Source organism: Candidatus Uabimicrobium helgolandensis (genome assembly GCF_041508025.1).
In the GTDB taxonomy this organism is placed as follows: domain Bacteria; phylum Planctomycetota; class Uabimicrobiia; order Uabimicrobiales; family Uabimicrobiaceae; genus Uabimicrobium; species Uabimicrobium helgolandensis.
Window position 1 is genome coordinate 2,013,331 of record NZ_CP165719.1, and the last position, 57,671, is coordinate 2,071,001.

A 57,671-nucleotide genomic window follows, 5' to 3' on the forward strand; every position below is an offset into this window, starting at 1 on the left:
ATGTAATTATTTCAACCAATCCCGTCTCAAAAAAGAAAGAATACTCTTGAAAGCTTTTAAATGTCAATGTTTTTGAATTTTTGTTATTAATGCCTTTTCCATGCCAAATAATCCAAATTTTGCTACTCTGTTTTTGCATAGAAGTAAGTTGTAAATGAAGTTTTGCTCCTTGGATAGGAATATTGATTGTTTTACGTAAATCTTTATCCAAGAAAAAGCCCTCAGGAAGTATACTTTGTTTTATTAACGTACCATCTATTTTATTTAAGCGATACAGATTTTTGTATTCATAGTCTTTACTTGGAATACCTTTAGGTGCTAAAGGCTTCCACTCTTGTTGCAGAAGAGAAAACTTTTCTTTTTCATGTAATAACTTGTATGGATATAAATTATCTGAAGAAACTTTTTGTTGCTCTTGTTCTCCCAGGCGCTTCCAGATGTAGGGAATTTTACGACTACTATTTATTATTTCTTTGTAAACTCGTACAGCAACACTGTCGATGTGCCTGTTTTTTTTTACTAGGCGAATTCGCAGCCTATCATAATGTTTTATGTCGGTTAGTTCCGTCTCAGAATTATTGCTAATACCAGGTATGCTTTCTTGCTGTAGGTAAAATTTTTCTGTAAACAACAGGTTGTTTTTTTTATATATAGGTATTTTTGTCCGTAGAGTTTGGTTTTTGGAAAATATAGTTTTACCGCTATCAGATATCATTTCAAATTCTACTTTATAGAACCATTCTTTATCAATTAAGTTTTGACTAAGCTTTTGTTTTATATTTGCAGTAGTCGTAATTTTTATATTTTGAGTTGCACTGATATCAAAGTATAGCCATTTATCTGTTTTTAGTAAATAGACCTTACTTATAGTTACATTTTTTAAAGATGGTGAGTTAGAGGTTTTTTCTGTTTTTTTTGAATTAATAACAGCAAGTATTTTATCATGTGTTTGAGTATATAGAATATAAAGCTCTTTGTGAAAATAGCACAGCATAAAAAGAATTAGAATAACTAAAAATTTCTTCATTTGATTACCTAGGTATTAAAAATGTGTAGCGCGATTTTATAAATTTTTGAATCATTTTTTTATTATATTTCATATATGTTGCAAACTTTGTTCTATGAGTAGGTGCAACTGAAATGTTTATAATAACCGGCATATGCAATAGCGTTTGACAAGCTAAAATAATTATTTTTTGTGACTCAGGATCGACATAGTAATAGAATTGATAAGATGATTTTTTCATCAGCTGGTAGAGAATAATAATATCCTGGTAGGAAGTGTAAAGCTGTAAATCCTTTATTATTTTTTTTGATGAAGAGTCTTTCAGTGTACGGTTCTGCATAAATTTCGATAAATCCTGGATTTTTTTTATGTTAAGAGCATTTATCTGGCGTGCTTTAAAGTTTAGCTTACTTTGATTGTACTCATCGCGTATATAGGGTGATAACCACAAAACAACTAACTCTTTTTTTGAAAGTTGTTTTAAATATCTCGCCTGAAAAAAATTATATACAGAGTAAGGAGACGTTTGTTGATCTCCGCTAACGATAGTTACAGAGAGGTTTTGATTGATTAATGAACGAAATAAAGTATTGGCCAGAAAGGATAAACGACTATTGGTTTTTAGCTGTGAAGAGGACATAAGTACATCAGACGCAGGATAAGCTCTATTTTCTTTTAACGAAAAAGCGCGGATTTGTATAGCAAGTACTGGTTTAGTAAAATTCTCTCTTAGTATTACTTGGTAAAATAAATTTAACATGTTTACTTTGTTATCACGATGCAAAAGATCAGAAGTGTTAGTATTGCTGCTAAAAATATGTGCTCCGGAAACGGCAAGAGCCATTGCTTTTTTGTCGAAAAACAATTGGCTAGCGAATTCGAAAGTGTATTTCTCAAACAAAGGGCGAGGAGCCTGAATAAAATAAGGAGTATATTCTGTTAATCTCAAAATATATAGACCTTGGTATTTTTTATATGTCTTTGTATTTTCTTGTACTATTAAATAGTAGTTCTTATCATCCTTAACAAGGATCGTTTTATAACCAACATAGCCTGCATAAATATTTATTAACTTAATCTTTTTTATCAATACCTGTATATTTAACTTTGATGGAAATTGCCTTTGTAGCTTAACTAATGGAGTAAAAACCAATTCATCAAAAAAAAGTAGCTCTTCTATTTTTGGCGGTTGATATAGATTACTATTGCGAGGTGCAATTTTTTCTTTATGCTCTGTTATATGTTCATTGACAGTCTTTTTTGAGTAGATGTTATTATTTTGAGATAATAGTTCGTATAGTGATGTTTCGCCAAGTACTAATTCTATAAAATTATTTTGACTGTCACTACGTTGTATATTTCCTTCAGGCAGCGGTTGTAGTTGTACATCCAATCGCCCAAGAGATTTTTGAAGGGCTTGCAGATCTAGATCGCGAGGTATATTGTTATTGATCCACAAACTAGCCGCTAAAGAGTTTTTGGAACGAATATTTGATCGTATTTGTACTATATCATGCTTGTAAGATTCAAGTACAGAGTGAAAATAATGAAAAAAAGTTTTGCTGGCTGTTGTTGCATTTAGTTCGGAGATACTTGTATTTGAAATAGCTACGATTCTTGCTTGCGTCTGAGAAAATAAATGTATTGCAGGAAGAAATGTTTTTTCTTCTATTGGGAACGGAATCGAAAGTAAAAGTTTCTTGTTTGTTACTAGACTAAATATATAAATGCCTCTACCGTTATGTTTGTGTTCTTTGAGATAAATATAATTGGGAGTTTTGTACAGTTGATAACCACTATTCTGCAAGTAAATGTTCGCTTGCAGTAGGTTTTGTTGTTGACGCGAGCCTAAGTATTCGCAGATATTTCGTATTCCTTTTTTAAAGTTATATAACTCTCCCAGATTTGGACGTTGATATGTTGAATATACCTTATTTTTATACGTATTCAACAGTTCTTTTTCTAAGAAAACACGTGCAGACATTTTGGTAACGTGGATTTCTTTAACACTTTTGTTTAGTGGTTTATTTATGAAATAATTCCATGGAACAAGGATAAAAAAAAAGCCAACGACATTTGCTAGTGCAGCAGCAGTGATAGATGTTTGTAAATTTGCTCGAACTAGCCGCCAAAAAATCTGTTTTTCGTGAATTTTCACAGCCATTAAAGTTGAAACAAGATAACCAATACCAAATAAATCATTAGCACGTCCTGTTCCTATTTCACTCCATAAAAATACATATCCTAGGATAAAACGATAGGCAAAAGTGATATGAAAAAATAGAACTACCTTTTTTGATTTTTCAATCGTTTTATTTGCCATAAAAGGCAATTTTAGAATGGCAGTGGCCGTGAGTAAGACAATAGACATTTCAATAAGCGTAAATAATATTGCTATTGGTTCGTACCAGTAAAGAGTGAGTAACGCTGGTATTAATATTCCGTTGAAATCCCAGCCATATAGTAGATTCATTCGCGATGATACAATAGCGGAGACAATAATGATAATATATGCCTTAGGACTGGCATCAAGGCTTAATGCAAAGTCGGTATACATATATTCTAGACTACCAATATTAAAATTAGTGTATTCCATAAGTATATAACGAATGATTAATATGGTTACAAATACCGTAGTTGCAAGAGGAACTATACCTCGAATAATACCTTTGTGCCAAAACAAGTTAGCCGTGAGTGCTATAATAATAAGACCTAAACTGTGGAGGTTGCTTTGATAATCAAAGCTTGTTTGATAATGCTGCTCGATAAATACACTTGTCGCAGGGAGTAACCAGCCATCAAAAATTAAGCGCACAATAATACTTACCAAAATTAAGGCAAAAAAACGATCGCGTCCAAATAAACTTGACCATATTTTAAGTCGCGACAGTACTTCAGAGTAGAAGTGCACAATTGCATAAGTAATCAAACTTTCAACGATAATTATGCCTGCCGCCATTGGTTTTGCAATAGCTAAAGGTGCTATGTACCCAGGAATAACTAATCCTGAAAATGTCCAGCCTAGCCTTTGATTAAAGAAGGCAACAACGATAACCCCCACCCATACAGTTGTGACAATAGATTGATCAAGACTACCTTCTGGAAAAATCCCTAGAAATAATTGCTCAAAAAGCCACTGGACAAATTGAATTATACTTTCCATTTTTTTAGTTTCATTACTAGTTGTTGCATAGTATATGGCTTGTTTAGTACTTCAATATCTGAATATTCATTTGCTTTATGACCGACTTGATCGATACTTAGTCCTGTAGATAAAATTACAGGCACTTGTGACTTACGTTCATTTCGTAACCATTCGAGAAACATAAATCCATCGAATTCTGGCATTTGTACATCTAAAACAATGACACATATTTTTTTATTATAATTGCTATGGAGCTCTTTGGCTTCCTTACCTGTTTTTGCAGTGATTACATCCCAACCCATACTCGTGAAAATTACTTCAAGCAAGCCCACTATATCAGGGTCATCGTCAACAACAAGTACTTTATTATTACTCATTTTTCACCTAAAAAATATCCATTGTAATTATAAACTCCATTCCCATTCCAACGTGGCTTTTTGCTTGAATATTGCCGCGCCATGTTGTTATTTTTTTTGTACACCATGACAAGCTTTTGTATTCTTCAGGAATGTTTGGATGTTCGTCTGTTAAATAACTCTGTAGCAGATCATTTGGCATTCCAATACCAATGTTACAAAAATGATAAGATATGGTTTCTTTTGCTTCTTCTATGAATATGTTTAACTTACTATTCTTTTGAGCATCCTGTACAAGGATAAGTAGTAATTGAAAAAATACTCTTTGCAAATTTAATCCTGCCAAAGAATAATTGGGAAAACTAGGCTTGTGAATAACTATAGCTATATGTTTTTCCAGTAACTGTTTCTGGAGTCTTTTTGTTGCCTGTTCAAAAAGCATAAAGCTATCCACAGGAAAAACAGGAATGTCTTCCGTTTCTTGGTATAAATTTAAATAATACTCGCATTTTTCTGTCATACTGTTTGCAGATGAAATCTTATCTTCAACCATATCTATTAAATTATGGTTAGAGTCGGTAAGGTTACGTAGCAGTGATATAGACAATAATGCTTTTGAAAGCTCTGAACGAGTATAGTTCCCCATTTTTTTTGTAAGTACGGCTAGATCAGTGAACGATTTCATTGTGTCTTTTGCTACAAGTTCACAAGTTATACTTTCTAATTTTTTTTGATTGTCAGATGTAATTAGAGGAGAGATTTTTAACTGTAAACGATTATTAATTAAATCTATGGGAATTGCTACCTCTTTTTGCTCGAAAATACACTCAACAACAAGTTTCTGGCTTTGCTTTTTTGAATATCCCCCTAGTTTTGTAATTAAATCTGTTAAAGAAATTTGTTGTATAGAAATCATTTCTTTTTTGAAAAATATTATTGCCTGTTGGTTTATATAAAAAGGGCGACCTGTTATAGAGTACAATATTGTAGGAGTAGAATAAAGATTTATTAAGTTTGAGTATCTTATAAACTTATTGCGAATTAATTTAAAAAAAGCTTCTAAGTTGTCGCGTAATTTTTCTATTTCAATACTGGAAGAATCAAGAGATTTTAGCTTTTTTGTTTCGACAAAGTCTTTTTGATAAATGAACTCGCTAAGGTGGTGACTATAATTATTCAATGTAAACTCGAACGCTTCTTCATTTTTTTCTGCTGGCTTGGAGCATGCTAAAAACCCTAGTAGATGCTGAGAAAAGATTAGAGGGACTAGGTATTGATTTTTTCCTAACTCCTGTTTAAAAAAAGAGCGCTGTTTTAATAGAATGGATTTTTGCATAGAATAGCATTTGTCATAGGGCGAACGGTGGCAATCTCGACGTTTTTCAATAACATCATTTATTTCGCAACCTTCGATTCTCACAATTTCTAGGTATGGACTATCATCATTTTTTTTCAGAAATACATACTTTTCTAATCCAAGTGTACTTCCTAATGCATCTAAAGAGTGAGACCAATTACCTAGAGATATTGAGCTATCAATTAATGAATTTTTTAAATAGTCTGACCAGCGCAAAAATATTTTTTGAAAGGTGCGATGTAATAAACGATTTTTTCGATTTGCTTCGTAAATATATATTGTTATTTGTGCAACGACAAATGGAAGAATAGGTAAGAAATAATTATCAAAAAATAGTATTGCTGCAACTAACATGAGAAGCAGGGAAAATAAAATATTTATATACAACATCTTTCCTGTTATTAAGGTGTGTATTGCAAAACATACAATGACAAATACGATTAACAACAGGATATATAACTCTTTTGGTATAGTTTTTAGATACGTTTTATTGATTAATGAATTGATTGCATAGGCCTGATATTCTTCTAATGAAATGCTTTTAGATCCTAAAGGGGTGTATATTTGTGTGCGATTTTCTTTTGCCAAAAGGATTATTTTTCCAGCTGTTAATTGAGAAATTAGTTTTTTACTTAAAATTTGAGTTGAAGTTGTCCGGATAATGCGATTGTTAAAGTTAATCAAGAATTTATTACCTGATATATTGGAATTTGTAATTGCTGTAATATCTTGAGTAGAGCTATTTAAAATTTTTTGATCGCGGCATATCCCATTGATGGCAACTGGTAGAGGAGTATGAATATACTGAACCGCCTCAATGTTTCGAGGTTTAGGCTTTTCATTCACGAAAAAAATATAAGGCTTTTGTAAAAAACGCAATACTTTTTTGTTATTGCGATGTGGTATAAAATTTAAGACAATTTTTTTTACCAAAAGCTTTTCATGTAATTGCTGTATTAATTCAAGCCACTGCTGTAAAGAATGTTCTTGCTGAGGAATCTCTACAATAATGACGTGTGCTTGTTTTTGTTGTTGCGTATTCATGAGTCGATCATAAAGATAAAAATGGGAAAAAAAATTGCTTTTCTCAATCAATAAAGCGATAACAACAACAATAATAACTTTTGGTAGTAGAAACAACCACTGCCATTTAAAAATATATTTGAACTGAAAAAATAATGCGACAATTTTTCTCATGAAGATCTCTGTTGAAGGTTGTGTAGTAACTTTATTAGAATTTTCGTATACTGCTTACGTAAAACGTCGTTTGTTCTTAGTTTTTTGGGTAATTCAAAGTGCAGTGATTTATGGATAAAATCTTGATTAAAAATACCTATTGTTTTTGCTTTTTGAGCTGAATAATTTATTTGCGATTCCGTCAACAAATAATCTACTTGTAGTGGAAAGATAGTATGCGGCTGTTGTCGCGAGACAACTTCTTTATAGTTGCTAGCTAGGATTAATAATTCTTCGTAAGTAAAACCTTTTGATGTTACTTCGATTGAGGAAATGAATTCATGTGATTTTGGATATTTGCGGTTATGACCATGTATTTCTACCAATATAGAAATATTTGATTTGCTCGCCTGTTTGATATTTTTTAAATATTGTTGAAATACAGCTACTGCTTTTTTTGTCTTTATTGCTTTTGACAACTTTCCGTCGCGAAAAAACTTTTCTGTCGGTCTGTTGACATTTATCCAACGATTTATAGAAGGTGCTCGATAGTATTTTGCGATCACAAGCCCCCACTTTAAGGAACTAGAGATTTCATGAGCTATTTTTCCGGTGTAAAGTTCATAGCCATCATGAGGAGCTGATATTACATTAGAAAAACTTCCTTGGACCCGGTAAATCAAAGGTTTTTTCTCTAGACGAAAAATTGTCTTTATCAATGCTAGGCTTAATATAAATATAAATAAGAAAAAGTATTTTTTCATATGGAATTTGTGTGATGCTTTAGGACATTCATCAATTTAAAGGCAACATTAAAAAATTAGTGATTGTAGCTATGTCCTTAGTCGTAGTTGCATTCGAAAAGAAAAAGTCTTTTTTTATATAAAAATAAAACACTCATCATTGTGAGTACATTTCAGAAAAACCTATATTTTCGATGAAGGTACCAATATACTCACTACTGAGGCTACAAGTCTTATAAAATATTAATCTTCGATTCTCACTCTTTGACTAATTGGTAATATGCTCCCGATCTAGTAGGTATTTTGGAATAAGTGGCACAATTATTGCATTTCACTTCTAAGCATAGTTATTCTAATAATTCTCATGAGCAAATATAATGCCTAAAATGCAAGGAGACAGAATGAAATTCTTTTTGGGCGCACTAATTGTTTTTTTTTCTTTTGCAAAAACGCAAATAGATGAAAGCAACCATCAACTTTCTCAACAATATGATACGGCTTTACGCTGGGATAATATTGAGAATGAGATGGATACTATATATACACAACGCGCCTCTTTCTGTAAAAATTGCCAAATTAACTACATTAATTTTTTACCTCATGGTGAAATACGTATACTTCTAGACAAATGGAGTGCTCTACGTATTATTTCGCCTGAAGAAATGCCCCGAAATGCATTAGAGGTATCATACTCGTCAGGATTAGGAATTTATCAACAAATCGAAGGTAAAGCAACCAACAATAAAAATGAATACGTTTACGCACCGCAACTTCCGCAACCTTGCATTGTTAAAATATATCGACCTGGCTATTACCAAAAAAGCTTACTTGCTGGTGTTTTTGTTGCACGCTATCAACCCTTAGAGAAAATTGCTCCCAATCGCAACCTACATTGCTTTTCTAACAATCATCTAGATATAAGAAAATCGTGGGAACTTCATTCTAAAAGTTTTTGGGAAATAAAGCCTAGCGAACCGATAACTTTTAGAATCAAAGGTTCTCGGCGTTTAGAAATCCAAAATTATTTTGTATACTCTCATTTTACATCCCAAAGCATTCAACATTATCAAATACGCATATCATTAGATAATAAATTATTGCGCGTAATTGACTTTGATACTACACGCGAAAGATTTCGAATTATGCGTGTAGGGGAAAAAGCGCGCTCGCTGTCATTTATGGAAAAAGGTTATGTCAATATTCCACCAGGGAAGTATACCGTTAAAATTGATTCAACCGCTCATTTATATATGCGCTTGGTTGATCATAAACAAGGAGATTATTTATTTCCTAGGTGGAATGAACCGCAATTAAATGCCAAACAACTAAGAGAGAAAAGCACTCAATATAACTCTTTATGGGCAAAAAAATTTCTCTTTTATTACCCTAACGCTATTGGTTTAACAAATAAGTACTCTGATGATATACTGTGGCAAGAAAAAAAAATGCGTTTATTAGCCTATAATAATTCTTACAAATATGGTGGGCTTTTTGGAGCTAGATTTGCTCAGGGTATAGCAATACGCCATTTTGACAATTTACAATTTCGCGCAATATGGCAAGATTTTTTAGGGTTTTATACCTTTTATCAAAATCTTCTTCCTGATTGTAAATGCAGCTCGACAAGTAAAACGACGCGATATTTTTATAAACCACAATTGTTAGGAAAAACAAGAAAAATACAACAAAGAATATTTAATGAGCAGTTTATTGGCTCTCAGAGAAAAGCAAGTAGCGCTATATTTTTTGAAGTACCTAATAAGAATAACTTGCACACTTATAGTGTTTTGCCATCACAAGTAGATCGAAGACTGCGTTTAGTATTTCATAGTGATCAAAAATTAAAATATGTGCAACGAGTGTGGATTCAACAGGATAACTCTGTTCCTGAATTCGTAGATATACACGGCTTTTCTAAAGAACTACATAATGACTACTATATGCCTTCTCAGTGGCAGAGCTATAACAATATCGATCACCAACTAAGCGAAAAGAAAATACATCTTGATTTGCCACATTCGATTATTCAAGGCAAAGTAGCTGAAATAGATATCCACCACAGTACAAAAAAAATACGCATTTGGCGCGAAAACTCAGATATTTCGTTAGAAGTAGGAGTTCATATTCTTAAAGCAAAACCTTATGAACTTACGGAAAGCGAGTATTGGGAATCTGTTAGGCGTATAGAACAAAGTCAACTCTTGTCAGCAATATTCCGTCACTATATGGCAAAAGAAAAAAGCAACGTTGTTGTTGATAGGGAGAGTTTGAAATTTATCTATAACCATTGGAAACCTTTAAGTACACTGTGTGATAATACATCATCAACTTATAAGCAAAGCTATGAACGTAATATTGATGAATATCCAAATACACCGCAAATATCTTTATCTATTGTTCTCAAGCTGTATCAGAAAGCTAAGTTTTTAAAAAAACAAAAAAAATGGCTAGAATCCCTAGCACTGTGGCGAAAAATTTTAAATAGTGGTCATTACAATTATCAAAATATTGCGAAGATAGAACGAACAAAAGCACTATTAAATTTAGGAGAAAATTATCTAGCGCGGCGTTATTTGCATGGTTTAGTTGTACATGAAAAAAATAAAATTGTACGTCGAAAAGCAATGGAAATATTAATTAAACTATACAAAATCCAAAAAAATAGTATTGCTATTCGCCAACTTCTTGTAATGGAATTTACTCAAGATTTTGCTCTCGATATGCAAAATCGCTTAGCTAAGTTTTTATTGAGAGAAGGAGATTATCAGCTGGCACTTATGCTTTTTCTTTCCTTGCCCAAAAAACAATCAACAGTAGAAAATATACTTCACTGTTGTGTAAAATTAAATTGGTGGCAAACTTTTCATAAGTTTAATAGTACTCTGCCTAAAATTAAAAGCAATTATTGGTTGGGTGTGTTTTATTCGTATAAAAAACAATTAAGGTTAGCAAGAGATAGTTTTGAAAATAGTACTACTCAAGGGAAAAAACTAGCAGGAATGATTACTCAAAGTTTTTATATCTCTGATAAGTTACGTTCTAAGAACATAGAAACTCGATTACATGGAATTGAGTTATGGGAAAAGTGGTTAAAAAATGACGTGCGAAATTATGTATGGGAAGAGGACATTTCTAGTGTCACTAGTTTTAGTGGGTCAGATCAATTATATACAATCAATCGCAATTTATATTCCCAAGGTTTTGTTTCTTCTCCGAAAAAGCCTGTCATCATCGAGGTCCTTGGGCCGAAAAAAATTCGATTAGAAATGCGTTCAATGATCAAAAATTACGAAGGAGAAGAGTGGATTATAATTCGCCAACATGGACAGTTATCTACAATACCAAATTTTATCAACCAAACTACCAATCAAAACTTACGTTTTGTAACAAAATCTGACCATTCAGCTTATCGTCTTGTAGTAAAAGAACTGGAAATTCCCCGTGGGCGACATAAAATTGAAATTTATGGAGAGTTTTTGCCTCTATGGGTTCGTGTTTATTCATCACAACCATTTTTTGAGATAGGCGATCTTCCGCAATTAACACCTTTTACTTTGCAAAAAATTTGCCAAAACGACCAATGTAACGTACCTCTCTATGAAACAGACATACCCGAGTATCTCATTACATCGCAAAAAGAGATAATTTGCGTAGATGATGGTTCTAAAAATGAAAACTTAAATTCACGCAGGCCATTTACTTACATGCTTAATCCCACTGTTGAAATTCAACCACAAAAACAACATGCTTTTTGGTGGCAACTGTCGGATGAAAAGAGATTATGGTTAGCTCTTCGAATGGGGTGGAAAAAACCTATATTAAAATATTTTGACCAACACAAACATACTTTATCTTCTGAAGAAAAATTACTGTCTTTTTCGTATATTTCACATCGTTTTCCTGAAAAACTTTTAGATAAATTTCCATTGAAAGTAAAAGAAGCAAGCTACTTAAATCAAAATTTGTGGTTAAAGTTAATGAATTTACCTATGGAAGAAAACAGGGAGGGAGCAGTCCGCAAAATGCGATTGTTGTATAGACGCCTGTGTTTATATCCTCAATTGAAAATACGAGTACAATTGCAAGCACAAAAAATATACAGCAAATACTTTTATGTTACCGAGCTGCAATCAATATATGCAAAAATTATGGAAACATCGACGTGGAAAAAAGTAGAGAATGTTGAATATAGTGATGGTTTATTACAAAAAGAAGTAATTGGTTTTAAACCGGAAAGTCCTAAGCTACGTTTAAGGCAAAATCTTTTTCCTGTTCAAAGTAAAAAAGACATTGTTATCTTTGGTAAAGAAAAAGCGAATATGGTTTTAAAAAACATAACAAATGTTAAAGTCATTGTTCGTTGTAAAGCTTTTTATCTTGGAAATTTACGACCAAAAACTGTGTTATTGAACTATCAATTAAATCAACAGGCAATACAGTCGATAAAGTTACACAAGCAAAATTATTTTTATCAATTTTCAATAGATATACCGCAAGGAAAACATCATTTGCAAATATGGATCAACAATCCCATTCTTAATCAATATGTAATACTAAACTTTTTAGAGAAGCAAGGTATGAAGGTTGAGAATATACAAAAGCAAGTGAAGCGCTCTTATTACGTTGCTTCTCGTAAAAACCCTATTGTTTTTTACATTGAAGGACCAACTATTTTGCGGATGGATGAACTACGCGGAGAAAAAACAATTTCGAGATATCATAGTGTAGAATTTGGTCTGCGAAAAATACGCATTTTCCCCTCAAAGAACATGGAGCAAGCGTTTTTCCGCTTTTTTTATCAAGCAAACACAACAGAAAAAAAACGATCTCAAGAGCATTTATTGACCTTGTACCATAAGCCTTTTAGTCCTATTATTGAGCAACAAATTTCATCTGAACAACAGTTTCGAGGAAAAGTGCAGCTACGAGATGAATACTCTTTAGGTGGTCAAGAAGATGGAACTTGGACAGTAAAAGGAGCAGTAGCTCGCCGCCGCGTTTTTGACGACGACGATGGTGATATAGATGCGCGTCAGTATTCAGAGCTTTCGTTTTCTCACCGCTACTATAACCCGTGGTATGATACTTATTTTAAAACACAACTACTCAATCGTTTTCATCAGGATGGTGGACCCACATTGGGTGTTTCGGAAACTCTTTATCATCGTTTATACGATATTCCTCTAAGTATATCGCTTTATTCCAGTTTTTTTATGCAGTGGCCCGATGGAGATGTTTTGACTCCTAAAAAAGGTGCGGAGTGGTCTATTAATTTTCGTGGAACGTTGAGATATCTCGCAACAATAAACCCCAAAACAGATCACTTGATGAAGTTAGACATTTTTGCCTACTATCTTTCACTAAAAAATGACGATGACTTCGATATTGAAGATATCGACCAAGATATATTCACTGCATTTAAAGCAGATCATTTATGGGGATTGTCCGTCGCAGATACACTTATCCATCGTCCTTGGCTAGATACAGAATGGCGATTTGGGGGTGCTATAACTTTCAATGAGAATGTTGTCACTCCTGATCGTTTTATTATAACAGCCGAATGGAGGCAACTTATAGGTACTTTTGAAGTAGATTTATCATATCGCTACGCTATTTTTTTTCCTGATGATGATCGTGATCAGTTTGTCTTGCGCGATTCCGTCAGGATAAACGTTCTTTGGAACTATTGGTGTAGAAATCAAAATCGGCTCGAAATGGGGGCAAATGCAAACTATGATTTTGATAGTGGTGAAGTAAGTAGCACTGTTTTCCTCTCATTCCATTGGGGTTATGGTCGAGCGTATCGCGATTTTTCACCATCAGAAGTTCGCTTTCGTTCTATACGTCACCGTCGCATTTATCAAAATGATTATAGTGACAATAATCATTTTGCGAACTTTTAAGAGTGAGTTATGCAAAAAAAATCATTTTACAGTTTTATATGCATAGGAATGAATAGTTATCAGACAAAACTTAAAAAAAATGTTCTTGGTACTATGTGGCTCGACTTTGACAAATGGCAAAAACAATCTCCAGCTGTAGATAGTAAAAAAATCTTGTGTTTGTTTATTCGTGATTACCTACAAAACAATTACAACTATTTACGAAAGATGGATGAATTACACACCACATTTATAAACGAATACGACCAAGCGATAACTGTGCGCCAACAGCAAAGCCGGATCATTGATTATTGTCTTGAATTAGGAGCAACGCGACAACAAATATCTAAAGATATCAAAGCCTTCAGTCGCTATTTTGATTATGATGCGGTGATTGATCGTTATCAAAAAATAGTTGGTGATAAAGAGCTACAAGTTGATTTTGCTCTTGAACGTTGGAAAGTTTTGTTTTGCCAGTCACCAGATAAAGACAAATTCTTATACAATGAATTGCAATTAATAAATATTTGCGAACTATTTTTAGATTATAATCGTAATCAACAACTACGCTTGAAAGCATTTGATTGTCTGCTTGGAACAGCGATTGTTTTCCCCGATGCGTTACAAACTATAAGTTCACAGATAATCCATTTCTTGTATCGCTGCGCTTTAGAACGTGATGAGTATTTATGGCTGCAATGTTTAGCTATTGAGTATCTTCCGTTTTTGTCCGATGCAAAAACATTAGCAAGCACTTTGCTAAATCGCTTTTTACATCCTGGAAAAGGCGATGATTTTTTTGTTAGACGTAGAGCTGTTGAGGTTTTTTCATGCAACGCCGAAAAGTTAAATGAGTATTTCCGAATAATGAACTTAATTGTAAAAGACGATAGTTCTTCTGTTCGACAAGAAGCATGTCTTGCTATTCGTTTTAGCCCTGTAAACAAGCGTAAGAAGTATTTTCATAAACTCATTTTTGATGAAGATGATGCTGCTGTAAAAGCAAAGGCCATACTAACTCTTGGAGAGCTTGTCGATTGCGAACAAAGCTTAGAAATGAGCATTAGTTTTATTCAGGACCTATTATTCATAGAAAACGACCCTTTTGTTTTAAAAACGACTATGTATATGGTAAAAGAAACAGCTCTAAGATTGAAAAAAAACAATTCATTGCTTGAGATTCACTGGATTAAACAAAGTCGATATACTATAGACAATTATCACAATAGCGCGCCTGATACATATCTTAAGCGTTGGTCTAGCAACTGCCTTGAGTACTTATGGTGTTTATCTGATAGAAAGCGCTATGATTTGTTATTAAATTTACAAACGCATTTATCTAAAATTCCCTTAAAAAAATCAAAAACATTTTCAAAAAAATTTTTTTTGGGATTTGATAAAATAATCGTTGCGCGAGTAATTGCAGTTATTACTCAAAATGATTATAACTATGATGTTCATTGGGGATTTCTATTTATACGCATCACGAGAGGATACGTGTTCAAAATGCGTTGGTGGCGCATACTACACGAATTCAAAACACCAGCTCCCGATAAGCGTCCTGCATTTCGCCATACAGTAGCGCGTGTTTCCTCTGCCACATGTCGTATTCCTTCGAATATTAACTGCGAATTAAGCCCGACGAAGGTTCCAGGAGAACCTTTATTTATAGATGAAGAACAAGGCTGGCGACCGTATTTACCACTTGTAGATGATATTCTTTCAGCAAACAATTGTTTTTTATTTCGGAAAACATACATTCACACAAACGAGGGCGTGACTTGCATTGCTCCGCCACGCTTTTTGATTATGCGTATTTGGGCTTATGCATTTTTGACAATTAAATTCACTAAATACGCATCGCTCAGAAATTGGAAGGAAAATATGCAAAGTAAGCCAAATGAATATTTGTCTTCGTTGGCAAAATTAGGGTTTCATTTTGATTTCCAGAGCCACTTAAATAATGATTTACCTCAAAGAAATGATTCGAGTATCTTGCGCTTTTTTCCCTGCATAGTTTTGATTATAGATCCTATTTGGTGGAAGAATTTAGAAGAGTTTTTTCTAAAATTTCAACAATATTTTTTTTCTGCGTACAGTAACACCGTTATACATTTAGTTGTGTTTATTTTTTTGTGTGCATTATGGTTTTTTGGTTTGCATATATGTCAAAATATTTCTATGTCGCGAGCAAGAAACAAAATTCCTTTAGTTCTTGGAGGATGGGGAACGCGAGGCAAGTCTGGTACCGAAAGAGTTAAGGCTGCACTTATTAATAGTACAGGTCACTCTCTAGTATCTAAAACAACCGGCTGCGAAGCTATGTTTTTGTATTCGCTGCCTTTTGGACAAACCGAAGAAATCTTTTTATTTCGTCCTTATGACAAGGCCACGATTTGGGAGCAATATAATCTTGTACATTTGAGTGAAAAGCTAGAGTCCGATGTTTTCCTGTGGGAATGTATGGCTTTAAATCCTGCTTATGTAAAAGTTTTACAATCCGACTGGATGCGCGATGATCTGAGTACAATTACCAATACATATCCCGACCACGAAGATGTTCAAGGACCGTCTGGAATGGACGTTGCTGAAACGATATCGGTATTTACACCTGATAAATCTAAGGTAATTGTAAGCGAAGAACAAATGACTCCTTTGCTACGAGAAACAGCCAAGAAAAAAAACACTGAGTTTAGAAGTATTGGTTGGCTAGAAGCAGGTTTAATTCCTAAAGATGTATTATCGAGATTTCCATACAATGAGCATTCATACAATATTGCGCTAGTTTTAGAAATTGCTAAAGAGTTGGGAATTCCTTACGACTATGCAATAAAAGAAATGGCTGATCGTGTGATTGCTGATATAGGCGTTTTAAAAACCTACCCTCCTGCACCAGTTAAAAATCGGCAGTTGGAATTTACAAATGGTATGTCTGCAAATGAGCGTTTAGGAGCTCTTGGGAACTGGAAACGCTTAGGTTTAGACAAACAAGATATTTACAATGAACCGCATGTATGGGTAACAACAGTTGTCAACAATCGCGCTGATCGCATACCTCGATCCAAAGTATTTGCTCGTATTTTAGTGAGAGATATCCGTGCTGATCGCCACTTTCTAATAGGTAATAATCTCGATGGTTTACTTTCTTATATCGACGAGGAATGGAAAGAATATATAGGAGAAATTTATTTATGTCCTCAAGATAACACAAGCAGCAAAGATGCGCTCGAAATCTTAGAAAAAATGGCAAAAGAAATGAGAGTATCGTACACTTCTGAACATGTTCGAAATCGTTTACGAGCTATGATCGGAGAAAAATATATTGACTTGTGGGAAAAAGTAGATGATTTACAACATAAATTGCAACATGAATATGAGAACTATGAAGAAATTATACGATTTCATAATTCAAATATAGTAGCTTTACAAGAATATCAACAGTTGCACAACCAAATACATTCAAGCGCTAGACCAAAAGAGCATCAAAAAAAGTTTCGCGAACAACTGTATACGTGGTTTAAAAGGAAAATAGTAGTCATTGAAAATTATTCCGCCACAGGAAACCAAGTGATAGAAAAAATTTGCCAACAGACAGCTCCAGGTACTCTAAACAAAATAATTGGCTTACAGAATATTAAAGGCACAGGGTTAGATTTTGTTTACCGTTGGCAAGCATGGGAAAACTGTTACTTAATGTGTAATAAAATGCTCTCAAAAAGTTCAATAGTTAGAAACGAGGGTATACAACAACTTCTGCGCTTCAAAGAATATGGAGTTTTAACCCATGATCATGTAACAGCAGTAATTTGCGAACAAATTGAAAAAAACAGCGAACAGCAAAAAGATCTAAATGCTATTAAGAAAAATGTACAAGAATATCGCGAAAAAATTAACAAAGAACTATACGGCGTTTCGCAAAAAAAATCCTCAATGTTTTCGTTGATTTTTCCTTTTATAGAAGCTTTTCTAGATGCTGGAGATGCGATTAAAAGACGAAAAAAAGCCGATAAAATCTATAAAGACCTCAAACATCACAGAATAAGCATTAAGCGCGCTATTATTGAACTGCAAAGTATCACTAAGCGCCAAAAAGGTGGCTGGTTAACAAACAAATAATGTGCAGATAGCTTTAACTAAGTGACCTGCCAAAAGTAGTCACTTACTTGCAAAATATTTGAATTTTCTGGTTTGCAAAGACTGAAGAGTGCAAGACCGCTTCTACACCAAACTTTATAAAAGTCATGACTTGTTCTATTAGAAAAAACGGTCAAGGTCAAGGTCTGTCATCAATTAAAAAACAAAGACTGTGTTCTAGGACTTAGTTATTCTAATATGATGCCATTTTTGTATATAAAAACATAGTCATAATAATCTTTGTATTTATTATACAATTTAGCCTCGCGTTGTTGTTCTCCGATAAATTCAATAGCAGCACTATTACCAGCATTTTTTTTTCTAAAAAAACTTTCTCTACATCGACTTGAGGCTATAGAAATATTGTATAGAAAAATTATTCCTGGAGAATTTCCTAAAAATTTTTTATTAAGTTATTTCATCTCTTTCTGACCCTGTGAAAGAAAATATTATTTGCTACAATCATAGTTATTTCATTTGTTATACTAAATCTGTATGTAGATAAAATCAAGGCAGATATTCTGCTTATCCCTCTCAACAATTTTACTCAGAGGAACAACTCGTCTTTTAATTTCTGATGTTATCTTTCTTTCTACTAATCACAACTGCATCTCACTGCTTTGTAAATAAATCCTTTAAATCAATACAATTTGGTTCTTTTAGTCAATTTTATTGAGGAAGGCTTTAATACCATGGAACCACAAGAATTAATATCTCTTATTGAAAATAGTGAATTTATTAATCAAGAGGATTTGATCAATAAATTTATACAAGTGCGCGCAGAATCTAAACGTAGAATAATTGAAATTCTACCAACGGTTGTTTCTAAGAAACAAATTCCGGCTGTCACCTCTTTGTTGCTTACGGCTTAAAAAGATCAAGATGAATATGTTCGAGAATATAGCGCCGAAGCCATCAAGATTCTTGATCTCAAATCAACGAAAGTTGTCCTTGCTCTGCAGGAGAGCTTATATGATCGTGTTCCTTGTGTTAAATATCAAGCAGCAAAAACACTAATACAAATATTAGGCGTTTTGGAAGTGATTTTTGCTACTTTTTCATTAGCAGATGAAAGTTTTTGTTGTTTTTTGATGGATTCTGCCAACGAATTTCCTTCTGAACAGTTGCAGAAATTTAAAGAGGTTTTTATCATAAATTTATATAGTTCTAGCGACCGTGTAAAAAAGAGCGCTGCGAAAGCTTTAGCTCGTATGATATCTTCGAGTCCAAAAAACGAAAAAATCACTCAAACACTTGTGGATTTACTAAAAGAGAAAGAAGAAATACAGGGCTTTGTTATTTGGATTTTAGCGAAAGCAAAGATTCCTTTCCCAGTTCTTTCTTTAATCCATTTTCTCAAAAAAGATAACTTAAGAGTAAAAGCCCTTTGGTATTTAGGGCGTATGGGCAAAGAAGCTAGTGCTGCAATACCAGTTATAATTCCTCTACTAAAAGATAATAATAGAGAAGTTAGAATTTATGCAGTATGGAGTTTAGGTGAAATAGGAAATAAGCAAGCTACTGCTGAGATTTGCAAAGCTTATTTTAGAAATGACATCTGTATAAAAAGATACGCAGTTCAAACTATTGCTAAAATTGCTTTCATTGATAAAAAAGTAAGCGCTGTTTTGAAGAATGCCTTATCTCAAAATGACAGAGAACTAAAAAAACAAGTAGCTTGGGCTTTTCTACAATTCGAAAACCCCAAACGCATATTACCTCACCTCATAAAAATTTTACGAGATTCCGATCCTGATGTTGTTTTTTGCGCAGCAGATGTAATTCAGCAAATTTCGTGGAAATATTTAGAATCGCATGAGCCTTCCTTACTTTATAAAGAAAAAAACAGAATTAAGAGAAAACTACTGTCTTTTATCGATTCTTTATCGACAAAAAACGAAAGCGAAAATGAAGTTGCGATCAAAGCATTTATTAGTGAACAAGTATCTACAGTAGAGGCTTATGAAGCAGAGTCTTTAGCAAAACCTGTATTCTTTGAACCGCAACTGGAACTTCTTGAACCAATATTAATAGAAAAACCTATCTTTGGTAGAGATGTTTATCCTGCAATCAATATCAACTTTATGCCAAATGAGATTGCGGTTTGTAACTATCTTCGAACAGTAGGAATTGGGGAATTTATTTCTATAGAGGCAGAGAAACTAAGCGAAAATAACCAAGAAACACAATTAAATTTATATGTGAAAAAAGTTGTAAAGAAGCGAAATTTTTTTACTGCGTTGTTAAGTGAAAATGCTGGTCGTCCTGGGCCAATAGAAAGGCTTATCGCGCAATCGAATCGCTTATTAAGGTTTTTTCAAATGACTATTGGGTTGCGTTTTCTAAAATTGATTAACATCTTTGATGTTACTTTAGAAACATTTACTAATTATATTCATAACCTGTTTTACAGTTGGCAGATGTATCGAAGCTTACGTCGAACTTGGCAAAGGGATAACTCTCGCTTGAGTGATGATTTAGCTCTTGCTGAATTTCATCTTTCGCGAGTTTTCTTAGTTCGTGATCTTTTGCAGTTTTATAAAGAAGAGTCCGATACAAAAAAAGAACTGCCTAGTTTTCCGTTAAAATTAGTTATTGAAGCCCGCAATCATTTGGACTGTATGAAACGAGATCTTTCAATATTAACTCTCAAACAAACTTTCTCAACAAGCAAGAAATCCTTAGTTGATTTTTTGCTAAGCTTTATCCCTAACCCTATTAGTATTCTCACTCCGTGGAAAGATTTTTTTATCATTGTTTTTATGATGAAACATTCGCGTGGTGAAATATTAAAAATATACCAAGAGATGCTTTACTCTTATCGGGAATTGGTGAACGCTTTTCAACAAAACTCTAGCAACACTGATAAACTAGAAGAGAGAATAAATCATTCGCAAAATCTTTTGCAGCAAGTTATTCAAATTTTGGCAAACCCAAATCTTTTTATGTACCCAAAGACATGGAGTCGTTATGACCTAATTATTGAAATACAACAACAAGAGAAGAGAGGACAAGTTCAATTACCTCTTTTAATAGAATTTGAAAGGTGGTTAACAAAAGAAGTAAAAAAAGCTTTAATAAGCAAAGAAGTAAATTTTTCTAGCGAAGAGTGTAGACAACAGCTCCAAGAATTTAAACAATGGCAAACGAGTAATCACTGTTACCAAAAACTAAAAATAAATTTTATGTAGCATAAATAATCAACATCTTGACATCAACCATAACAAAATGAAATTTTTCCTATAAAAAACTTCATTTCTACACATTTCAGCAACTTAATCACCGAGAATATGATCCAATAAAAATAGAAGCGATCACTCCATCTAATTTTTTAAGAGTTTATCCATTTTTTTGCAGACGCAACTTTATATGCCAGTGCGACAGAACATTTAGATCTTTGGGCGAGAGCAATGCTAAAGTCTCCAAAAGTTGGTTTTTGGGTTAAGCTTGATTTTGTTGCTCCTGCAATCAAAAGATCAAAATTTTCTGACTTGGATATCAAAGTTGTAAATGGATCATCAGAAATAATCATCTCTGCACGATAAATAGAGCGAGAAGTATTTTTTTGAATTGCCTTTATTAAAATTTTATCAGCTAGTTTTCTTTGTTTCTGGCTATAAGCTACCGGCAAGATACTCAAAAAACAAATTTCACTGCCAAATCGATCTCCTAGAGACGAAGCCAATTCAACCATCAAACTTAAATTATCTATCTTACCTCCTAGAGCAACAGCTATTCTTCGTGGTGCAAATGGCTCGGCGTGATTTTTAAGAAAAATAGCACTGACCTTAGTATTTGACAATACTTCGTCGATAACACTTAAACTTTTTGTTGGATCACGATGAAATCCCATGACAATGAGAGAACATTTTTCATCGTGGGCACCATGCACTACTCCCAGTGGTAAACTGCGACTAACGCGAACAACAGGACGAAATTTTATTTCTTTGTGTTCCAAGTATTTTGCACCACTAGATAGAATATTCAGTGCATTTTCCGATGAATGATCAATTGCCTGAATAAAATTTTTGTTTTGTTGCGTTTCACTAACGCAAAGCGCTACAATTTCACCTTTTTCTTCGTAGTGACAGAGTAAAATTTCAGAGATTGTTAATAGTGCCTTTTGCGTTTGTGGATTTGCCATTGGCACTAAAATTCGTTGATTGCCAAAACTCAAAACAGGTTCGTCTTCAACAAGAGCAAAACTTTGCCCTGTTTTTCCGCGGAATTCATTTGAACGAGAATATAAAAGAAATACAACAATACCTATGACGCCAATTTGGCTACCAGTTATGAGTGTCTCTTTTCCCACAGAAATAAGTAAGTACACATTTGCTATTAATGCTACCCAAGGAACAGCACGTCTAGTAAAAGTTATGTGCTCTCCTTGAGAAATTTTATCTTGATGAAGCTTACTTAAAGCAAAAGATAGCGGAAGCATACTAACTAAAAAACAAAAATTGGCAATACGCACAATGATTTCCATTTGTAAGAAAAAAATCACCAAGGAAACAACGATACTCGCAACGACAAAAGCTACTTTGGGTATACCTTGTTCTAGGCGACTAATCGCTTTTCCAAATAAACGATCGCGTCCCATAGCATATATTTGTCTACTTTGACTTGAAAGAGTACTACTCAAAGCCGCTCCTGATGCCAAAAGGCCACCAAAAATAACCAACCATAAACCTACTGTACCACTACTTTTTTCAGCAACAAGTGCGAGAGGAGCAGGATTTTGCGCAAGATCTTGCGCAGGAACTACCAACAGAGCAGCAAATACTACAATAAGGTAAATCGCGGCACTTATAGTGAGAGAAAGTTTCATTGCTAGAGGAACAGTTTTTTCTGGATCCACAACTTCTTCACTATTGTTTGCGATTAATTGATAACCAAAAAAACTAAGATAGATAACACCGATAGCGCTAAAAATACCTGCAGTACCATTTCCTAAAATAGGTGATAACCCTTGTGGATCGGCTTTGGTAAAAGCAATACTCGCAATAATTAGCAATATGAGTACATTTCCTAAGGTAAGAATTTGCTGCATAGCATTTTTCCCTTGGGTACCACGAACGCTCATTAAGGTTAATCCCCAAGTAAGAACAATAGCGATTCCCTGGTAAAGCCATATTATTTGTTCATGACTAAATAAACTTACACTATAAATAGCAAAACCTAAAGCATAGATAGCACAAGCAAAAATGCTTCCTATAGCTAAATGCCAGCCAGTAATAAAACCCCAAAAAGGACCAAGTGATTGGTAAGCATAAATATAACCTCCGCCAGAAGTTGTAATCATACATCCTAAATCAGCGTACATTAATACACTAAGATAGGCAAGAGCTCCGCAAATAAGGTATGATATCCAGACAGCAGAACCAGCTTGTTCAGCAGCTAATCCAACAAGAATATAAATACCAGCCCCCATAATTGTTCCCATACCAAGAACTGTAGAAGAAAATAATCCCATTGTGCGAGCAAATGTAGCTTGCTTTTTTTTGGTTTCTAAAATATTGCGCAGTGACCCTATATCCATATGATATACCTCTAGATTTTACTTTAAAAAGACTATATTGTTCTTTTGCCAAAGATACAATTTCTTGAACAAAAGAAGTCTTCAGTATTATCCTCTATTAAGCTTATTCTATTAAAATCCACAGAGGATTTGGATCTCCTTACAGTATAACCATACTTCGTATTACTTCCATAGTCTTTTATATAAGCCTCTTGAATTTTAATCTTAGATCTTTCCGCTGTTAGGTTATACTTTGGTATAAGTATTGTATAATTGCTTGCTACAAAGAAAATAAACGCGACCAATGAATAAATTTAAAAAAAATTTCGCAACTCTGCGTTTTGGGCAGTAGAATTAAAGCTCGGAATAGGTAATCCTGCCATATCTTTTTTATCTTAGAAGAGTGTTATGAAAGTTGTTTTAGCTGAAAAACCTTCTGTAGCCAGAGATCTTGCCCAACACCTTGGCGCACGTACAAAACGCAACGGTTATTTGGAAGGAAATGGATATTGTGTTACTTGGGCTTTTGGGCATCTGGTGACATTGAAAGAACCTAAAGATTATGATGCAAATTTGAGACGTTGGTCTTTAACGACTCTTCCATTTATTCCTAAGCAGTTTGGATTAAATGTAATTGCAAAGAGTCATACACAAAAACAATTTCAAATTGTATGTCAATTATTTCGCAATGCTCAGGAATTGATTTGTGCGACAGATGCTGGGCGCGAAGGAGAGTTGATTTTTCGTTACATTCAGACAATGAGTGGGTGTAGCGCAAAACCGTTCTTTCGATTGTGGTTGAGTTCTCTTACCGACCAAGCAATCGCTACAGGTTTCAAACAATTGCGACGAGGATCTGATTTTAATAATTTGTATATGGCTGCTCGTTGTCGTAGCCAGGCCGATTGGATAGTTGGAATTAATGCGACGCGCTACTATACACTATCTTATGGACAAGGAATTCTCTGGAGTATAGGACGCGTACAAACACCTGTATTAGCAATGATTGTTAAACGTGAAGAGGAGATAGAGAACTTTGTATCTAGACCTTTTTGGGAGCTGTACACCAAATATAGAGATATAAGTTTAAAATTTTCTGGTAAACGATTTGAGAAGTATGAAGATGCACAACAAATGCTAAAAAAATGTCGAGGGGAAGATTTTTATGTTAAAAAAATTGAAAAGAAAAAAGAAAAGGAAAACCCACCATTTCTCTACGATCTAACATCTTTTCAGCGAGAAATGAACAAACAAAAATCTCTTTCTGCAGATAATACTCTAAAAATATTACAAGTTTTATACGAAAAAAAGTTAATTACCTATCCTCGAACAGACTCGCGTTATCTGAGCAGCGATATGAAGTCAAGCATTCCGAACATATTACACAAACTATCGCAAATTGCTGGCCAAAAGCTATCTCGTTTAAATTTGCAACAACTACCTTTTTCAAAACGCATTATAAACAATGCCAAAGTCAGCGATCACCACGCCATTATCCCTACAGGAAAAATAGTTCATCTCTCAGATATAGAAGCTTTTGTTTTTGATGAAATCGTAAATCGCTTTATTGCCGTTTTTTATCCAGCCTGTGTAAAAGATGCGACATACATAGAAGGTGTGAGCAATCAAGTTCCATTTAAGGTAAAAGGAATTACTATTGTTGAACCTGGCTGGACTGTTTTGTACCCCAAAAAGCAGTCCAAAAGCAAAGATAAAAAAGAAGAAGTAGTTTTACCAGAATTTCAATTGCATGAAAAAGGTCCTCATCAACCATACACAGAAGAAAAAAAAACACAACCACCAAAATCTTATACTGAAAATACATTGCTTGCAGCGATGGAAAATGCCGGAAAAATAGTAGAAGATCAACAATTTAAAGATGCCCTTAAAGAACGCGGTTTAGGCACTGCTGCAACACGCGCATCTATAATAGAGACTCTACTCCAACGAAATTATGTTGTGCGCGAAAAAAAATTGATACGTGCAACCAATAATGGACGCTATTTGGTATCGATCATAGATAATAATTCTTTAAAATCAGCAGAGTTCACCGGAGAATGGGAGTATCAACTCAAAGAAGTAGAACGCGGAAATCTGTCAAGTGAAGCATTTATGGGCAAAATTACAGCTTTTATTACACAATTATTTCAAACGCGCAACCTAAAGGTAAATAGCTTTGTTTGGGGAAATTGTCCTCTATGTAACAGTTCTATTATTAGAGGGAAAAAAGGCTATGGTTGTTCTAAATGGAAGGAAGGTTGTAAATTTGTTTTTTGGCCACAAGTACAAGGACAACTTCTCACTTGTCAACAAGTTCGTGAATTACTGCAACTTGGTAAATTAACCAAACTTCTACCAATACAAAAAGAAAGAAGTGCTGGCCGTTATTTTGTGCAATTAACAACACTAGGACAGACAAAAGCATGGTTGATTACTGACAAAAAATCAAATCACAAAACGTTTTCTAAAACAAAATCCAAAACAAATTTTTCTCCAAAAACAAACAAGTCGAGCTCTAACCAAAAGCAAAAAGTTAAAAGTATAGGCAGTTGCCCATTGTGCAAGAATGTAGTTATCAAAAATAAAAACGGATATCAATGTTCGCAAACTTCCTGTCGATTTTTTGTTCCTCTACAAATAGCAGGAAAAAAAATCCAAAGTCGAACAGTGAGCACACTATTAAAGAATGGGAATACCTCTATACTCAAAGGATTTAAAAACAATCGGGATGAATTTAGTGGTCGGCTTTACTTAGAAAATGGTCGCGTAGTTATAAAATGAGCTGCGATGTCTGTTTTTCTTCTCCTGAATCTTCGGCGCTGTAATATATTTTTTTTCTCAAAAAAATAAGCAATTTTATCTACTAATTTTAAATACTTTACATAAAAAGACTACTTTTATGCACAACTGAGAATTTTTGTGTATACTTTTAGGGCCTATTGTAATTTTCTTTTCCAAATTTTTTCTCCAATTAGGTCTTGTACTAAATTGTATAACTCTAAAGTTTACAACAAATACACTAAAAAAGTAGTAGTGTGTATGTTTATATGTTTTCCATGACGACACTTTGCATCATATCTAAAATTTAGAGCTATTGAGCTATTGGCTCTACTAACCAGAAAGGAGATACGAGGTAGAAAAGGTATCGTACTTTTGGTATTCGTACAATGATTCCCCGACTAAGAAAGTCGCTTTCCTCGTTACAAATCAATGAATAAAATTTTTGTGGTAATGATGTTTATTGGACAAGTCTTCATTTTTGCCAACGAACAACGTATTTTTATTATCAAAACATTGGTTTCCGATTTAAAAACAAATGATGAAGATAAAAAACAACAAGCGAGTAAATTTTTAATAAAACTGGGTAGTGAAGCAGCGCCCTTCGTGACACCTTTGACCAAGTCAGACTCGTTTACAGTGCGTATTCTCGCAATTGAAATTTTACGACAAATGGGAAACGAAGCTCGTGGATCTGTTACTTCTCTTTCTGCAAGACTAGAAGAATTGCTAGACCAATATTGGGAAGAAAATCGCTTAAGACTTATAGGCCATGAAACAGGCCTTCCTGAAAAATATACATATGCACAGAACTATGAAAAAGGCAATCGACGTGAAGAAATAGTTCGAATTTGTTTGGCCATTGAAAAAATAGACAATAAAACTACTATTGAAATTCTAAAAAAACTAGATAGTTTTATTGTTAAAATGATGGAAGATGTGTCAACAGTAATTTACAAATTTACTTACGAATCTATTCTATTACTACGCAATTTTGCTGAGAGTGATAATAAAGAAATTCAAGAGATAGCTAAAAAATATATTAAAAAATTGCTAAAGGATGATGTTTTTAATCCACATTCTGATGAATATAAAACTATCCTAAAACATTTCAGCTACATTGGACCATCGACTCAAGATCAATGGAAAAACATTATCAAATTTATACGGCTTTCGGATGCGAATGAAAAAAATCAAAACGAAGAAAGTCGTACTTTTTCTACACAGGTTCTAGGGTCCCTTTTTGTAAACCGTAAAGATACTCACACGCGGCAACAAGTAATCAAGTTACTAAAAAAATTATCTAATAATGCTACTTTTAGAAAAAGCGCAATACAAAGTCTTGCAACCATGGGGGTTCCTTGGATTGAAGTACAAGAAATTCCAAAAATAAAAGAGTTTCGTGAGTTCTTTTTAGTATCACAGCTACAGGGAGTATACCAAAGTCAAAATATCAGCAATGTTTCGCAAAAAGCCCTAGATGAACTAGCAGCATCAACGCAAAAAAACACTTGTGAAATTTTAGCGCTAATATATGCATGGAAGGGAAACAAAAAACAAGCAACGTCTTATGCTCAAAAAGCTAACGCCTTTGCAACATATAAGGTAGAACTTCTCTTACAAAATAGAACTCCGCTAGAAACAACAATCATCACCGAATCGTGCAGCGATTACGAATTAGAGAAATATTATGAAAACTACGAAGAAGAGTACGAAGAGGAGTATTAAGAAGATAATTGGAAGATGATAAAAAAGACAGTAAATCTAAACTATAAAACTCTCAATAAATAGCCATTTTTAGGTAAAATTTTAGATTGCATTCAACACCTTCTTCACAAAATCGAACAATCCAAATTAGTAGAAATACAGATTAATATATCTTCATTCTACTCGTTTACTATTTGTTTAGCCTATCTTTTGCAAAAAAACTCAAAAGTTTTGAGATTTTTTGCAAAAGATAGCAATATTTACTTAAGTTCACGTAGAATTTGAGTTTCAGAGTAAGAACAGCTTAAGAAGTACATCGTTATAGCTCTGTAACCGAAGACTCGACACCGCTATGATACTCAAAGGCAAGCTGTGTGCTTTTAAAAACTTTTTGCGACTTGCTTAATACTAATCGCTAGTAGTATTCGAACGTTCAAATAGTAAATTATCGACCACAACATGATCAATAGGATCACTTCCGTTAGGATCCTCTACATTAATACCAAAATTTACATTATCGGGAAGATCGATAACTACTTTTGCAATAATTGGTTTGCTGAAAAAAGACCCTACTATTTGATTACTACCACTGTTAAGCGCTTTTGCTTTTACTGTATGTATTAAATTGTCATCTACATCAAAAAAACTTATGCCGGATCGATTTGCTACTTCTACATCAGTAAACACTGCAGAAAAATTGCGCACTAGTGCTGGTGTTATTTGGTCCGCTAGGAAAAATTTAATAGTGATAGAGTCATCAGTGAAAACACCAAAAGTAACAAAAGGGGTGAAATTGTCTGTTCCATTATTTGCGCTAGGGTTCAGGGTTCCATCAACTAGAGTTGCAAAATTGTCTTCGCTAACAGCAACAGGTTCTGGCTCTTCACCTATTGTCAATTGGCGAAATCCTGCGCCCACTAAGAAAAGATTTTTTGGAAAGTTAGCTGTTGCTCCGTTTGTTAGAGCTGTTACTGCAGCGCCATCCCAATTAATACCTGAATCAAAGGTCGCACTGCCAAGACCATTATTTCCAGCAAAAGTTTGCACCAAGCGGTCGGTGTTAATAAAAGCATCGCTGTTGGTATTAAGAATCTCTTCTACAATGTCAGTAGTTGGGTATTCTTCTTCTGATAATGGGAAAAAGATATTGTCAACAGCAACGAAATCACGATCTCCAGGAATATCTTCCAATTCATTGCCAAAATCTTCATTATTTCCTAACATCAACTGAAGAAAAGCTACTTCGTTTTCAGGAAAAATAACTCCAATAAATTGATGTCCTCCGTCATTTCCTGCGGAGAGAAATTCTTCGCGAATAATTTCTCCTTTTGCATTGAAAAAACGCAAACCACTGCGACCATCAATTTCAACGTCTGTAAATATTGCACCAAAACCATTTATTAAGCCTGTTGTTTTTTTGTCTTCTAATTTAAAAACAAAAGTAATTATATTTGTTCCAAACCCACTAAATGTTGCAGGAGCAGTAAAAGCTGTAATATTTGTATTATTGCTTGGATTTACCGTTACACCATCCGCTAAAGTTGCGAAATTGTCTTCTGTAATTGTGGGTTGCTCTTCATTGATAATATTTTGTTGGTCGTCAACATCTCCTATAATAAGTTGTCTCTCTCCTGCACCTACAAGAAATAAATTCGTCGGAAGATTCGCTGTTGCACCTTGGGTGATATTTAATACGGCATTTCCATCCCAATTTATAGAATTAGTTGCTTTTTTACCATCGAGATTAAGGTTTGCATTGTTAAGAGCATTTTGAAAATCGACAATTACTTGATCGTTGATATTGTTTACTTCCCCAGCAAAAACTTGTATATCATCGTTGTTTTTATTGTTGTCATTGTTGTCACTGTTGTCACATCCTATAAGACAGATAATACAGACTATAAAAAATAATCGTTTATTCATGGATAACTCTTTCTTTTCAGTAGCAATTGCTTGACTTAATATCTAATTGTAAGCAATCCGAAGTCAACAATCGAATGTATGAATTGTTATGGTTGAAATTTGCTGTTGTTGTGAAGTTGTTATGGTTGAAATTTGCTGTTGTTGTCAAACTGTTTTAGAATATCTAATAAAAAATATATTCTATGATAGAGTTCTTTGTAGAATTTTTGCATTTAGTTGTAAATTTACTAGCTATGTGATTTAGTATTTAATATGACGTTGAGAATCTTCAGTTTTACGAATTCTCTTAAAGCATTTATAGTTAAGCTAAGGTCTGAAAAACATACTAGAAAGAAGTGGTACCGTCAATATGTTTATTGCTGATATACAATGTTTAATGAAGAAGAAAGGTTGCTGTAAGATTCTTGTAATATTTTTGTAATATTTTAAGATTTGATATGGATTTTAGGGAGTGGAGGTAGGGGCGAAGGCCGGCAGATATATAGCATAGTAAAATTTATTTATGTTCTTTTTAGTTCTATTCATAATCGTGAACGAAAGTCCGCTTATTAAACATTCTCAAAAACTTTTGCGATTTACTTAACAAAAAAATGACATTTTACGAGAATCAGAAGACAAGTTTATGTTATAAGAACAATCATTATTACTACTTTGATCGTATACAACATAGTATTTGTCGCCATAGACTATCAAGTATATAAAACAATGATAAGAATTTTTATTCTGATGGCTGCCTACCTGCCTAGCGATATCTACGATTGTTAGTCTCAATTTTTTAAAAGAAGCTCTTTCACAAAAAAAGAGGATTAATATGGAACACATTATTCATTTTTTTACAAATTTCTATAACCACTTATTTACTTGGGGAGTATTTGAAAATTTGTGGTCAGGTTTTCTAGTTGTAGTGCTTGGTTATTTTATTACACAAATTCCCAAGAAAAGAAAAATGTATCGTTTTTTCGGTTTTCATAGAAATTTTAAACTTAATGTTTATCTTTCTGCATTATTTGTACAAGATAAAAAAACGCCGATATTTAGCCACATGGGATTCAATATTCCTTACAAAGGACCTGTTGTTCCAGAGTGTGAGTTTATCGCAATATCTTTTTTTTCGCGTATATTTAATTTGATTTCAAGAGGAGATAACGTAGGAAGTTCCATTTTAAATAAGTTAGTGCTTGGAGATGTCTCAGTAAACTATCTCAACTCTCCAGCAAGTTCAGAAAATATAGAACATCGTAATTGCATTTGCTTGGGGAGTGCAACGACAAATTCCATGACAGATTTATATACAAGCCGTAATGAAACTATTCTATCGTTTTGTTCAAAGACTTGTACGATTAAAAGCAAAGACGAAATCATAGGCGATCCAAAGGGCGGCGATTATGCTATATTGGAAAAAATATACGATAAGGAAACAGGTATATATGTATTCGTTGCCGCGGGAATGGGAATTTCAGGAACACTTGCTGCAGTATACTATCTTACTGAAAATTGGAAAAAACTCGAAAAGAAGTACAAACATAAAGAATTTGCACTTTGTTTAAGAAGTTGCTTTTACGATCAAAACCCTGAAGGGTATAAAAACGCGAAGATTGTGTTTCAAAACGGATAAAATGGTTACAAAGATATTCAACATATGATAAAAGGAACATGCAATGAAAGTACTTTTTACTATCTCTTGCCAAAAAAACAGCAAACGTAGTTTCTTCTATCAAAAAAAATCTGTTATCGAAATACTATTGTTGAGCAAAATATTGCAATTTTTAGCTCAACAATAGGTGTACAAGGCGACATTGATTAGCAACTGGTTGTAGCTAGGTTTTATAGTTTTTAACATCAAATAATTCCTGGCTACAAAAAAGAAAACATAATTTTATTATTCATAATCATGTTTCCAACAGAATTTGGAGAATACCAAATGGATTATTTTTACTACAAACTTGATAAGAAAAAACGCCAAGAATGGAAAAATTTGGCCAACGAAATGGAATGTAAGTATTTTGAAGAAAAGCAAAAAAGAGATTACTGTGATAACTTTAAAACATTTCAAAGAGGATTAAACTGGGAGTGCTGGAATTTAATTGAAGGTCAAAATCAGGGATGCAACATTGCAGTTATGGAATGTTTCGATGAATCCTGGACCGATGAAATTTTACCAAACTTTACAGCATGTCTTTTAACAAAAGAAAACCTATCTTTACCTAGTTGTTATTTAAGGGACAAAGCTTTCAACTTCACTTTTCTCAAACGAGAAGTTATTATGAAAAAAATAAAATTTGAGAATGATACATTGTTTTCAAATCGTTTTATTGTTATGACAGAAGATAATAATACACAGGAAATGTTTTCCGACTCTGTACGTGCTGAGTTTATAAAACATAAAGAAAAAAAAGTAGTATTTGAATCGCGTGGTAATCAAATTCTGTTATCTCAAGATGGAGATGTTAATATTGAAAAAGTACGTTCAATAGCAAAAAGTGCTTATCACATACTAAATATTCTGCAAGAATATAGTCCTGTTCAGATATGAATTCTGTTTAATTCCGTGTCAAATCAGAGGCAGCAAACGGTACTCTTGAATATATAAAATAACGATGCAATATATTAGTCCTTTTCTGAGGCAACGATTTCAAGGTTAAAGAGAAACTCTTCTAGTTGATTTTTGATAGAATAAATGGCTGATTTTTTGGAAATTTGAAAAAGATGATTTCTCTCAGAAATCATTTCTTGATGAGAAAAAGAATAGCAAAAGTCAAAAAAATAAGAATTGGCTGACAGAAAATAAGTGAGCGGAACGCCTGAAGATAAAAGGAATAAATGCGAATTTTTTCGACCAGAAATTTTTCGAAATAATTTTTTAATTTTAAGATTAAAATGTTCAAGATCGTTATTGGTCTTTGGTAAAAACGGATAAGAGACAAATTGGAAAAGTTTTGGCAACCAACCAAGTAAAATTCTTTTTAGATATACAATCCAATAAACAACAATGTCACTTGATGAATGAAGAGATGAAACGTAAGAACAAAGAGATTTTTTAGCAGAATTTTCACTTGGATAGTTTTTATTAATAATAGATGCGAATAGTCCAATGTCAATTTCTTGTATATTGATCATGTACCGATAAATTTTTGTTAACAAATGCTAACAAATGCAAGCTACAAAGAATGCAGCCAGGGGTTATCTCCCAATGCACGTAGAAAGATTCCACGCGCTCCATTAAAATCGCGATCAATACGCTTCTTACAAGAAGAGCAATTAAAAAACTTGTGTCCACCGATATTTTCTTTAACATAGCCACAAGAGCTACAAGTTTTGGAGGTATATGCTTCGTTTTGTTCGATAACAATAGAAGACAAGAGCTCAGCTTTAGACTTCAAAGTATTTTTGAACTTGAAGTGCGACCAGTTGAGCATTGCTCTGACTGTTTTTGAGCGTATTTTTCGCTTTGAACGTAGCACCATTTGGCTGGTTTCAAAAGGTGGTATAATAATAATTTCAAAATGTTTGCACAAGAAATTGGCAGTTTTGTGATGGATTTCGCTGATGAGATCTTTGATTTTCCATCGCATGCGATCAGCGGCTTTTTTCATACGCTTTTTACGTCGTGATTTTGCTTTCGATATGCGACTGGTAAGTTGATCGAGATGATGACATAGTCGCACAATACGACCAAAATCACCACAGCCGACTTTGCCACAACTGTGTTTGGTGTAAAAAGTTTGAAAAGATCGAACTCCTGGATCTAAGGCAACGATGTCACTCCTTTGGTTTTCAGGTTTCATGACAGGTTTGCCTTCAGGCTTAACAAGAAAAAAACGTCCTTGTTGGAAAACAACGCGGCAATCAAAATAAGCTTTACCAACAACTTCGCGAAGTAACAATTTTCCCATTTTGCGTTTATAAAAGGAATCTTGCTTTACAGCACTTTTTGGAATGTAGATGCACTCATCGCGTTTTTTGCGACTTTTGAATTTCACTTCCTGCACTTTACCAGTTTTTGCGAACTTCTTTTTGGCATTTTGTACAGCTTTGCACGCATCTTTAATAGCAATTGATTTGATTTGAAAAGGAGTTTCTTTTGACCACTCAGGTAGATCATCAAGTATTTGTTTCTTGATTTTCATCCAGCTTGCAGTTGTATTTGGCTGTTTTAGATAGTGAATCGTTTTGTTGTAAACAAACCGAGCGCAACCAAACCAGTGACGTAGAAGTTGCCGCTGTTTTTTGTTTGGATAGAATCTTATTTTCCTGCTTCTTTTTACTGCTATACCTTCGCATTCCGTGAAGTTTACACGAGAATACGTGTATGATCGACATAAGATCTTCTGTGAGCTTTTGTTGTGCACTACTTTTATCTTCTTCGAGAACCACGACTCGCCCACCACCGATTTCCATAATCCACTGGATAAGTCAATATCCAAATCTACTAAGTCTGTCTCTGTGGGTACAAAGTACTTCTTCGATTTCTCCTCTAAGTCCTTGTTCCAGTACTTTGAGCAGCCCTTTTCGTTTGAAGTTGAGCCCTGACCCAATGTCGGTGATGATTTCATGATTTGGATACTTTTCCTTCATAAACTTCTTTTGTCTTTCCAAGTCGTCTTTTTGCTTACTGCTCGATACGCGACAATAACATACTTTTTTCTTTGGCTTTTTATTACCTAATATACTTTCCAAATTGTATCTTCGTTGGTTTGATTTTGTGCGTATTGTTTTGATAAGTCCTTTTTTGTCCCAGTTTCTTAAAGTATTTGCGTGCACTCCTAATATTTCGCAAGCTACTCGACTTGGTACCCACTGCATTTTTTACCCCTTTTTCACTCCCATTTTAACCTTTTTAATATTTGTTAGCAAATGTTAAAATAATAATTACTAGTAAACAACCTTTAATAGAGTAGCAAAATCTTATTTTATTGTTGTTTTTATACATAATTATTTCTATAATGAAACCAAAATAGAAATCAAAGTAAGGTAGTTTCTAAAATGCGCTTAAAGCATCGAGAATACGAAGAAAGTGAATTTCTGCCTTATTTTGTAACAGGTTCTAGTTACAGTTATGAAGTTTTATGGAAAACAATAAATTTCTGTAAGTCGTAAGTAGGCGATAGAATTTTGGGTGTCAGCATAGCTTAATGAATATAAATATTGACTAGGAGTAAAAATGTCACAACAACTTATGATGAGTGAAATTCGAAAAACAACAAAGAATGTGGGATACATAGGTATTTTTCTGTTTTCTATTACACTTGCTGCTTTATTCTTACATATGCTAAGTATTGAAAATTTAACAATACAAATGTCGGTAATTGGACGAACGGTATTCTATATTTTTGTTGTTATCTTTTTGTTACTAGGAGTCTTTTTTATTTACGCAGCTCTTTTTATAAACAATAAAAGAGGAAAAAAATTAATTGTTTATTTAGAAAATGATCCACAAAAAATTATAGATGTTTATCTACAAGAAATTGCTCAAAAAGGAGAAAAGGTTTTTCTTGAAAATGGAATACCACAAAACCGGCCTTTGTATATGATTATCAATTATCAAGATGAAAATCAATACCAGATTAGACTTTCTCCAAACACAATAAAACCGATACTAGATTATGTTTACGAGAAAGCACCGCATTTGAAATAAGAGATCTGCGAAAGTCTCATTCTATTTTTTGCGTATCCTTAAAAACGCAGATACACAAAAAATAGACTTTTTATTTGCGTATTTTTTTTATTATTTGAATTGAAGGATGCCAATCCCACATTGTTTTTGATTTGCCATCTTGTATAAAAAAAGAAGAAAACATACGGTGCTTTAAACTTAAGGAAGTTATCTTTAAATCCTGTACTCTTTTAATTTCACCTTTATCAACCTTGGCATCACTATTATTATCTTGCCATACACTCAAACCTTCAAGCTCTTTACCATCTATAATTTTGTCATTATTTTTGTCAAGAGTAGATAGTTTTTCAAAGCCATTGTTAAAACCTCCTGGACTTCCAAAAAGATTTAATCCATTTATTTCTCCTTTTGTGTATCGCACTAAAAGTCCATCTTTTGGCCCAACCCATTCCATAAATTCAGCAAAGTGATCACCGTTTATGTCGAATGTTGCTGTTCGCACTTTGGGATTAAATCTATGAGGTAACCATTGACCTCCAGAAGCTTGAAGCTTTTTATCTCCATCCATATCAAGCACAATAGGAGTTACAACAGAGGTAAAGTTTTCAACTAAGTTTTCAGGCAGAACAATTAGAGGAATTGGTAATAGATAAGCTTTATCAAAAAATATTTGTTTATCTTCTATTTTGTCTTCAGCGTAAATCCAGCATGAAAGAATGGTAAGTAAAGTAGCAAAATATTTCATTACTTCTCCTATTTACATGTTTATTTTTATTCAATTTGCGAAACTTCTCTTATATAATAAAGCTTTTCTCACGTAATGTAAAGTGAGCTACAAAAGTACAAAACAAAAAAAGGAGAACACTTTGAAAAAGTTTATTGTGTCGTTCATTCTTGCCGCGTCTTTTTTGACGGCAATTAATGCTGAAGATCCTTTATGGATGCGATACCCTACAATATCTCCTGATGGCAAAAACATCGCATTTTGTTATCAGGGAGATATTTATATGGTGGCAACAGAAGGTGGACAAGCACAGCAGCTTACACGACACCAAGCTTATGATTTCCAACCTGTATGGTCTCATGATGGTAACTTTATAGCATTTGCTTCTGATCGTCATGGAAATTTCGATGTATTCAAACTAGAAATTTCATCAGGCGCAACGACTCGATTAACATACCACTCTTCTAGAGATTACCCTTGGAGTTTTTCAAGTAGTGATAGCCATGTGCTTTTTTCTTCAACGCGCCTTGATTCTGTGACCAATGCGGCATTTCCATCTCGAGCGCTTAGTGAATTATATCAAGTGCCAACAAGTGGTGGTCGTGTTGGACAAGTTTTAACTACAGCAGCTGAAATGGCGCAGTTCAATAGTGATAACACCAAGCTCCTCTACCAAGATCGTAAAGGGGTCGAAAATAAGTGGCGTAAACACCATCAGTCGTCTGTGGCAAGAAATATTTGGTTGTACGACGCAACAACAAAAAAACATACACAAATAACTACTTTCAAGGGCGAAGATCGCAATCCAATATGGAATGATGATGACAGCTTTTTTTATCTTTGCGAAGAAAGCGGTTCTCTTAATATCTGGAAACATTCCTTTAAAGATATGAAGGCGACACAAGTAACCAATTTTGAAAAACATCCTATTCGTTTTTTAAGTCGTTCAGTTGATGGTCTTTTGTGTTTTGGTTATAGTGGCGAAATTTATATCTTACAGGAAGGTCAAAACCCTATTAAGGTAAAAGTTTCTATATATGGTGGACCAAGCAAAAACGATAAAGAAACCTTAAATGTTCGCGGTGGTATCACTGAAATGGTTGTATCTCCTAATGGCAAAGAGATCGCTTTTGTACATCGTGGAGAAATTTTTGTAACTTCAGCGAAATATTCTACAACGAAACAAATAACAAAGAGTTTCGAGCAAGAGCGCTCTATTAGCTTTAGCCCAGATGGTCGTTCTATTGTCTATGCTTGTGAAAGAAACAATAGTTGGTCGTTGTACGAGTCTTCTATAAAAAGAAAAGACGAAAAATACTTTTATGCTGCGACAATTATTGAAGAGAAGCCAGTATTAACTTCACAAGTAGAAACGTTTCAACCTAGTTATTCTCCAGATGGAAAAGAAATTGCATATCTTGAAGAACGCACAACCCTCAAGGTGTACAACATAAAAGAAAAATACTCGCGTAAGATACTTGATGGTAAACAGAATTATTCTTATGCTGATGGAGACCAGTGGTACCAGTGGTCTCCAGATGGTAAATGGTTTTTAGTTGCTTTTCTTGGTAAGAATAGATGGATGGATGAAGTAGGTCTTATTGCCGCCGATGGAAAATCCGAAGTTATTAACTTGACTCAAAGCGGATATAGTGATTATGCGCCTAAATGGTCGATGAAAGGCAAAGCAATAACTTGGTTTTCTGATCGCCATGGAATGCGTTCTCATGGTAGTTGGGGAAGTCAAGATGATGTTTATGCAATGATTTTTGATCAAGAAACGTTTGATTTTCTTAAGCGTAGTAAAGAAGATCAAGAGCTTTATGATGAATTGCAAAAAGAAAGCAAAAAGAAAGAAAGCAAAGACAAAAAAGATAAAAAAGACAAAAAAGAAGAGATTCTAAAAATCGACCTCGATGGAATTGAAGATCGCAAAATGCGTTTAACAATGCATTCTTCAGATCTTGCAGATGCTGTTTTATCTCCTGATGGAACGACATTGTACTATTTGGCTAAATTTGAAAAAGGCTATAATTTGTGGATGCATAAGGTTCTCGATTATCAAACCCGCCTCCTCACAAAACTAAATGCCAATAGCGCTGGTATGGAAATGAACGCTTCTGGTAGTGAATTACATGTTCTCGCTGACGGTCGTATGTATAAAATAACAACGGCAAGTGGCCAATTGACTCCCATTTCTTTTTCTGCAAAAATGGAAGTTAACCATTCAAAAGAAAGAGCACATCTTTTTGAACATATATGGCGTCAGGTAAAGAAAAAATTCTATGTAAAAGATTTACATGGTGTTGATTGGGAATTTTACAAAAAAGAGTACGAGAAATTCCTACCGCATATTAACAACAAACATGACCTTGCTGAAATGTTTAGCGAAATATTAGGAGAATTAAACGCTTCGCATACAGGTTCAGGATATTTTTATCGTGCACCAAATGGCGAAAGCACTTCATCTCTTGGTTTATTTTATGACGATTCCCATGAGGGAGCAGGTCTAAAAATAGCAGAGGTTATGGATAAAAGCCCGCTTAAAAAAGCAAGCTCAAAAATCAAAGCAGGTATGATCATTGAAAAAATAAATGGTAATGAAATTAAAAGTAATGACAATTATTACAAATATCTCAATGGTCAAGTAGGAAAGCGCGTACTTGTCTCGTTGTACGATCCCAAGAAGAATGAAAGGTGGGAAGAAACTGTTCGTCCAACTAGTACCCGCGGAGAAGGAGAACTAACTTATCAAAGATGGGTTAAACAACGTCGCGCTCTAACAGAGAAACTATCCCAAGGAAAACTAGGATATGTTCATATACGTGGCATGAATGACGCTAGTTATCGCGAAATTTATTCTGAGATTCTTGGACGCCACAATGACAAATTAGCGATAGTTGTTGACACCAGATTTAATGGTGGTGGTTGGTTACACGATGATCTTGTTACCTTACTTAGCGGTAAAAAATATTTTACATTTTACCCAAGAAAGCAAGACAACATGGGTGGTGAGCCTATTTTTAAATGGAGTAAGCCTTCCATCGTTGTGATGAGCGAAGGCAATTATTCAGATGCACACTTATTTCCTCTAGCATATAAAACGCTAAATATAGGTCGATTAGTTGGTATGCCAGTAGCAGGAACAGGAACAGCTGTTTGGTGGGAAACACTTCTAGGAGGAGACATGTATTTTGGTATACCACAAGTTGGTATGCTCGATTTGCAAGGCCAGTACCTAGAAAACAGTGAATTGCAACCCGACGTACTTGTCGACAATCATCCTGATGAAGTGGCAAAAGGGCGCGATCAACAATTAGAAAAAGCTATTGAAGAATTACTTAAAGAAGTAGAGTAGTGTAAAGGTTAAGTAAGGTGTGGTGTAGAAAACGTAATCGTTTTTTATATCACACCGCAACAAAAATAATCAAAGGTTTCCAAAATAGATGAGTTTTCTTGTGATTTTAGACACGAAAAAAGCATATTTTCTGAAAAAATAATGAACATAGGCGGATTTTAACGGTAAGAATAGGAAAAATATGGAAATTCGATATTACAAGTGCCCAAGCTGCAATAAACTTCTAGATTTTCATCTAGAGAAATTGAACGAGTCAGAAGATCCCAAATGCCCTTTTTGTAAAGTATCTATTAACAAATGTGGTATAGAATATGCCAATAACGATAATGTGATTCAAAATGGAATTGGATTGTTTGGGTTTATTTTTTTTGCAGCTCTGATTTTATTGAGTAGCTCAGGTTTTGACAACTCTAATTTACTTTTTTTAGCCTGCTTGATCATAGCAACCATTGTCACTGGCATGTATTGGGCATGGAAACTGGGAGCGAAACACACTATCAGATCCATAGTTGTGTTTGGTGGCATTATATTATTTGCTGGTTTAACACTGGCAATGTTAGGCGCTTTTCCTGGTTCGCCTAGTTGGGGAGATTTTGCGATGTGGTTAGCACTAGTTGTTACAATGAAATTATTGAAAGATCAAGGTTTTTTTGAAGATGATAGTTCATATTGATTGGTTTATAGTAGGGCGTGTCATCATTCAAGCTAATGAAGCCAAATAATGCAAGAAACTAAGTATACAGCCGCTAAAAAATTCTGAGCAGTTTTGTCGTACCGCGCAGCAATAGCTTTGCAGAATAGATTTTCTATCAGATGGCGAGATTTATAAAGGTGGCTATCGCATTCTTTTGGCTTTTTAATATTAGATTTCGGAGGAATCACAACAATAATATCTCTTTGTTCTAATTTTTGAATAACGCGTTCTTCTGCATAGTAAGCTTTGTCAGCAAGTAGCGCTTTAGCTTTGATAGAAGGCAATAGAATATCTGCTCCCACTAAATCATGTACTTGCCCTGCCGTCAAAGAGAAATCTGTAGGGTTCCCTAACGCATCACATATAGCATGTATTTTTGTGCTAAATCCTCCGCTACTTTTTCCTATTGCTTGGCTTTGATCTTTTTTTTTATTGCACCTGCACTATGTTGATGTGCCTACCTGGATCTGTCTTTTTTCCTAACAATAACGGTTTTAATTTTTTCCATTGATCATCTCTCAGGATATAACCTCATTAACAATCTCCTTTTTAAGAGATTATATCCATAGCAATACTTTTTTCAATTGATCTTCGCTAAAGATGTCGTTGCCTCGTGTTATTATACGACCGAACGTTTTGAGCCCGTTTCCGAGCCCTAGCCCGCTTCCGAAATCTTATAAATGAGGTTATAATAAATCGTTTCGATCATGAACGTCTTGATGTTTACCAAGTAGCTCTCCAATTTCTTATCCTTGCGCATAAAATTGTAGAGTATTTACCAAAAGGCCACTCTCACCTTTCTAATCAACTCCAGCGTGCTGCTTTGTCGATGTCTTTAAATATAGCAGAAGGCGCTGGTGAATTTAGTTCTGCCGAGAAAGCTCGTTTTTATAGAATTGCTCGCCGATCTGCTACTCAATGTGCTTCTATTATTGATATCTGTCGATGTTTAAAACGAGTAAAACAAAATCTTCTGGCCAACGGACGAGAACTTCTTTTGCGAGTTGTAGCAATGCTTACTCGTTTGGTCAAAGTTCAAGTAAAAACGTAAGACTTAAATTGCTAAACGAGATCGGGCTCGGGCTCGAAAAAATAGACAATACTTTGAATGATGACAGGCCCTAGTACTACAGTTGTAACTAAGTACAGTTCCTTATTTTCCGGTGTTTCTAGCTGTTTACAAATAACAGTATTTTTTGCTATTTGAGAAGAGCTATCGATAAAATAAGACCTACAGAGTGTCTAATTTTTATAGCTACCTATTTGTTATTTTAATTACAACTGTAGTACTAGTTATAACAATAATAATTTAAATTCTCTTCCCTACCTCTCCAATCTTGTTCTTCGCCCTTCCTGCAGGAAGTATGATTGGGATGCATGTAGTGGATAATAAAATCGAAATAAAAAAGGAGAACAGCATAAAAAATGATCTCCTTGTTTCGCAAAAAAGCAAAGGATAGAAAAATGCTCTTAAACCGTATCTAAAAAGTGCCCCCTTTTATTACATGCGCCCGAACGATTACTTATATATCGTTGTTCCTTCTTCATCAATAATCCAGCGTCCTTTTGTATTTTTTGTTAGATATATTGTCTTGTTATCTTTTAGAATATTATAATTGTGGAGTTTGGCAATCGCTTTAAGTGCTGTAAGCCACGAAACGGATTTTAGTTTCATAGTTATGCGATTTTCTATATTACGAGCCACTAAGATTTGATGACCACTTACACTTTCGATGTTACTTATGACACTTCGCACATCTGCATCTTTCACGTCAATTGTAATCGTTGCTATTTTAGCTACGCGCCATACATTATTTGATTCTTGGATTACTTCACTATCACAACCACTAACAACTAGTTTTAATGCCGAGAGCCAGTTCAATTCCTTCGTTTCTAAATCTACTTTACCTTGGACATCACTGGAAATAATAATGTTAGCGTTTGCAATTTCAGCTATTTGTTTAATTGCTTCTCTAACATCTAGTCCTTGGTATTTGAGGTTAACCGTCATAAACTTTTCAATCATCCACTCGTTACTATTTGTATTTCGTACATGTAAATTATGTTTGATCGCAATTTTTTGAAGTACTTGTGGCAAAGATGCTTTTTTCATGTTAATGGATATTTTTGCTTTTATTCCATTAGCAACTACAATTTGTTGTGTTGTGATTTTTGAAAGAATTTTAGCAACTTCTTGGATGCTTACATCATTGACATTGATAGTAACAGGTATTTGATTTTCTTGTTTTTGGGTTGGCTCATTTTGGGCGCAAACTAATGTTGCCAAAAACAAAAAACTAGCAAGTATTACGAAACGCAGACTTGAATGATTACTTCGGTAATTAGGTACTAACATACGTTGAATCCTCCGACTAACTGAACTGTTTTCAAAAAACCCTGTGGTAATATTTGGAGAAAAGGTAATTTGTTGTGAATTGTTTTTCAAAACTTTCAAAATAGAACGAACATACTTTTGTTGCGTTTTTTTCAAATGATAAAAAGCCATATCATCGCAAATGAATTCTCGCTCTAAGCGAATTTTTTTATTGATATACCACATACATGGATGGAAAAAATAAATAATTTGTAAGGCAATTTGTAATAAGTTTGCTAAAAAATCGCGACGGTAAATATGCGACAGTTCATGCAATAAAATAGGTTCTAGTTCTTCTACCGTCCAACTTTCTATCATGTAGGAGGGTAAGATAATTTGCGGACGAAAAAAGCCTACTGTTGACGGTGGTTGTTGGCCATGTACGATTTTAATTTCTTTATGAATGCCAAGTTGCCGCTTATAAGACACCAACCATTCTCTTATATCTTGACGTTCTATGGGTGTAAGCTTTTTTAATTGTTGGTAAATATGCGCAATACGTCGTATAACAATAATGCTAATTATCGTTACACAAACGATCCAAAAAACTACCAGATAGCTAGCCAAAGATAGCGATTGCGACACGTCAGTACTACTTACTGTGTAAGGTGTTGGATTTCCTAAGGATAAAAATATCGCCATCGAATTAATTTCAAAATTTTGCGTGTAAGTAGAAAAGTCTATAGGAATACAAAAGCGCAACAAAACAATAAACCACAGAGCATAGGCAAATCGCGGTGATTTTCTCCCGAAAATAGATGTAAATATCAAAGCTGCTACTGTTAGCCAGACTAATTGCCAACTTAGCATCCAAATAATATCTACAATAATATTACTTAACTCATTCACTTGTTCCATGTTCTTCCTCATATTTCTCTACTAATTTTTGTAAAGAGTTTATGTCTTTTTTACTCATTTGTTTTTCGCTAACAAAATGAGAGAATATTGGCGCAAAAGTATTATCGAGTACTGTATTCATAAAGCCTTGGATTGCATCTTTCGTCACTTGTTTATGAGAAACTTCAGGAACGTAAATATACAAGCAACCTATTTTTTCTCTTTTTAAATAACCTTTTTTAACAATACGATCCATCATTGTTTTTACTGTGGGGTATTCCCATTTTTTTGTAGGAAAAAGTTGTTCGTACACACAACGAACTGTACAATTGTCTTTTTTCCAGCAAATGTTCATAATAAGCCATTCTGACTTTGAAAGTTCAGGAAGAGATTTTTTCATAGAATTCTCTATTCTAGTTACGGATGTAATAAAGGTGTTACATGTGTAATAAATACATTTATACTGTTACAAATGTAATAGAGAAGTGCAAGTGTTTTTTTTAAAGAATTTTTATTTTTATGTTTAATAAGGACGTTACAATGAAAGAACAAGCCGATGAATACTGGGCACAAGGAGAAATATTCAACGAAGAAGGTGAATACGATAAAGCTATTGAATCTTACAATAAAGCAATTGAATTAGATCCTTGTGATACTGATTATTACGACGGTAGAGGTACTAGTTATAAAAATAAAGATATGTACGATGAAGCTTTCACTGATTATAATAAAGCTATCAGTCTCGACTGTGAAAACTCAAGTGCTTTCAACAATAGAGGAAATTGTTATTGTGACATTGGGGAGTGGAGTAAAGCCATTTGTGATTATGGCAAAGCTATTGAACTAGAACCTTATGATCCAGTCTCTTACAATAATAGAGGTAATTGTTATAACGATATGGGAAAGTGGGATGAGGCTATTGATGATTTGAATAATGCTATAGAGTTAGATTTTAGCTATGCTATTGCATACTACAACAGAGGAAATAGTTACGACGAAAAAAAAGAGTACAACAAAGCGATCGCTGATTATAGTAGAGCAATAGAAATTGATCCTAGTGATTCTTCTACTTACAATAACAGAGGAAATACTTATAAGAATAAAGAAGAGTATGATAGTGCTTTTGAAGATTTAAACAAAGCAGTAGAACTTGACCCTAATTGTGGCACTACTTATGCAACTTTTTCAGAGCTTTATACCAAAATCTCGGAAGCTCAAGAAGGCGAAGAAAAACAAAAGTCTTTAGAAAAGTCTTCGTATTATTTGAAAGTGGCAATTGAAAACGGTTTTATTACTGAAGACAACAATAAAACGCAGTAGAATTTTGCAAGAGATTGGCCACTACTGAAATAACGATAAACACTTTATCATTATTTCAGTAGTGGTGTTGAGTTGAATGAGAAATTAGTTTTCCGTTTCTTGTGCTATGTGATTCTACTTTTTCTCAAAAGAATAGTCTTTTTTCTCTAGTTGTTGGCGTAATGTTTTTGTCATAGCTGTTTCTAGAGTATCTTTATCACCCACTTGTTCTTTCATTTTTTGTGCGACATATTTTTTGCGCGCATCCATTAAAACTTGAATTTCTTTTTGAACTTCAACGCGTTTTTTTAGTAGAGAAGCCACATATTCTTTGCGCTCTTCCATTGTCATTTTCTGCATATTCTTCGGTAAATCTTCGGTTTTAATCTTTTCTAGCTCAAGTTTTCCCTCTCGATTTGCATCAACAAGATCCCAAGCGGTATTGCGGTAGTGTACAGAAGCCTTGGACATCGCACGTTGAATATTGCCACTATATGAATTACTTTTTGCCATTTTATCTTGAGCAATTTGACGTTTCTTTCCCTCTGAACCACCTGAACCGTAAGCAACATAAGTGGAGTTCAACTTTTCATTTAAATCCATAATTTTCTTATCTTGCGGGGCTTTAACATCAATTACTTTACGGTTTTGATCAATATTCATATAAATACCATCTGCTAAAGTTGCTGCATCACGCCATTTTCCATTAATACCTGTTTGATAGTCTCCACAGTGGATGGTATTTATAATAATGCCTTTAGCGATAGCAACTTTACAAGATACTCGATAATCCATGTCGTTTAGCTTTTTTTGTTTTTCTTCGCTATTTTTAAGAGCAGTTTTTGGCTTTTTTATACCTTGTTGTGGCACTTGAACTTGTTGTTGAACATTAGGCGCATTGGGAACATTGCGATTATAAAAGCGAGGATTCTGAAAACTACTTCCGCCTCCAGGAATTTGAGTGAACGCTTCGTTTCCCGCTATGTATATAGCTTTAAAATCCTTACCACTCTCGCTCCATTTTAGCTCTTTTACAGCTTTGTTAATGACATAACCGCAGTATTCACTTCCACCGTTAGTTTTCAAAGCAAACAATTCTTCAGAGACTTTGTCAAGATCGGTTGTCAGTGGTAGTACGCGACGTATAAACCCATTTTCTGCAGAAAGAGAATCATTTCCATACTCGTATAAAGCTACTTGAAGTTGCGGAGATACACCATTTTTCTTAGCTGTAGCTAATTCATTGACAATACTCCATAGTTGGGTTTTCGCTTGATGAATGAGTCCGTCCATACTATTACTTGTATCTAGAAGTACTGCTATTTGAATTACATATGTTTCTTTTTTCTTATCCTCTTGGGTAAACAGAGATGTGCTGACAGAAAAAGCAAAGAGTAAAAAGATAGTTAATAAGTTACGTGTCATGGATGTTCCCTTTCTTATAAAGTTCGCGACGCGAAAGGATGATTCTTCTTTATTTTTCGCGTCCTTTTGGTAACCAAGCGAATCGCTTGCTCTCGGTGTCAAAAGCCAGATCACTTTGCCGGTGATTTAGCTTCCCACACACAAAGTATAACATAGAAATGCAAAAACTATTGTAACACGTTTGTAACAAGTTAATTTGGTAGTTCTATTTGCACTCCTTATCCGATCCTCTGGTATAACGAAAGTAAAGATGGTAAACTGTGAAACATTGAAGATTGTCGATATGTAGAATAAAGAGTAGAATTTGAGTACCATAGCGAAAATCCACCTCAACTCTACTCTCATTTTTAAAAGGAAATAAGAATGAATCACTATATTATAAGCGATATTCATGGTTACGCCAATTTACTTTATGATCTCGTTGAAACGTTAAAAAAAACTATACAAAAAGAAGATACCATTGTTTTTCTGGGAGATTATATCAATCGCGGTACAAATTCTAAAGGGGTTGTTGATATTGTACTTCAATTGAAAAACGAGTATAACGTAGTATGTCTAAAAGGTAATCACGAACAATGGATGTTGCAGTCTTTTCAAGAAGGAAATAACTCTTGGATTATGGGGATGGATGGCTTTAGCACTGTGGCGTCTTATTCTCCTGAGTTTGCAGATGAATTACGCGCGGTTTTTAAAAAATTAGGGCCTAAAATTTTTCTACAAAAAGATATAATTATTCCCTATTATCAAACTTTTTTTAAAGAAATTATGCCACAACAACACTTGAATTTTTTTCTAAATTTGAAAGGGTATTACGAGAGTGAAGGGTTATTATGTGTTCACGCGGGTATAAATCAAGACAGACCTCTTGAAGAACAACAAGAACAGGATCTGTTGTGGTCACTACCGCAAGATCTTCTCCATACATGGCGCGGAGAACAGACTATTGTAATGGGACACCAAGGTACTCATGAAGTGTATAAATCGATGTGGGGAAAACCTATTATTACTGAAAAAGTTATACTACTCGATACCAGTTGTTATAACACAGGTGTATTAAGTGCTATTCGTTTTCCTGATCGAGAGGTATTTCAAGCAGCTTTGTCCTAGTAATGTCTATCTTCAATACAGTCGAGTTCAAAAAAAGGTCAAGGTCATTTTAATTCTTTTTTTGTTGATTTTTCAAGAAATGCATAAGGTACTTATTTTACTTGCTATAGAGCTAATAATAGCAAAAATCTCTTTTTGAAATTTAAGATAAATTGAAGACAAATAAAAAATCTCAATTATAAGCTGCTACCTTCGTAACATCGAAGAAAAAAAATGAATGTAAATTATCAAGAAAAAAAGAATTAAATGACCGTGAAAAAAGGTAGTCCATATCATGTAGTGATTAGCAAAAGTTTCTAGGTCGCTGGAAAGTAGAAATGGTAGTACTAAAAAACAACGAGCGGGAATTTAAGCGACCTAAACATATTACTCAACTACCAGATCCGATAAAGAAAGAAGAAAAAGAAGCCCTACTCAACAGTGACATCTCCATACTTTCTCAACAAATGACAGCAATGATCCCAAAATGCTTTGGGATCATTACTGATTAAATCGTCCCAACTGTTATCAGTAATACTTGCTAGTTCGTATATTGCATCATCAACGGCATCGTGATTAGGGATTCTAACGGTTATAAGATTATAGTATGTACAATTAAGGTAGAAAGTAAAAACTCCATGTTTCGTTTCTTTTCTACGTTGGCTTTGTCTTATCTTGCTTGCGATAGTTCTTAAATTTTTGCTCATGTATTTTTCCCAAAATTTCTAACAAGATACAAGGCGTATCGATATTTAGCAAAAGATACCTTTTTGGACGATGTTTTCTCTCATAAGCAATTATACGGAAAATAATTCAGGTAGTATCTCTCCTGCTTTACCATGAAAAACAAAATCAGCATCATGATCAGCAACAGTTTCTTCTAAGTTAATTACCGCTGTTTTTGCGCCAGAAGATTTAGCTATTTGGATGAGGCTAGATGCTGGCTGCACCAAAGAGGATGTGCCTATTACCAAAAATAAATCGCAGTTTTGAGCAGAAAGAAAAGCTTGATTGATGTTACTTTTACTCAAGGATTCTCCGAACCATACAACATTGGGGCGTAAAATACCGTCGCAACCTTGCTTGCATTTCGGCAAATCTTCTACTTTATAGTGATTTTTTTCTCCCGAAGATTCTTGATTGAAAGCATTTGTAATAGGGACTTCGCGATTTTTTTCAACATAGCCACATTTGCAACAACGCACCATCCAGATAGAACCGTGAAGTCTGGTGACATTTTTTGAACCAGCGTCAAAATGAAGATCGTCGATGTTTTGGGTAATGAGAGAAAAAGTTTTTTGCTGATCTTGTAATTTTTTTTCTAGATCAGCAAGAGCTTTATGGGCTAGATTAAACTTTTTATCTCCCATCATTTTTCGGCGATAATTATAAAATTCCCATACCAAACCTGGGTCTTTTTCCCATGCTTGTGGGCAAGCAACCTGAGTTACTTCATGGTTCTTCCACAAACTATTACTCCCAGACCCGCGAAAAGTAGGAATATTAGATTCTGCAGACACTCCTGCTCCGGTGAGTACAGCAACATATCTACTTTTTTTTAGTTGCGAGTGAAATATCTCTTTCATTGTTATTTTCCTTTTGGCATAAGTATAACGTAGATAATTCCCGAAATGAAAAAACCAACAAACCACGCATAAGTATAAAGCGACATAAATATCTGCGGGGCAGAATCAATGAATCCGCATGTGGCCAAAAATCCTGGAATATTAGGTAAAACACCAAGAATAAGAGAAATAATGGCGATAACATTAAAACCATTTTTATAACTATACTCTGAATTTTCTTCGTATAATGCTGCTAAATTCATCTGCGTTTTGCGTACTATAAAGTAGTCTGCGATAACAATTCCCGCTATTGGCCCTAAAAGAGCACTGTAACCAATGAGCCACGTAAATATATAGCCTTGAGTACTCGCAATTAAATTCCAAGGGCAAATAATAATACCAATAACACCAGTGATTAGTCCGCCTGTTGTGAAGCTAATTTTTTGCGGATACAAATTGGAAAAACCATTAGCAGGCGCAACAACATTAGCTGCTAAGTTCGTTGATAAAGTTGCGATGGCGATAAAAACCATTGCAGTCATCACAATCCACGGCTGCTCTACTTTGGCTAGTAAATCTACAGGATTCCATGGAGCTTCTTGGGCGATTAAAATGTCTGAAAACAAGATAATTCCAGTGCTAGTCGCAATAAGGCCGACAAAAGAATATAACGCCATTGTTCCTGGTAAACCAATAAATTGACCAGCGATATGCTCTTTTTGCGATTTAGCATACCGTGTAAAGTCGGGAATATTTAAAGATAGTGTTGCCCAAAAGCCAATAATTGCAGTCAGCAAAGGGAAGAATATTTTCCAGAAATCGCGTTTAACAGGTGTACTCTTCGGTTCATTTGGAGTATAAAGTATTTGTTTTTTGATTTCTTTAGTTTGATTGTGCTCATTGCTAAACTTTATACTCAAATTTAAATATTTTCCAGCTTCTGGTAATTTACGTACTTGGTACTTAATCTCTTTCGAGTAGGTAAATTCACTGCTATGATCTTCTTCGATGATTGTTACATGTGTTGCACGTGGTTTTCCTGAAAACTCTAAGGCGTTAAATTTGAGCGATACACTATTACCTGAAAAGTTTTGATCAATAATCACAGGAGGTTCTGTAAATGTTTGGGTATTGTCTAAAGCTCTTTGCATACCAACACTTGTTATTGACCAAATAAGAAGTGCAATTCCCATAAGAATTAAAATAGGAGCTACGTAATTCTCTAACCAGCGAATCGATTCAATACCTGCAACAATAATTGCCATATTGCACGCCCAGAAAATCAAAAAGCAAACTAACTGCCAAATATTGATGCCGATAAAAAGAGTTTTTGCTTCCGCTAGAGTAGGAAAAAAATTAATGACACAAACATAAATAGCTAGGCCACCGATCCAAGTTTGTATACCAAACCATCCACATGCTACTAAAGCTCTTAGAATAGAAGGGATATGTGCACCTTTCGTCCCAAATGAAGCCCGGGTTAATACCGGAAAAGGGATACCGTATTTCGTTCCAGGGTGTGCATTTAAAATCATGGGTAGAAGGACAATGGTGTTTCCGATAAGTACCGTTAAAATAGCTTGCCACCAATTCATTCCCTCATTGAGAAGGCTAGCCGCGAGCATATAAGTAGGAATGCATACTGCCATTCCAATCCACAGCGCAGCAATATCCCAGCGTTTCCAAGTACGTTCTGCAATTTTGGTGGGAGCAATATCTTCGTTTGTTAGCGAATTATTCGGTAGCTCACCAGTTAATTCTATCATATTGTTTTGTTCACGAATTTCATTGCTCATTGACTATTCCTCGAAAACAGATTGTAAGTATGGATTCATAAATAGACCTTCTGGGTCTAGTTTGCGGCGTATTTTTTGAAAATTATCCCATTTAGGGTATATATCTTTGAAATCTTTTGCTGTTAAGTTGTGCATTTTTCCCCAATGCGGACGTCCACCAGCTTTGCGAAAAATAGCCTCGCAACCAGCAAAATATTCTTTATAAGGCATGCCGCGGAAACTGTGAACAGCAATATAAGCGCTTGGTTTTTTATATGCAGGACTTAAATAAATATCATCTTCATTTACAACGCGAAATTCTATGGGAAAAGAAACGTTAATATTTTTGTCGCGAATCCATTTCTCTATTTCCTGCAAAACTTCAATACCCTTTTCGAGGGGCACTGCATATTCCATTTCATGAAATTTAACCCAGCGATAACTACTGAAAACATTTGCACTTAAATTTATTTCTTCTCCTTGAGGAATTAGCGAGGTTCCCATAGAATTAATTTTTTGCGACCACTTTGGAAAAATACGGCATAAATTGCCCATTGTGAACAAAGCACCGTTTTCAAATATAATCTCACTAAAATATTTTCGCCATGTACCACTGTCTCTTTTTTCACTAGTAATATTCATTGTCTTTGTGTATGTATAATTGGTGTTAGGCAACCAAAAAAATTCAAAATGGCGATTATTGTTTATACTTTGTGTAAAATCAGCAATATTTTGATCTAGAGTGCAACGTTTCTTCTCTACTTTTAGATAGTATTTAGGCATTAATTTTATAGTGATTTTGCTTATAATACCTAAAGACCCTAGAGATATTTGCCCTGCTTTGAAAATTTCGCTGTTTTGGGTTTCTGAACATTCTAGAACGTCACCATTAGCTGTAATCAATGTAAATCGAGCTATTTGGGTGGCAATATTTCCCAAAGAAAGGCCTGTACCATGAGTACCCGTTGACGCTGCTCCTGCAATGGTTTGACAATCAATATCTCCAAGATTTTGCATTGCTAGACCTCTATCTAACAACATTTGTCCTAGAGCACGAAGTTGCGTACCTGACTTGACTGTCGCTTCGCATTTTTCTTCGTCAATGCTATAAATGCCATGATATTGTTTAAGAGATAAGATGTTATCTTCTGTCTCAATTAAAGGAGTGAAGGAATGGCCTGAACCCACAACTCGGATATTTTGTTTTTTGTATTTTGCTTGTTGTACAGCATCAATAATATCTTGCTCGCTTGTCGGAAAAAATATTTTTTTAGGCGTACAAGAAACAGATCCTGACCAGTTTTGCCAGCTTTTTTGCGTAAAAATTTTCATTGTTCTCTCTTTCGATGTACAGCAGAAGGCATATATTAGAGGCTATACGCCTTTTATAAAAAGCACTTTCCTTCGCCGCGGTACGTGTCTGTCTTCTTTATGATTGTTTTATTTTTGATTAGATATATTTGGTTAAAATGTTCGCATAGTTCACCTGCTTTACTATGACGCATAAAAATAGGACTACCTATTTTTATTTCCTTTTCTCCCTTATAAGATATGGGGGTTTGTACTTCTCCAGCGCCTTCTGTACTTAACAGTGAACACCCTCGTGGTAGGTATGGTTGTGGAATTTTATCCTGCCCGACACCAGAGGCAACGAATCCTCCGCTGTGGCATGTAAAAATTCCTTGGATTGGTATACGTGTAACCTCAATGGCGTAAAAAAGGGCTGGTGCATGTTGAAAGTTCTTGTAGTAATCGAACAAACTCGGACAAAAAAAAGCGGAGCCAGCTGTAACTTCTGTAACGCAACTCTCTAAAGACGTTGACTCTAAACTGCCGGTTCCTCCGCCATTTACAATGCAGCATTCAAATCCATTTTTTTGTAGTTTGTTTACAATATCTTCTCGTAATCGGCGTATACGCTTTATTGAAACCTTTTTTAGTAGTCGTATAATAAAGTTCATAACCCTATTATTGAAAGGATTTTTATCTCCTAAACCAGCAATTTGAGCTTCGTACCCCATAATTCCGTTAAAAAAAATATTTTCAGATTGTTTTATGTATTGAGCTAATTGCAAAACTTGTTCTGCTTTATTAATAGGAGAACGTCTTACACCAAAGTGAATTCCCGGAAAACTACTCGACATATCTACATCTATACAAAGCGGAATACTTACATTTTCCTCTACGCAAATGTTTGATATTTTTTGTACTTGAGTAACGCAGTCAACCATTAGAGTTATTTGAGCACCTTGCGCTGTGGCCTTGCAAACCATTTGTATTTTTTTTGAGTCAAATATAGGGTAAGCAATTAGAATATCGTTAACTCCGTGAGAGTGTAAATGAACAGCTTCTTCAGCGCTATAACACATAACACCTTGAAAAATATTATCACTACCCAGAATATGTTTTATTAATTGGGTACTGCGAATTGATTTAGAGGCTATGCGGATTTTTTTACCTTGGGTTCGCGCAATAACCTGCTTAATGTTTTTTTCGAACAATTCCATATCTAAAATTGCGCAGGGAAGGGTAAGATTTTCTGTTATATCTTTATAGTCGCTATAGTGAGGATTTACCAATTATAATGTCCTAAACCAAAAATGAGAGATGTTCCTAAAAAACCTGTTACACCAATAGCTAATGCGGTAGTTATAAAAAATAGCCACGTAATTTTTGATTTGCTATTATTCATTTCAAAAAGTGCTGTCGTCATAATGAGGATCGCAGTTAATGTACCCATTATTTTATGAATATTTGCAACCGTTTCAAGTTCATTTTTGTATACAGAAGATAAATAAGCGCACCACCCTAAAACAAGAGCGATAATTGAACTCACTGCAGCAAAATTTAAGCAATAATAAATCGTTGATTGTAGCTCTTTTTTATATGCCGCGCTTAACGCTTTTGCTATAAGTGCAGCAAAAAACAAAGCAATAGGAAAATGAACTGCTATAGGATGTAATTTTCCTAAAAAAGAAATAAGTTTACTCGAAAAACTTGCTTTGGGTATTTGTATATCTTGTGCTTGATAATTTTTCATGTATTTTTGAGGATTCGTGCTAAATTTTTTCAAACATCTTTTGCAACAAAGATATACTCTTTGCCCACCATAATCATAGTAGATGTTGGGATCAGCTTTCTCTGCGGTCATTACTGGACACATTTGGTTTGTAATATTTCTTTTCTTGTTTGCAATAAAAAGTACTACAATAGAAAAAATGCTAATAAAAATAACGACTAGTGTGGTTTTTTTCATAAAAATCTCCATTGGTAAAATAGGCGTGTCGATATTTAGGTTTTTGTATAATGTGAGTTATTTTAGGGAGCGGCAAGGCATTTTGAAAGTGTAAAGTTGCGCTTTGCAAAAAAAAATAACGATGAAAATCTCTAAAAGAGCTAAACCACAAGAAAGATGAATGTTTACACGCACTGAATTATAATTCTATTGCATTTTTTACTAGACTTCCAATAAAAAAAATGATGACACCAAAATGTTCCAAAGGAGAAACAAATGGATTTTGCAGATTTTGATAATCGTCATTATCCCACTGTCTCTGTACGTCAAGGTTATCGCAAATGGGTGAGTACTTACGATGATAGTGTTTACGATGAAATGGATTTAGATTTACTGGCCAAAATAAAAAAAATCTATTGGACAAAAATGGCCAAAGCCGTGGATCTTGCTTGTGGAACTGGTCGCACAGGTGCGTGGTTGAAACGGCAAGGAATAAGAGAATTAGATGGAATTGATATTACTCCTGAGATGATGGACAACGCAAAAGAAAAAAAAATATATCGCCAGCTTGTTCACGGTGATATACGCAACACAAAATTTGCTGATAATACTTACGATTTAGCGGTGTGTTCATTGGCGAATGAACACATTCCTAGTTTAGATCCTCTTTACAAGGAAGCTGATCGTATTGTTGTTAAAAATGGGTATTTTGTTATTGTTGGTTATCATCCATTTTTTTTGCTAAACGGTATTCCAACTCATTTTAATGATGAAGAGGGGAAGTCAATCTCTATACACAGTTACATACACTTAATGAGTGACCATGTCCAAGCAGCTTTCAAAAATTCGTGGCAGTTACAGGAAATGTACGAGCGAATTGTCGATCAAGAATGGTTAAAGAAAAAGCCCCAGTGGGAAATCTACTGTAATAAACCTATTAGTTTCATTTTTGTGTGGCAAAAAAAATAACGTATGCTTCGAGCCGTCAGGTAAGAAATATGTTTCGAAAGGCGATTGATATGGATGTAAAAAACTTAAATAAAAACACGATGATTCTTCATTATAAAATAGAGAAAAAACTCGGACAGGGTGGAATGGGAGTTGTTTACAAAGCCATAGATACAAAACTACAACGCCATGTGGCTATTAAGTTTTTACTTGGTCACTATGACGACAATAGCGCTAAGATACGCCGTTTTTGGGAAGAGGCGCGCGCTGTTGCACAGCTTTCGCATCGAAATATTTTAGGTATCCATCATTTAGAAACGCAAGATCCTCCATTTTTAGTAATGAGTTATATTGAGGGAGTCTCATTAAAAGACAAACTAAAAAACAAAACATTTTCTATTCCACAAGTAGTTAAATACATGACTAAAATTGCAAATGCCATGTCATATGCTCATAAGAAGAGAGTAATTCATCGCGACTTAAAACCCGAAAATATTATGATTGACAAAGAAGGTGAACCTATTGTTATGGATTTTGGCCTAGCAAAACGTATGGAATCAGATACGAAAATATCGCGGCCAGGTGATATTTTTGGTACACCCTACTACATGTCTCCAGAGCAAGGAAAAGGAGAAAATGAAACTATTGATCATCGCTCTGATATATTTTCATTGGGAGTTATTTTATATGAAATGCTTACGCAATCTCTTCCGTTTAAGGGAAGTAATGCGTTTATGATTATAAAACAAACAGTAGAAGAAGACCCTGTTGCGCCTTCGCAAATCAATAAAAAAATATCACCCACATTAGAAAAAATATGCCTAAAAGCTCTCGCAAAATCTCGAGAGAATCGCTACTCCTCTTGTTCAAGGTTAGTAAAAGACTTGCAACATTCATTATCTTCTAATAGAAGTGTCGCGGTGAAACCACGCAAACAAAAACAAGACTATAGTGCTTATATATTGGCAAGTGTCGCTGTAGGAGCATTTATTTTTTTTATGATGTTTGTTTTTTTTACCAACACAAATGAAGTAATAGAGAATAATACAACTAAAAATACCGAAATATCATTATTTGACGAGAATCTACAAAAAGGCGAGCAAGCATTTGTTGCTAAAAATTACTCACAGGCGATTAAATATTTAAAATTGGCTTTAGAAATCCAAAAAAGCGAAAAAGCTCTTGCCTTGTTAGAAGCGATCAAGCTATCGCAAAAAAAAATTACTAAACTACAATTATTTATTGACAGTCCAGAGAAAGAAGTTTATACAAATAAAAGAAGTTGGATGGTTCGCGGTAGAGTGCAAGGAGAACATCCAACGGTTTTTGCTTCGGGAATTGCTGCTTTGGTACGTAACAATCAATTTGAACTTCTTTTGCCACTAGAAAGAGAAGGCCGAAAAACATTTTCTATTATAGCAACCGATACAAGCGGACAACGGCAAGAACAGAAGCTGATTTTTTTTGTCGACAGAACACCACCAATTATTGTTGTTGACAATATTGAATATGTCGATAAAAAAGACCTAAAATTGAACTTGAATATTCAAGATATAAACGCTTGGCAAGTTGAAGTAAATGGCAAGTCGAAGATATCAAAAAAAGATTATACTCCCCCTACACTTTCATTGACACCGGGGAAAAACATAGTTGAAATCAAAGCAGAGGACGCGGCAAGTAATGTTTCTCAGAAAAAATTAAATATCTACTACAGTGATAAATGCCCACAACCAGAAATTCTAAGACCGAAAAACGAATTGTCGACTCGCCAAGGTAGAATTGTTGTATGGTGCGCTCCTCAAATTCTTTTTACAAATATACATATAAATGGACAACTTACTGATAGAGTAGGTCGACGATTCAAATCCACAGTTAATCTCTCTATAGGAAAAAATGAAATTACAGTTATGGCAACAGATCGCTTTGGACGAACGAGTAAAGAGACAATAATTGTGTTTCGCAAAGAGAATCTATTTGTTAAAAGGAAAAACCAGCAGAAAAACCAGCAGAAAAAAGAACTGTCCATACAAGCTCTGATCAAGAACAATTTTAATGCGTCAAAATATGAATTTAAAAAAAATAACTATGTAAAATTTACTTACATGTTCAAAAAAAATGCAAAAGCTTTAGAAGATTTTAACATTACCCCTGGTAATGTTGTTATGCAAGGCAAATATCTGAGCATTCAATCAGGACTTTTTATAAGTATGATTCACAAAGCAATTTTTCAAGGAGATATGAAGATAAGTGGTTTGATGTTTTCTGATTCATTAAATCGAGTTTATGGACTATCTCTTTGTTATAACGGATACGCTGTAGCTCCAAAACTTTACGTCTTTGGCGTTTCAGAAAAGAATGGAATTTTCTCATTAAAAAAAGATTTTTGGAAAATCTTTTTGATACCAGAAACAAAAAACAAGATTATTTCTGTAAATAAAAATAATATTGTTAGTATGACTTTAAAGAAAAGAGAGAATTTGTTGATTGGGCATTACAAAAATAAAAATTTATTTTCAGTGAAAGACAGCGATTTTCGTAAAGGAAGAACAGCTATTCATGCAATATTAAACACCGAACTACGCATTTACAAACTTACTATTTCTGGTATTCTTGATCAATCGTGGATTAAAACACTCGATTAATCACATGATATTTGTTTTTTACAATTTGACTCTTTTAAAATTAGTTTTGTTACTTTTCAATTGCATAGTATAACTTTGCACCAAAGTACCTCGTTACTCCCCTAGTACTCTAGAATCGATATCTTAATTTATGTCTGCAACTAAAAATATGATCTTTTCCACTGTATTTTTCGCTATTATGCAAGTTTGCGTAAAAAGTGTAAAACACATTCCTGTTTTTGAAATTATCGTTTTTCGTTCGGCAATTATTGTACTAATTTGCTGTTTCTTTTTCTATCGCCACAAGGTAAATCCTTGGGGCAAAAACAAACCCCTTCTTATTGCGAGAGGAGTTACTGGCTCTATTGCCCTGCTGTTATTTTTTTATACC

General features: G+C 34.3%; 38 protein-coding genes and 1 pseudogene (2 of these 39 only partly in view). 18 read left to right on the forward strand and 21 right to left on the reverse strand.

Features of this window, described 5'->3' with window-relative positions; all coding sequences use genetic code 11:
* The 5 genes in view from UABHE_RS07435 to UABHE_RS07455 are tightly spaced (at most 7 nt apart) and all read right to left on the reverse strand, a layout consistent with a single transcriptional unit that may run on beyond the window.
* On the reverse strand, positions 1–1,027 hold the 5' portion of the coding sequence (locus UABHE_RS07435; protein WP_372369617.1) for a hypothetical protein. 1,415 nt of this gene lie to the left of the window's left edge; only the first 1,027 of its 2,442 coding nucleotides appear in the window; the start codon lies at positions 1,025–1,027; its stop codon lies beyond the left edge, outside the window.
* 4 nt (positions 1,028–1,031) lie between these two features.
* Positions 1,032–4,169, reverse strand: a complete 3,138-nt coding sequence (locus tag UABHE_RS07440; protein ID WP_372369618.1) for a poly-gamma-glutamate biosynthesis protein PgsC/CapC — start codon at positions 4,167–4,169, stop codon at positions 1,032–1,034.
* The gene (locus UABHE_RS07445) at positions 4,157–4,528 is read right to left on the reverse strand and encodes a response regulator (protein WP_372369619.1); all 372 of its coding nucleotides are present in this window, start codon (positions 4,526–4,528) and stop codon (positions 4,157–4,159) included. The genes UABHE_RS07440 and UABHE_RS07445 overlap by 13 nt, the downstream gene beginning before the upstream one ends.
* A 7-nt stretch (positions 4,529–4,535) precedes the next feature.
* A complete protein-coding gene (locus UABHE_RS07450; protein ID WP_372369620.1) occupies positions 4,536–7,061 on the reverse strand; it encodes a hypothetical protein in 2,526 nt (841 codons plus the stop codon).
* Complete coding sequence (locus UABHE_RS07455) at positions 7,058–7,804, reverse strand: hypothetical protein (RefSeq protein WP_372369621.1); 747 nt, start codon at positions 7,802–7,804, stop codon at positions 7,058–7,060. The genes UABHE_RS07450 and UABHE_RS07455 overlap by 4 nt, the downstream gene beginning before the upstream one ends.
* A 380-nt stretch (positions 7,805–8,184) precedes the next feature.
* On the opposite strand from UABHE_RS07455, the gene UABHE_RS07460 reads away from it, so the two are divergent.
* The 4 genes from UABHE_RS07460 to UABHE_RS07475 all read left to right on the forward strand — a co-directional run bounded on the left by UABHE_RS07460 (position 8,185) and on the right by UABHE_RS07475 (position 20,990).
* On the forward strand, positions 8,185–13,686 hold the full coding sequence (locus UABHE_RS07460; protein ID WP_372369622.1) for a hypothetical protein: 5,502 nt from the start codon (positions 8,185–8,187) through the stop codon (positions 13,684–13,686).
* Between the two features lie 9 nt (positions 13,687–13,695).
* Positions 13,696–17,781, forward strand: a complete 4,086-nt coding sequence (locus UABHE_RS07465; RefSeq protein WP_372369623.1) for a hypothetical protein — start codon at positions 13,696–13,698, stop codon at positions 17,779–17,781.
* Positions 17,782–18,491: 710 nt separating this feature from the next.
* Positions 18,492–18,671 (forward strand): hypothetical protein, encoded by a 180-nt coding sequence (locus UABHE_RS07470; RefSeq protein ID WP_372369624.1) that lies wholly within the window; start codon positions 18,492–18,494, stop codon positions 18,669–18,671.
* A gap of 168 nt (positions 18,672–18,839) precedes the next feature.
* Entirely contained in the window at positions 18,840–20,990 is a 2,151-nt protein-coding gene (locus UABHE_RS07475) for a HEAT repeat domain-containing protein (protein WP_372369625.1), read from the forward strand.
* Between the two features lie 140 nt (positions 20,991–21,130).
* On the opposite strand, the gene UABHE_RS07480 is transcribed toward UABHE_RS07475, so the two are convergent.
* Positions 21,131–23,338 (reverse strand): amino acid permease, encoded by a 2,208-nt coding sequence (locus UABHE_RS07480; protein WP_372369626.1) that lies wholly within the window; start codon positions 23,336–23,338, stop codon positions 21,131–21,133.
* 387 nt (positions 23,339–23,725) lie between these two features.
* Between UABHE_RS07480 and UABHE_RS07485 the strand changes: the two genes are divergently transcribed.
* Together UABHE_RS07485 and UABHE_RS07490 are read left to right on the forward strand one after the other, a co-directional pair.
* Complete coding sequence (locus UABHE_RS07485; RefSeq protein ID WP_372369627.1) at positions 23,726–26,098, forward strand: DNA topoisomerase 3; 2,373 nt, start codon at positions 23,726–23,728, stop codon at positions 26,096–26,098.
* 429 nt (positions 26,099–26,527) lie between these two features.
* On the forward strand, positions 26,528–27,823 hold the full coding sequence (locus UABHE_RS07490; protein WP_372369628.1) for a hypothetical protein: 1,296 nt from the start codon (positions 26,528–26,530) through the stop codon (positions 27,821–27,823).
* A gap of 387 nt (positions 27,824–28,210) precedes the next feature.
* Here UABHE_RS07490 and UABHE_RS07495 read toward each other — a convergent pair whose 3' ends face one another.
* A complete protein-coding gene (locus tag UABHE_RS07495; RefSeq protein WP_372369629.1) occupies positions 28,211–29,725 on the reverse strand; it encodes a hypothetical protein in 1,515 nt (504 codons plus the stop codon).
* An 811-nt stretch (positions 29,726–30,536) separates the two neighbouring features.
* Between UABHE_RS07495 and UABHE_RS07500 the strand changes: the two genes are divergently transcribed.
* The 3 genes from UABHE_RS07500 (at position 30,537) to UABHE_RS07510 (ending at position 32,258) form a co-directional block, all read left to right on the forward strand.
* Entirely contained in the window at positions 30,537–31,340 is an 804-nt protein-coding gene (locus UABHE_RS07500) for a hypothetical protein (RefSeq protein WP_372369630.1), read from the forward strand.
* A gap of 43 nt (positions 31,341–31,383) precedes the next feature.
* On the forward strand, positions 31,384–31,506 hold the full coding sequence (locus tag UABHE_RS07505) for a hypothetical protein (protein ID WP_372369631.1): 123 nt from the start codon (positions 31,384–31,386) through the stop codon (positions 31,504–31,506).
* Between the two features lie 140 nt (positions 31,507–31,646).
* Complete coding sequence (locus tag UABHE_RS07510) at positions 31,647–32,258, forward strand: hypothetical protein (protein ID WP_372369632.1); 612 nt, start codon at positions 31,647–31,649, stop codon at positions 32,256–32,258.
* 74 nt (positions 32,259–32,332) lie between these two features.
* Here the strand turns inward: UABHE_RS07510 and UABHE_RS07515 are convergent, their stop codons facing one another.
* The 3 genes from UABHE_RS07515 to UABHE_RS07525 all read right to left on the reverse strand — a co-directional run bounded on the left by UABHE_RS07515 (position 32,333) and on the right by UABHE_RS07525 (position 34,528).
* Positions 32,333–32,842 (reverse strand): hypothetical protein, encoded by a 510-nt coding sequence (locus UABHE_RS07515; protein ID WP_372369633.1) that lies wholly within the window; start codon positions 32,840–32,842, stop codon positions 32,333–32,335.
* 41 nt (positions 32,843–32,883) lie between these two features.
* Complete coding sequence (locus UABHE_RS07520; protein WP_372371585.1) at positions 32,884–33,996, reverse strand: RNA-guided endonuclease InsQ/TnpB family protein; 1,113 nt, start codon at positions 33,994–33,996, stop codon at positions 32,884–32,886.
* A 142-nt stretch (positions 33,997–34,138) separates the two neighbouring features.
* Positions 34,139–34,528 (reverse strand): IS607 family transposase, encoded by a 390-nt coding sequence (locus UABHE_RS07525; protein WP_372369634.1) that lies wholly within the window; start codon positions 34,526–34,528, stop codon positions 34,139–34,141.
* A 358-nt stretch (positions 34,529–34,886) separates the two neighbouring features.
* On the opposite strand from UABHE_RS07525, the gene UABHE_RS07530 reads away from it, so the two are divergent.
* Complete coding sequence (locus UABHE_RS07530; protein WP_372369635.1) at positions 34,887–35,360, forward strand: hypothetical protein; 474 nt, start codon at positions 34,887–34,889, stop codon at positions 35,358–35,360.
* Between the two features lie 70 nt (positions 35,361–35,430).
* Here the strand turns inward: UABHE_RS07530 and UABHE_RS07535 are convergent, their stop codons facing one another.
* Positions 35,431–36,084 (reverse strand): hypothetical protein, encoded by a 654-nt coding sequence (locus UABHE_RS07535; protein ID WP_372369637.1) that lies wholly within the window; start codon positions 36,082–36,084, stop codon positions 35,431–35,433.
* A gap of 121 nt (positions 36,085–36,205) precedes the next feature.
* Here UABHE_RS07535 and UABHE_RS07540 point away from each other — a divergent pair, with 121 nt between their 5' ends.
* Together UABHE_RS07540 and UABHE_RS07545 are read left to right on the forward strand one after the other, a co-directional pair.
* A complete protein-coding gene (locus UABHE_RS07540; protein ID WP_372369638.1) occupies positions 36,206–39,421 on the forward strand; it encodes a S41 family peptidase in 3,216 nt (1,071 codons plus the stop codon).
* A 181-nt stretch (positions 39,422–39,602) separates the two neighbouring features.
* The gene (locus UABHE_RS07545; RefSeq protein ID WP_372369639.1) at positions 39,603–40,094 is read left to right on the forward strand and encodes a hypothetical protein; all 492 of its coding nucleotides are present in this window, start codon (positions 39,603–39,605) and stop codon (positions 40,092–40,094) included.
* A 32-nt stretch (positions 40,095–40,126) separates the two neighbouring features.
* On the opposite strand, the pseudogene UABHE_RS07550 reads toward UABHE_RS07545, so the two are convergent.
* A pseudogene (locus tag UABHE_RS07550) lies at positions 40,127–40,572 on the reverse strand (IS5 family transposase); the annotation flags it as partial.
* A 234-nt stretch (positions 40,573–40,806) separates the two neighbouring features.
* Here UABHE_RS07550 and UABHE_RS07555 point away from each other — a divergent pair.
* Positions 40,807–41,166 (forward strand): four helix bundle protein, encoded by a 360-nt coding sequence (locus UABHE_RS07555; protein WP_372371587.1) that lies wholly within the window; start codon positions 40,807–40,809, stop codon positions 41,164–41,166.
* A gap of 468 nt (positions 41,167–41,634) precedes the next feature.
* Here the strand turns inward: UABHE_RS07555 and UABHE_RS07560 are convergent, their stop codons facing one another.
* On the reverse strand, positions 41,635–43,347 hold the full coding sequence (locus UABHE_RS07560; protein WP_372369640.1) for a M56 family metallopeptidase: 1,713 nt from the start codon (positions 43,345–43,347) through the stop codon (positions 41,635–41,637).
* Complete coding sequence (locus tag UABHE_RS07565; protein WP_372369641.1) at positions 43,331–43,726, reverse strand: BlaI/MecI/CopY family transcriptional regulator; 396 nt, start codon at positions 43,724–43,726, stop codon at positions 43,331–43,333. The genes UABHE_RS07560 and UABHE_RS07565 overlap by 17 nt, the downstream gene beginning before the upstream one ends.
* Positions 43,727–43,866: 140 nt before the next feature.
* Between UABHE_RS07565 and UABHE_RS07570 the strand changes: the two genes are divergently transcribed.
* On the forward strand, positions 43,867–44,646 hold the full coding sequence (locus tag UABHE_RS07570; RefSeq protein WP_372369642.1) for a tetratricopeptide repeat protein: 780 nt from the start codon (positions 43,867–43,869) through the stop codon (positions 44,644–44,646).
* A gap of 114 nt (positions 44,647–44,760) precedes the next feature.
* Here UABHE_RS07570 and UABHE_RS07575 read toward each other — a convergent pair whose 3' ends face one another.
* Positions 44,761–46,050, reverse strand: coding sequence for a hypothetical protein (locus tag UABHE_RS07575; RefSeq protein WP_372369643.1), 1,290 nt, complete (start codon positions 46,048–46,050; stop codon positions 44,761–44,763).
* Positions 46,051–46,413: 363 nt separating this feature from the next.
* Here UABHE_RS07575 and UABHE_RS07580 point away from each other — a divergent pair, with 363 nt between their 5' ends.
* A complete protein-coding gene (locus tag UABHE_RS07580; protein ID WP_372369644.1) occupies positions 46,414–47,157 on the forward strand; it encodes a metallophosphoesterase family protein in 744 nt (247 codons plus the stop codon).
* 410 nt (positions 47,158–47,567) lie between these two features.
* Here the strand turns inward: UABHE_RS07580 and UABHE_RS07585 are convergent, their stop codons facing one another.
* The 6 genes from UABHE_RS07585 to UABHE_RS07610 form a co-directional block, all read right to left on the reverse strand.
* On the reverse strand, positions 47,568–47,843 hold the full coding sequence (locus UABHE_RS07585) for a hypothetical protein (protein ID WP_372369645.1): 276 nt from the start codon (positions 47,841–47,843) through the stop codon (positions 47,568–47,570).
* Between the two features lie 90 nt (positions 47,844–47,933).
* Positions 47,934–48,722 carry an NAD-dependent deacylase gene (locus tag UABHE_RS07590; protein ID WP_372369646.1) on the reverse strand — a complete coding sequence of 263 codons (789 nt, stop codon included), beginning with the start codon at positions 48,720–48,722 and terminating at the stop codon, positions 47,934–47,936.
* A 2-nt stretch (positions 48,723–48,724) separates the two neighbouring features.
* The gene (locus tag UABHE_RS07595; protein WP_372369647.1) at positions 48,725–50,497 is read right to left on the reverse strand and encodes an NCS1 family nucleobase:cation symporter-1; all 1,773 of its coding nucleotides are present in this window, start codon (positions 50,495–50,497) and stop codon (positions 48,725–48,727) included.
* Positions 50,498–50,500: 3 nt separating this feature from the next.
* Complete coding sequence (locus tag UABHE_RS07600; protein ID WP_372369648.1) at positions 50,501–51,808, reverse strand: D-arabinono-1,4-lactone oxidase; 1,308 nt, start codon at positions 51,806–51,808, stop codon at positions 50,501–50,503.
* 53 nt (positions 51,809–51,861) lie between these two features.
* On the reverse strand, positions 51,862–53,055 hold the full coding sequence (locus tag UABHE_RS07605) for an amino acid deaminase/aldolase (RefSeq protein ID WP_372369649.1): 1,194 nt from the start codon (positions 53,053–53,055) through the stop codon (positions 51,862–51,864).
* On the reverse strand, positions 53,049–53,732 hold the full coding sequence (locus tag UABHE_RS07610; protein WP_372369650.1) for a DUF2231 domain-containing protein: 684 nt from the start codon (positions 53,730–53,732) through the stop codon (positions 53,049–53,051). The genes UABHE_RS07605 and UABHE_RS07610 overlap by 7 nt, the downstream gene beginning before the upstream one ends.
* Before the next feature lie 255 nt (positions 53,733–53,987).
* Here UABHE_RS07610 and UABHE_RS07615 point away from each other — a divergent pair, with 255 nt between their 5' ends.
* From UABHE_RS07615 to UABHE_RS07625, 3 genes are all read left to right on the forward strand, one after another.
* Complete coding sequence (locus UABHE_RS07615; protein ID WP_372369651.1) at positions 53,988–54,680, forward strand: class I SAM-dependent methyltransferase; 693 nt, start codon at positions 53,988–53,990, stop codon at positions 54,678–54,680.
* A 50-nt stretch (positions 54,681–54,730) separates the two neighbouring features.
* The gene (locus UABHE_RS07620; protein ID WP_372369652.1) at positions 54,731–57,301 is read left to right on the forward strand and encodes a protein kinase; all 2,571 of its coding nucleotides are present in this window, start codon (positions 54,731–54,733) and stop codon (positions 57,299–57,301) included.
* A 130-nt stretch (positions 57,302–57,431) separates the two neighbouring features.
* On the forward strand, positions 57,432–57,671 hold the start of the coding sequence (locus UABHE_RS07625; protein WP_372369653.1) for a DMT family transporter. It continues 591 nt past the right edge of the window; 240 of the gene's 831 nt are visible here — the first part of the coding sequence; its start codon is at positions 57,432–57,434; the stop codon falls past the right edge of the window.

Coding starts and splice junctions, on each gene's coding strand:
- UABHE_RS07465 (WP_372369623.1), top strand. CDS start 13,696: ATGCAAAAAAAATCATTTTACAGTTTTATATGCATAGGAATGAATAGT.
- UABHE_RS07485 (WP_372369627.1), top strand. CDS start 23,726: ATGAAAGTTGTTTTAGCTGAAAAACCTTCTGTAGCCAGAGATCTTGCC.
- UABHE_RS07595 (WP_372369647.1), bottom strand. CDS start 50,497: ATGAGCAATGAAATTCGTGAACAAAACAATATGATAGAATTAACTGGT.
- UABHE_RS07460 (WP_372369622.1), top strand. CDS start 8,185: ATGAAATTCTTTTTGGGCGCACTAATTGTTTTTTTTTCTTTTGCAAAA.
- UABHE_RS07615 (WP_372369651.1), top strand. CDS start 53,988: ATGGATTTTGCAGATTTTGATAATCGTCATTATCCCACTGTCTCTGTA.
- UABHE_RS07510 (WP_372369632.1), top strand. CDS start 31,647: ATGGATTATTTTTACTACAAACTTGATAAGAAAAAACGCCAAGAATGG.
- UABHE_RS07560 (WP_372369640.1), bottom strand. CDS start 43,347: ATGGAACAAGTGAATGAGTTAAGTAATATTATTGTAGATATTATTTGG.
- UABHE_RS07500 (WP_372369630.1), top strand. CDS start 30,537: ATGGAACACATTATTCATTTTTTTACAAATTTCTATAACCACTTATTT.
- UABHE_RS07585 (WP_372369645.1), bottom strand. CDS start 47,843: ATGAGCAAAAATTTAAGAACTATCGCAAGCAAGATAAGACAAAGCCAA.
- UABHE_RS07530 (WP_372369635.1), top strand. CDS start 34,887: ATGTCACAACAACTTATGATGAGTGAAATTCGAAAAACAACAAAGAAT.
- UABHE_RS07545 (WP_372369639.1), top strand. CDS start 39,603: ATGGAAATTCGATATTACAAGTGCCCAAGCTGCAATAAACTTCTAGAT.
- UABHE_RS07610 (WP_372369650.1), bottom strand. CDS start 53,732: ATGAAAAAAACCACACTAGTCGTTATTTTTATTAGCATTTTTTCTATT.
- UABHE_RS07455 (WP_372369621.1), bottom strand. CDS start 7,804: ATGAAAAAATACTTTTTCTTATTTATATTTATATTAAGCCTAGCATTG.
- UABHE_RS07525 (WP_372369634.1), bottom strand. CDS start 34,528: ATGCAGTGGGTACCAAGTCGAGTAGCTTGCGAAATATTAGGAGTGCAC.
- UABHE_RS07450 (WP_372369620.1), bottom strand. CDS start 7,061: ATGAGAAAAATTGTCGCATTATTTTTTCAGTTCAAATATATTTTTAAA.
- UABHE_RS07600 (WP_372369648.1), bottom strand. CDS start 51,808: ATGAAAATTTTTACGCAAAAAAGCTGGCAAAACTGGTCAGGATCTGTT.
- UABHE_RS07535 (WP_372369637.1), bottom strand. CDS start 36,084: ATGAAATATTTTGCTACTTTACTTACCATTCTTTCATGCTGGATTTAC.
- UABHE_RS07470 (WP_372369624.1), top strand. CDS start 18,492: ATGGAACCACAAGAATTAATATCTCTTATTGAAAATAGTGAATTTATT.
- UABHE_RS07515 (WP_372369633.1), bottom strand. CDS start 32,842: ATGATCAATATACAAGAAATTGACATTGGACTATTCGCATCTATTATT.
- UABHE_RS07575 (WP_372369643.1), bottom strand. CDS start 46,050: ATGACACGTAACTTATTAACTATCTTTTTACTCTTTGCTTTTTCTGTC.
- UABHE_RS07620 (WP_372369652.1), top strand. CDS start 54,731: ATGGATGTAAAAAACTTAAATAAAAACACGATGATTCTTCATTATAAA.
- UABHE_RS07495 (WP_372369629.1), bottom strand. CDS start 29,725: ATGAATAAACGATTATTTTTTATAGTCTGTATTATCTGTCTTATAGGA.
- UABHE_RS07570 (WP_372369642.1), top strand. CDS start 43,867: ATGAAAGAACAAGCCGATGAATACTGGGCACAAGGAGAAATATTCAAC.
- UABHE_RS07590 (WP_372369646.1), bottom strand. CDS start 48,722: ATGAAAGAGATATTTCACTCGCAACTAAAAAAAAGTAGATATGTTGCT.
- UABHE_RS07490 (WP_372369628.1), top strand. CDS start 26,528: ATGAATAAAATTTTTGTGGTAATGATGTTTATTGGACAAGTCTTCATT.
- UABHE_RS07580 (WP_372369644.1), top strand. CDS start 46,414: ATGAATCACTATATTATAAGCGATATTCATGGTTACGCCAATTTACTT.
- UABHE_RS07505 (WP_372369631.1), top strand. CDS start 31,384: ATGAAAGTACTTTTTACTATCTCTTGCCAAAAAAACAGCAAACGTAGT.
- UABHE_RS07480 (WP_372369626.1), bottom strand. CDS start 23,338: ATGGATATAGGGTCACTGCGCAATATTTTAGAAACCAAAAAAAAGCAA.
- UABHE_RS07445 (WP_372369619.1), bottom strand. CDS start 4,528: ATGAGTAATAATAAAGTACTTGTTGTTGACGATGACCCTGATATAGTG.
- UABHE_RS07440 (WP_372369618.1), bottom strand. CDS start 4,169: ATGGAAAGTATAATTCAATTTGTCCAGTGGCTTTTTGAGCAATTATTT.
- UABHE_RS07565 (WP_372369641.1), bottom strand. CDS start 43,726: ATGAAAAAATCTCTTCCTGAACTTTCAAAGTCAGAATGGCTTATTATG.